Genomic DNA, 57671 nt, shown 5'->3' with positions numbered 1-57671 from the left:
AACATAAATTATATATAAAAAAACTTCTGTTATTAATGATGGAATTATGTTAGCTATAGATACAATTATACCTATTAAATTAAGTTCCTCATCAAAGCTAATATTGTAGAGTAAAGTAAATACAATAGCTGACGCGTTTCCAAAAATTACAATATAAAATAGCGGTGCAATAAATCCACAAACTAGTGCTCTAGATATAGTGGACATGGTGTCATAAAAATGCTTCCTTTCGGTGTTATTTATATTTTTTCTCTCTGTATTACTTATATCTAATACTATAAAAGCTGTGATGGCATTGTATATCTCATTATTTTTCACAATAAAAAGCCCCATATATATAGCAATTAAAGCACATAAATATAAAAATTGTATCACATAAGGGTTTTTAATTTTTTTCCTTATTTTCTTGTTAACAAAGCTTATTATACCTTGCCTATCGAGTTTCCAGAGTAATATACTAATTAAACACCCAACTAAATATCCTATCCCCAAGCTTCATCCCTCCTATTTCATATTGTTACAGACTTTACTAATAATATATGAGGGATTTTCATTAATTAAAACTATTTCTCAATTATTATTTTCTAAAAGTAAAAATAGACATACTCACAAGAGCATGTCTATTTTTATATTTATTTATTTTTGCAAATTATTAGCCATTTGCCACATTTCATCAGCCGTTTTTAAAGTTGTAGAACTAAGTTGAAAAGCTCTTTGAGTTATAAGCATTTGGGTCATCTCTGTTGTAATATCAACGTTTGACAGTTCTAAAAATCCTTGTCTAATTGAATAATCGGTGCTATCTATAGCCTCTGAACCAGGCCTTGGCATAAATAGGCCGTCTCCTATAGAAACCATCGAATTGTCACCTATAACATTTGAAATTTTCACTTTTCCCACGGCCAAATCGCCCGTGGGGTCTTTTATAGATACAACTCCTTTTGAATCTACAACAAAATTGTTTCTTTGGAATTTATAAGTTCCATCGAATGTATTAATATTATTACCAGAATCATCTATTATACTAAGTCTATTTCCCTTGGGGTCAACTATATTACCATTTGCATCTGTTGTAAAATCACCAGCTCTTGTATAAGCCTTACTATTGTCTGATTGTACTACTTCAAAATAGCCTATTCCATCTATAGCTAAATCTGTTGGAACATCAGTGGCTGTAAGATTTCCTTGGGAAGTATCTCGCGTCCATTCCCCCACCCTAACACCAGTACCATTTTGTAGTATTGCTTTGCCATCACTATCGGAAGATACAGGGTACCCTGCTCTATCAAGAGATTCGTAAACTAGATCCTTAAAATTAACATTAGTTTTTTTATACCCGTTGGTATTTACATTTGCAATATTATTTGATATACTATCTAATTTTTCCTGTTGGGCCATCATAGAACTTCGACTATTCTCTAAAAGTCTTAACATTTACGCCTCACCACCCTCATTTAGTAACTACCTTACTGTACCAACTTCATTTACTGCTTTTCCTAGTGTTTCATCTATAGCCTGTACAACCTTTTGGTTACTTTCGAAATTCCTCATTATTGTCATCATATTTACAATTTCAGTTGTCACATTGACATTTGATTTTTCTAATGCATTTTGTCTAACTGTAACATTAGCATTTTGGATTGGATTTGCTGCTTCAAACAAATTATCTCCAATTTTTTTCATGCTTTTGTAATCTTCAAAGTCTACAGTATTAAGCTTATATTTGTTTTCACCGTTAACTGAAATATTCCCATATTTATCAGATACCATCATGCCTTCACCCACAAATATTGGTTCGTTTGCATTTGTTAGTTTATTTTCACCTAATACCTTATCTCCACTATCCGTCACTAAATATCCCTTTCCATCGACATGAAAATCACCACTTCTAGTATAATAATTTTTATTATCTATGCCATCATCTCTTTGTACTGTAAAAAATCCATTTCCCTCAATGGCAAAATCTGTGGATTTATCCGTATTTTGAATTACTCCTTGAGTAAAATATGTATTTAAATCATCTACTTCACTTCCCATGCTTAAGGAGCCAATAGTACTTTTAGTATTCACACCGTTTACAAGTTTGTCGTAATTTTGTATTAGCACATCATCGAATTTTTTAATAGAAAGATTATCACTTTTAAACCCAGTTGTATTAGCATTCGCTAAGTTATTAGTTACTACACTTTGTTTAGCCTCTCCCGTTATGAGTCCTGTAACTGCTGTATAAAGCCCTCTAATCATTTTTCCACATCCTTATTAGTAATAATTGGCATTTCATCAGGATAACGCATTCCATATCCTCTAGCTTTTATTTCAATTTTTCCTTTACTCATTTCATAATTTATCTTTGCACCACTTAATAAAATAGTTGATAAAATCATACCTATGCCTATTCCTATTAAAAGTTTTCTATCACTTAGAAAGTCTATTATTTTTTTTATCTTATATATAAATCCTTTATTAATAGCACTTCCCCCTTACCTAGATGTAGCATTTCTGATATTGAATCCTCAGAGTATCCTTCCTCAAATAATTTTATTATTTGCTGGGTTTTCTCACTATTACTATTACTAATATTTGTTTCAGCTATTATACTTTCTTTTTTATTATACATTATCTCACTATCTTCTTTAGGTAATTCACTTGTTTTATGTAATTCATTACTATTATTATGTAATTCGATATTTGTTCCCATAATCCTTTTCATATCCATTATTTCACTTTGAAGTTCTAAAATACTTTCAGAAAATTCTCGTCTAAGTTCTCCTATTCTAATATCTTCATCATTAATATTTCCCATAGCGTTCCCTAGCACTCCATTAAAGGATCTATTGTGTTTTTTTATAGCTAAGACATTTAAAATCACAAGAATTAATCCAATAAAAATCAACAACCATGGCATATAATTCACTCCATTTTTTAAAAATTATATTATATTTCATATTTTAGTTTTGCTAGAGCTTTTCTTAGATTTATAAGGGCCCTACTATGAAGTTGACAAACTCTTGATTCAGATACACTTAATATGTTTCCTATTTCTTTTAAAGTAAGCCCTTCATAATAATAAAGGGTTATAACCAATTTATCTTTTTCCTTTAGGTGATCAAGACCTAGCGCTAAGTATTCAATTTGCTCTTTTTCTTCTAGAGTTTTTTCTGGACTTGGACTCTTATCATCTTTTATTGTACCACTAAGTGGCATGTCATCCTCATCAGAAAATATTAAATCTTCAAGTGATACTATCGATATATAATTTATGGTATTCTCAATGCCAGCAACCTCATCAATTGTAATATTTAGTTCGCATGCTATTTCATGATTTAGTGGTTCTCTATAAAGACGTTTTTGTAGCCTTTCAATAGCTCCATTATATTTGTTTAGCTTATCCATTGCACCTTTAGATATAGGGCTATTTCGCCTGAGTTCATCAATCATAGATCCCTTTATCCTAATTGATGCATAGCTTGAAAACTTCATACCTTTAGTATCATCAAATTTCCCTAGTGCATCCATAAGTCCTAGCATACCATAACTAATTAAATCTTCATATTCAACATATTTAGTTTTACCAATTATTACTCTAGACGCAATATATTTAACTAGAGGTATATGTTGTTTCACAATTTGTTCGCGTGCAGAAGCTACACTTGCTATGGACATATCTACGCCTCCCTAACTTTTTTTCATCTGTTCTCTCATAAGTTGAAATGTGAGCTTAATAATTTTTTCACGAGTAGCATTATCTAAGAATTTAAAACTTAGTCCACAATTAAATCTACCTTCATCATCTTTAACGATTCGCATTGCTTGTCCTACTATAAGTATGTCTTCATTATTAATAGTTAAACATACCAAAAGAAATTCTGTCAATTTAATTTCTTCTGTGATTTTAACCTTCATGCCACCACCACTTAAATCTAGTAATATAGCCTTCGAATATTCGCTATCTTGTATAGTACTAGGACTCGTCCTTTGCTCATTTTTAAGATTTATATATTTAATTTTACCTATTGTAGATACTCTAACATATTTCCTTCTCTGAATTTTTTTTATTTCCACAGGATTTGCTATAAGTAAAATAGGTATATTTTCAAATTTACGTCCTATAACTACTGACTTAAATTTATATAGATTTTCTTCTTCATAATAAATTACATCTATCAAAGTCCCCTTAGACAGTGGAAGATATTCTCCTGAATTAATAGGAATGCTAATTGCTATATATTGTTCTGTTATATCTTGTATATTACTCTTAAAATATTCCTCTCCAACTAATATTTCTAACTTCTTATTTATGATAAAATCCACTTTAGTCATTGCCCCCACCCCTTATGAAAAAATGCTGAAGATTTTCTTAAACAAACCTTCTACCCCCATACCACTTGGTTTGTGGCTATTACCCTCGATTTCTCTTGCAATTCTGTTTATATCCTGAGCTACTTCAGAATTCGGGTAGCTTATAATTACTGGTTGTTGTGTTCTTACTGCATAAGCTAATTTCTTATCTTCACTTATTTTACCTAAATACTCTAGCTCCATGCCAAGAAATTTAGTAACAGCATTATTAAATTTATTATAGGTAAGGTATGCTTCCTTGTTATCTAGAGATCTATTTACTATAACCTTAGCAGAATCTTTAATGTTAAAATGTTTAACAGCCTTAAGCAGACTATATGCATCAGTTAGTGATGTAGGTTCTGGCGTGGTTACTATTACTAAATCTTCTGAGCAAGCAATAAATCCCAAAACACTTTTATTTACACCAGCACCCGTGTCCATTATTATGTAATCAAATCCTGTTAAAGCTGAGAGCTTATTTAAAAACAAATTTCTTTCAATTTCTGTTATATCCTCAACTTTTGTAAGTGCTGAACCACCTGCTAGAAGTTTCACCCCAAAAGGTCCAGTTAGAACAACATCCTGAATTTCTTTGCCTTTACTTATAACATCAAAAACATTATATCTAGAAGAACATCCCATTATAATATCATCATTTCCCATCCCTATATCCGCATCAAAAATCATAACCTTCTTACCCATCTTTTGGAGTGCAATAGATAAATTTACTACTATATTACTTTTTCCAACTCCTCCTTTACCAGAGGTAACAGTTATAATTCTAGGCTTACTCGTGGCATTATTTGAAACGTTTTGCACTGCCATTTGTCTAAGTCTTTGTGCTTGATCTAGCATATAGTATCCTCTCCTAAAATAAGACTAACAAGCTTGTCCTTGGATAGTTCCTTAATATCATCAGGTACGTTTTGACCCGTTGTCACAAAGCTTAACGGTATTTTCGCAAGCCTAAGTATATTAAGTATGGAACCATAAGTGGAAGTTTCGTCTAATTTAGTTACTATTATACTATTATAATGTAAAATTTGATATCCTTCAATAATATATTTAATATCTTTGTTCTTTGTTGTAGAACTTAGCACTAAATGGATATTTTCGGTATCAGCCTTTTCTACAAATGTTCGAAGTTCAGAGATTTGCATTTTATTTTTACTACTACGTCCTGTAGTATCAATTAAAATTACCTCTCGATCACTCATCCCTTCAATTTCCTTGTCCATATCATTCATATTATATACAACGCTAAAAGGTATGTCCATAATATCTGCGTAAGTTTTTAGCTGCTCTACTGCACCGATTCTATAAGTATCTACAGTAATTAATCCTACCTTTTTTTTCTCAACTAGTGCAAGTCTTCCTGCAAGTTTTGCAATAGTAGTAGTTTTACCTACACCTGTTGGCCCTACCAGTACTATTCTACCTTGTAATTCTGGTTTAGTAACATGAATCATATCTTTTAACACAATCTTTGTCTTTTCGATTTGGGTGATTTCAGTTTCGTTTGACTCAGATCCACTCGGTTCTACATAAGCTTCATCTATTTTCTTCAATATATAATCAATATTTTGTCCATCTACATCATTGTCTTCAAGTATTTGCCCTATTGAGCTTTTAGATTCATTACTACAATTAGTTTCCTGTTTGTTAGCATTTGCGAGCGAATTAGAATTCGCTAGTTCGTTAATCATATTTTTCATTTCTTTCATTTCATCCATTATGTGTTTTGAGGAATTATTACTGGTATCCTCATCATTTATAGGAATATTATGTACTACATTATTCTGTTCTGTGCCTTCTTTATGGTAACCACTAATTGCACTTTCTTTCTGAACAACTTTTTTAATTGCTTCAATGCTATCTTTTACATTTTTCTGCTCTGTATTTATTTCATTTTCAACAGCAACCGTTACTTCAACAATCTTCGGAGAAAATAAACCTTTTATTCCCGGCTTTCGGATTTTTCTTTGGCTTATAATTACCGCATCCATGCCTAGTTCATACCTTATCCTTGTCATAGCCTCATTCATATTGTTAACTACATATCGTTTTATAATCATTGTAGAGTCACAACTCCTTCAGTTTTAATCTCCACTTCATTTGGTATCTCATTAAGAGAAAGCACTGTAATACTCGGAAACACCATTTCAATAAGTCGCCTAAATGCTGGTCTTATCTTTGGAGATACCAGTATTACCGGTTGATTATTATGAAAATAAATCGTGCTAATATTATTTTTAATAGAATTTAATATCTTGCCTGTAGTATCAGGATCTACTGCTGGAAAAGAACCTTGTATGGACTTCTGAATATTGTTAGATATAGCATTCTCAACTTCAGGTGAAAGTGTTATGATTGTTATACTCCCATTTTCATCAACTAGTCCATTACAAATACTTCTTCCAAGTGAAAAACGTACGTATTCTGTTAATACTTCTATATCCTTAGTTATCCTAGAATTATCTGCTAAGGACTCTAAAATTGTAACCATATCCTTTATAGCTACTCTTTCTTTAAGTAAACTTTGAAGTACCTTTTGTATCTCACCAATAGTCATAAGATCTGGTATTAGCTCGTCAACTACGGTATCATATTTCTCTTTCACTGAATCAATTAGAAGCTTAGTTTCTTGCCTACCTAACAGTTCAAAGGCATGACTCTTAATAGTTTCTGTTAAATGAGTTACCATTACAGTAGTTGGATCCACAACTGTGAGTCCCTTGATTTCCGCATCTTCCCTTTGATCATTGTTTATCCACACAGCAGGCAGTCCAAAGGTTGGTTCAATGGTTTTAATACCGTGTATATTAATATCTTCAGAACTTGGATCAATGCATAGAAGCATACTTGGCATTAAGTCTCCTTTAATTATCACAGTTCCGCGAATTTTAACTACGTATTCATTTGTTTTAAGCTGCAAATTATCTTTAATTCTAATGGGCTGAACAACAATTCCCATCTCTAATGCACACTGCCTTCTTACTGAGGCAATTCTTTGAAGTAAATCTCCTCCAGTAGCCTCATCTGCTAAGGGAATGAGTCCATATCCTATTTCTATTTCCATAGTCTCCACAGAAATCAAATTCATTACATCTTCAGGTTCTCTATTTTCAGTTTCATAATTTTCTTGTTCATCGTTTTCTATTCTAATTATCTTTTGATCCTTTTCATCTTTAAAGAGAAAATATGAACTTGTTGCAGTAATTATAGATAGTACTATAAAAACAAGGTGGGGCATTCCTGGAATTGCAGCCAAAACTAATAATACAACTGATGCCAGTGCAATAACCTTTGGAAAAGCCGTAAGCTGCGAAGTTATTTGAGTTCCTAAATTTGTAGTGCTACCAGATCTTGTAACCAGAATACCAGAAGCAACTGATATTAAAAGCGCCGGAATCTGCCCTACAAGACCATCCCCTACTGTAAGCCTAACATAAGTCGAGGTAGCCTCGGAAATTGGCATTCCAAGCATTACAACACCTATAATTATCCCACCAAAAATGTTGATTATAGTAACAATTATACCAGCTATAGCATCTCCCTTTACGAACTTGGAAGCTCCATCCATAGCTCCATAAAAACTAGCTTCATCCTGAAGTTTTGTTCTTCTCCCTCTTGCCTCTTCTTCAGTTATAGCCCCTGCATTGAGGTCTGCATCTATGCTCATCTGTTTACCTGGCATAGCATCTAATGTAAATCTAGCAGAGACTTCTGAAACTCTACCAGCACCAGCTGTAATAACTATAAATTGTATAATGATTATTATTAAGAAAATAATTATTCCGACTACATAATTTCCTCCCACAACAAACTCACCAAAAGCCTCAATTATATCACCTGCATAAGCTTCTGTGAGTATTAACCTTGTAGATGAAATATTTAATCCAAGGCGTAAAAGTGTTGTTATAAGAAGTAAGGTTGGAAATACTGAAAATTGCAAAACTTCTGTTGTAAACATTGTTAAAAGTAAAATTACAACTGCCAGTGTTATATTCATTGCTATTATTACATCAAGAATCTTTGGTGGTAATGGAATGATTATCATTAAAACAATACCGATTACACCAAAGGCAACTAGAATATCTAAATTATTTTTTAATTTGAATCTTGTATTTTCAGCCACAGTTATCATCCACTACTTTCTTTTCTTTAATTTGTATACTATTGCTAGTATTTCTGCCACAGCTTCATACATATCAGCTGGAATTTCAGATCCTATCTCGAGTTCCTTAAATATTAACCTTGCTAGCGGTTTATTTTCAATAATTGGGACATCATTCTCTTTTGCGATCTCTTTTATTTTTATAGCAATATTATCTGCACCTATGGCTACAACTATAGGTGCACCTTCTCCTCCCCCCTCATATTTAATGGCAACTGCAATATGTGTTGGATTTGTAATAACCACGGTGGCATCTGGAACTTCCTGCATCATTCTACTAGAGGCCATTTCTCTTTGCTTTTGTCTTATCTTAGATTTGATTTGTGGATCTCCTTCTTGTTGTTTATATTCTTCTTTAATTTCCTGTACACTCATTTTTAATTCTTTGTTATGTTTATATTTCTGATAAGCAAAATCTGCTATGGATATTATAAGCATGATTATAGCGATTTTGAAAAACATCTCTAGGACCAATTTTCCAAAAACCACTAAAATGGCTTCTATTTTAAGGCTTCCGTAATTCATTATATCTAAATAATTACTATTAATAAAATCATAAGCTACATAAACTATAGTGGACACTATAATTAAATTTCTTACTAACTCCACCAATGATCTTGTAGAAAATATTTTTTTAAATCCACTTATAGGATTAAGTTTTTTTATATCAGGTTTAAGTGGATCACCCGTAAATATAAAACCCGATTGTATTAAACTTGCAATAATCCCCATAATCATAATAGGAACCACAAGTGGTAAAATAAGAAGGCAAAATCTTATTATAGCAGTTAGATGTACAGATCTTACAGTATACTCAGTAAGAGGCAATGTTAAATAATTTCCTAAAAAAAGACTTAATATGCCTTTTAAATTGTTTAGTGCATAAGAACCTAATAAAATCATCACAAGTGTAACTGTTAAAAGCGTAAAGGTAGAAGATAATTCCTTACTCTTTGCTACTTGTCCCTTTTTCTTTGAGTCTGCTTTCTTTTTAGGAGTAGCATCTTCAGTTTTTTCACCACTATCCGCCGAGATAAAAATAAGTAGTGGTATTACCCTGTAAAACTCATTTATTATATCTGGAATAAGATAAAAAGAATTTACTATTAACTTTAGTGCAGACGGTAAAACTAAAATAAAACAACTTAAGCCTACTAGTATTTTTATTGGCATACCTAAAATAATAATATTTAGCGAAGGTACAGTTCTTGATACTAACCCCATACTTAAATCCGTTATAATAATTATGAGTATAATTGGTATTGCAATTTTTAGTCCAAGTGTAAAAAACTGAATAAAAACTTTTACCATCATCATAGCTGTTTCTTGCAGCAGTATAAACTTACCAATCTTTACAACATTAAAAGATTCAATAATAGCCCTTATTAGCATATGATGACCATCTACAACAAAAAACATTACTATACTTGTCCAGTAAAGTAACCGCCCAAACAGTGTAACATTTTCATTCGATACAGGATCAAATATACTCATCATAGAAAATCCTACTTGAAAATCCATAAGTTGTCCAGCCATCTGTGCTGAGAAAAAGCAAAACTTTGTTATATATCCAAGTGTTAAACCAGTGATAACCTCCGATATAAAAAATATTATTAGAGTTTCGTTATTATTAATTAAATTTACATTTTCATAGTTAACGCCAGGTAAAATCAAAAACGTGAACATAACACAAAATCCAACCTTTACCATTGGAGGAGAATACTTAGGAAAGAAAACTGGTGTACTCATAAAAAATCCTGATATTCTAAGGAGTACCATTATAAAGCCTAAATAATAAGCAGTATTCATCAATACATTTCCACCTATCCTCCCATATTAGCCATAAGCTCAAAAATCCTAGTTGTAAAAGCAACTATGGTGCGGAGCATCCAGCTACCCATTAATAATCCCATTAAAGCTACTGCAAGGAGCTTTGGCACAAAAGTAAGTGTCTGCTCTTGAATTTGAGTAGTGGCTTGAAATATACTTATTAATAGTCCTACTAAAGTCGCTGTAAGTAGAATTGGACCAGCTACCAATATTGCGGTTTGAATAGCATCTGTTATTACAGTTAAAACAATACTTTCGGTCATTTAATTCACCTCAACTAAAACTCATAATAAGTGATTTTACAAGTAGATTCCATCCATCTACCATAATGAATAACAATAATTTAAAAGGAAGCGAAATCATAACTGGCGGTAGCATCATCATTCCCATAGCCATAAGTATACTACCCGTAACAATATCTATTATAATAAACGGTATGAATAAAAGGAATCCCATCTCAAAAGCTCTTCTTAGTTCGCTTATTATAAAAGAAGGAATCACCACATACATCGGTACTTTATCATAAGTAAGTTTAGGTTTCCCGTTTGTAAGTATTTCATTACCCTGCGCATCAACTTCGTTCTGGACTGTATCCTCTTTCTGTCCCACTTCTAAAAATAGTTTTAAATCCTTTGTTCTAGTCTGTCTTAACATAAAATCCCTCATAGGCGCAGACCCTTTTTCTATGGCAACCTCCTGAGTTATTTGATTATTTAAATAAGGAGTTAAAGCCTCAGTATTTACTTTTTCAAATGTTGGTGCCATAGTGAAAAATGTTAAAAATAGTGCAAGTCCAATTATAACCTCTTTGGGAATTGCTTGCTGAACACCTATAGCACTTTTAAATAAGGATAGAACTACAATAATTCTTACGAAACTAGTAGACATTATAATAATTGAAGGTAAAAGTGTAAGTACTGTAAGAAGCATTAACAGCTTAATATTATCAACATATTCAGTTGGCGTATTTGCATTATCAACTGAAATATTAATTTTAGGTATTGGTAATGTCTGCGTCGTCGCACTTACAACTTTTATTGTAACAATCCCTATTATAAGTAACCCTAAAGCAAAAATAAATAAGTTTTTATTTTTTATTTTCATTTTTTACATCCTTTTTAATAATATGTTTTTTAAATAAATTCTTCACGTCTTCAAGCTGCGGTATGTCTTTACTACTCTCAATGGAAGTAACCTCTTCAGGCGGCAACTCAAATAAAATACGTATTTCTCGGGAACTAGAAGATATAGCGTATGCTTTTCCACCAATTTTTACAACTACAATGCTATTTTCCTTAGATAGTGCAACCCTATCTAATATTTTCATATATTTACCATCTTGTAATTTTTGAAGTTTAGTACTGCCATATTTTAAAGATAGGTACATCAAAACTAATATAAAAGGTAAAAATATTATAATTTTAAAAATGAGTGTCCAAAATTCTATCATTTCATCACCTACTGTATTAATATATCATTAAAATATATATTAATAATTATGCCCTTAGTTAAATTTAAATTTATACTTTTAATCAACTCTTTTTTTATAACATCAAGACCCGTAACACTAAAGTCTGTAGCATGCTTTGCTCTAATATATGTATTAACTGCGTCTCTAATAATTGGCTCGTTTTTTTCTTCTAATTCTGTAGTTAATTTCTCATTAGTTTCATATCCTATGTAAATATTCACTTTAATAAACCTTTTCCCACTGTCATCTAAAAGGTTTATGGTAAATTCACCTAAAGGATAAGTTTGCTCAACAATTACCTTTGGCTCAGCGGCAGCGCCAGAATCTTTTTTCAAGAAATACATAGTTCCAAAAGTTGCACCGCCAAGTACGACTAATACTAACAAAACTATAATGACTATTTTAAACGCATTTCCGTTTTTAGGTTTATCACTCATTATTTAGTGACCTCCTTTTCATTTGCAACAATTAAAATATTTACTCTTCTATTTAAAGTTCTGTTTACATCGTTATTATTCGGTGCAATTGGCTGATATTCACCGTAAGCAACAGACGTAAATCGCTCTGGATGCATTTGGTCATTAATACCCACAAAATACTCAAGTACATTTAATGCCCTTGCAGAAGATAATTGCCAGTTGTTTTTATATTCATAATTGCTAATTGGTATATTATCCGTATGCCCTTCTATTACAATATCATTAGGGAAAGAAGATACAAGGCCGCTTATTGTTTTTAAAACAGGTTTTATTTTTTCTATAATTTCTGCTTTTCCACTTTCAAATAAAATGTTTTCCCTAAGTTGAATTATAACCCCTCTATCGTCAGATTTTAACATAACTATATTTTCTAGTTTTTTCTCTTTTATAAAACTTTGGACTTTTTCATATATGTCTTCCGTCTCAGTATTAGCTGTTGTATCGTCTGTAGTTGGCATAGGTTCACCAACTAATGGAACTTCCCCACTTTTTATATTTAAATCCATAATACTTGTTTTAGTTTCACCTGTTAATACTGATTGAAGAGAAGATGCAATTTGTTCAAACTTAGCTGCATCAACTGTTGAAAAGGAATATAATAAAACAAAAAAAGTTAGAAGTAGTGTCATGGTATCTGAAAAAGTAGTAATCCACGCATCAGTTCGTATCTCTTCCTTACCACTTTTTTTTCTAGACATCTTCGCTCACCCCAGCTACTTTGGCTTGTTCTTCGTAAAATATAACTCTTTCAGAAGGTGATAAATAGGATGTTAATTTTTCTTCAACAATTCTTGGATTTACTCCAGATTGAATTGCAAGTACTCCTTCAAGCATCATTTCGCGATTATTCACTTCAATACTAGATTTATAATTCAAATTTTGAGCCATTGGAATTAACACTAAATTTGCTAGGAGCGCTCCGTAAAATGTAGTTATTAATGCTTTCCCCATACCAGAAGCTAGCGCTGTGGAGTCACTTAAATTTGCTAACATTTGAATAAGTCCTATAAGAGTACCCAGCATACCAAAAGCAGGTGCATAAGCTCCCCAAGCTTTTAGCATATTAGCGCCATCAGTATGACGTCTCTCCATTTCATCTATTTCTAGTTCCATAATGTCCTTTATTGTTTCAGGTTCCAGTCCATCAACTACCATTTGAAGTCCTTTTCTTAAAAACTCATTTGTTAATTGTTCCATCTCATCTTCCAGAGATAAAAGTCCTTCTCTTCTTGCTTTTTTAGATAAATTAGTAAAACTATTAATAATCTCTGTACTAGACATTGTACCTTCTTTAAAAGACTGTACAAGAATTTTAATTACCTTCTTCATTGCTGATAGGGGGTAAGCTATGAGCAGTGCAGCAAAGGATCCCCCTACGGTAATTGCTATTGAAGAAGGCGAATAAAATATTTTCAAACTCGCTCCACCAGATGCCATACCCCAGAGCATTAAAATTACCCCTATAAAAAGACCAACACCGGTCAACATATCATGTTTTTTCATGCCATTTCCCCCTATAACTCCCCAGTAAATATCTTCTTTTTATACTTTAATACCTTTTCGATTATGACCTCAGTACTCTCAAGTACAAGATACTTCTTACCGTTTATTAAAGTTATTAAAGTGTCTGGAACTGTTTCGATTTTTTCAATAACTTCTGCATTTAATATGAATTCTACTTTATTTAATCCTGTAAGTTTTATCATAGGACCTCCTAATATGTACTATTACAATTTATAATTTATTATGTATTTCGAAAAAACAACTGAATCTTAAGGAATTTGATAAATCTCAAACACTGAAAGCATTTGAGACTTATTACAAATTCAGTTTAAAATTTACTACCTCTTTAAACCTATTATATCCTGTAATATTTCATCTCCTGTGGTAATTGCTTTACCATTTGCCTGAAAGGCCCTACTTGCAACTATCATATCTGTAAACTGCTCAGCTAAATCAACATTTGACATTTCAAGCATTCCTGAAAGCATATCGGCATAGCTTCCGCTGTTATCAGCAGTAGAATCAGCTCCAATTCCAGATCTAACCACTGGTTCTCCAGAGTTAGAAGTACTTACATATGAATTTTTACCAGTCTTACTTAATCCTGCCGGATTGTTAAAGGATGCCATAGCAATCTGTCCAATTACAGTTACCGTATTATCATCTAAAGTGGCTTTAATAGTTCCATCCTTTTCTATAGCAAAAGTTGTTACCTTGGCTGTAGTTGAAACCTGCGCAGCAGCTTCACCATCAACCGTAGCAGTAGCAGCAGCAGCAGTAGCAGCAGTATCAGCAGCCTGAGCAGCAGTATCATCAGCCTGAGCAGAAGCAAGAGTAGCCACAGTTGTCGGTGTAGTACCAGCAGTATCAGCAGCCTGAGCAGCAACAAGAGCAGCAGCAGTAATACCCTGAGCAGCCTTAGCAGTAGCAGCAGCAGTATCAGCAACAGCCTTAGCATCAACACCAGCATCCGTAACAGCAGTAGTCTTAGCAGCAGTAATAGCCGCCGCAATACTAACAGCAGTAGCACCAGTAAGAGCAGCAGCCTTGATACCCGCAGCATTACCAGCAGCCTCAGCAGCAGAAGGAATAGTTATTTCATTTGGTATTGATAATGGCATAAGGTTAGTATCTGCTTCTATAGCACCTTTACCATTTCCATCTACAAAACTTGCAGTAAGTTTATCTCCATTATATTCTAAACTCAAATCTGAACCTGCACCTGAACCTACAGAGTAACCCATAACCCTAAATCCATCTGAAGTTAACAAATTCCCTTCATAATCTAGTGTTAAAGCTCCATCTCTTGTATATGATGTATTTAATGTTCCACTACCCATAGTGTGTTTATCTGAATCAACTGGTATTTTTCCATTAATAGGTCCACTAGCAACTATTAAATACCCTTCTCCATCCATAGCAACATCTAGATTTCTCGAAGTGGGCTGCATCATTCCTTGACCTACCATAGTGTCTATTCCCGCAACTTGTACTCCTAGTCCTACTTGCTTTGGGTTAATTCCACCTGTATTAGTTGAGGGTGAAGATGCATCAGACATGCTTTGGCTTATCATATCTTGAAATCTAATTCTTGAACTTTTAAACGCGGTAGTTCCAACGTTAGCTATGTTATTTGCTATAACGTCCAATTTTGTCTGATTTACTTTCATTCCACTTATTCCAGCATATAATGATCTTAACATAATATTACCCCCATTTTTTTAGTTAAATCCCAATAGAGTTATACTGTAGTTTTGATTTTTTATTATTCACTTTGCTTCTGTATTTCCACAAAGTTAAGCCTCCTAAAAGGTCCAGCTTATATCATAACTACACTATCTATATTGGTTACTACACTTGCCTGGCTTTGATTTTTATCTAAAGCGGTAATTACAGTCCTATTTTTAATACTAGTTATAAGAGCCATATCCTTATATAATATTAATGATTGTTTTGCGCCTTTACTATCCGCCATATTTATTCCTTCGTTAATTTTCTTCAAATCAGCATCATTAAAATTAATATTTCTACTATTAAGTCGTTGTGCCGCATGCGAAGATATGATGAAGCATTCTTCTTTTTTTATTTGTTTGTCTAAAATTTTATTAAATGTACTTTTATCTTTATTAAATATATCTTCTTCTTTGTTAACTTTAGTATTTTTATTTTGGAGTCCTATGCCTGAATACTCCGTAAAGTCCACCGTTGAATACGGTTTTCCATTCACCACCCTAAAAGACATATATTACCATCACCTTACCATCACAATTAATTGTTTATTTATTTCACTTTTGAGATGTCATCATAGCTTATAATGCATTCCTCACCATTTTCCACATTAGTTATAGTTAGATTAATTCCCTTTGAATCTCTGGAAACACTTTTAACTGTTCCTGAATATGCTTTTTCATCATCTGTTGCTGCAGTCTCAACTTGTTTACCCATTAAACTTATAGCAGCGGAAAATCCTGCATTGCCATTTAAATTACCTAATGTAGTATCTGGTACATCTATAACATCTGATAAGGTATCAGCGGGGAAATCCTTTATAATGCCATCAGACAATTGCACCGCCATATAGGTTGTACCTGATTCTTTATAAACTGCCTTAACAGTGCCTCCATATTGCATTCCACTTGCATCATAACTACTAAAAGCTACCATCTTGCCAACTAGTGCAGATGAGGTTTGAAAAGCCATAGTATTATTCATATTAGACATTTGTTCTAGTGATGCAAATTGAGCCATTTGAGCTACAAATTCCGTACCGTCCGTGGCCTCGGTTGGATCCTGATTAGAAAGTTCCGCAGAAAGTATTTTCAGAAAAGAATTTTGGTCCATTGCCTGACCTTCTTTTACAATTTCAGTCCCTCTATCAGTTGCCCTAGCTGAACTTGCAAGTGCTGTTGATATATCAGTTGCCATTTTTATCACTCCTTGTTTTAATAATCATTTTATTATTAAACAAATTTGTAAACCTGATTTTCTTGTATAGCATAGTTACTTATTATAGACATATCATCATCATCTTCTTCTAAAGCCATTTTTGTATCACTGTTATTATTTTTCCCTCCGTTGTTGTTTTTCTCATTAGAATCTTTGCTAAAAAATGTTGAATCCTCATAAATATTTATATCTAAGCTTTGAATTTTGATATCCATATTTTTCAGACTATCACGTATATCTTGAAAATTTTGATTTAATAAATTATAAGTGTCTTTATTTAAAGCAGATATACTAGCCTTCATAATCCCACTTTCCATAGTAAGCTTTATAGTTATTTCTCCAAGCTCCTTAGGATCCATTTTTACAGTTAAATCCTTCATGTTATTAACTTCCATAAATTTTATAGATTTGATTACATCTACAGTAAAATCATTTTTATCAATTACTAAATTTGTAGTTTGTACCTTCGATGTATCTAAACCCTTCACATTTTCAAATTGATTCATAAAGCTAACTGCTTTTGATATTTTCACATCATCCTTATCTCCACCTAACAGGTTTTTAAGGAATTTTTCTTCATAAAAACTATTTCCTGAGGATTTATCTCCCTTTGAAGAATCACTTGAACTTTGCATTTGGCTCTTAGGAAGAGTTTCAGACGTGGTCTTAGTACACACTTCCATTACCTTTTTAATCAAATTATCTTTTGTTGAACTATCCTCACTATTTCCGCTGGGAACATGCACACTAGGGACTTTTAACAAGCTCAAATCTCCCTTTAACTCATCCACCACTGTAGTTAATTTTTGTAGCACATCAATTATTTCAGAAGGCTTAACGTTATTTTCTTTTGATTGCTCCATCATTGCAACTATTTCACTAAGACTACTTTTTATTAAATCATTCTTTGGATTAGACATTAATTGTTCACTAACCTTTAAACTTTCTATATTAATAGAATTAAGTTCGCTTTCCGGCTGCATCGTAGTTGAAGATTTAGAATCATTTTGAAGCATAGAATTCAACAACTGAAGTAACTGCTGGATTTGCTCCATTTGTGACACAGATTCATCCGTGCCTTCCAATTCTTTCGATGATTCTTCTGCGGTTTTTTTAAGTTTATCTATAGCTTCTTCTATAAGATTAATTATCTTTGTTTTTAACTCTTTATTATCTTCAGAGTCTTCTAAATTCTTTGCGGGAGTACCCTCAACTGCTGTTTTGTCAACATCACTGTTTTCAGTGTCCTTATTCTGAACATTTTCATTTGAAGAATTCTTAGAGCTCAATTCATGATTATCTAAAACCTTTTTAAATTCTTCACTTTTATTTGCTCCGTTTGAAATCTCCTGCTTTTTAGAAGCAGCATAGGTATTCACATTAACATTCATATTTACGTTCACTGTTTTCACCTCCTCTCCCTATGGTTATTTCTAATATAAGCATATAACGCAAACTCATCATTGGTTTTCTGTTCAATTAAATTTTGCTGCTTTATAAAAGCACACTTCTGATTTTCCTTTAAAATTTCAACTGTCTTTTTTTCAACTTGGCATTGTTTTAATTCACATCTTTTTTGCTTTAATATCTCTTCTTTATCCTCTAAGAGCACCGAGGTTTTATCAATAGCCAAATTTAATGCATTTAAATAATTCTGTTTCATTTTTTGCTGAATAATAGGTTGATGCACATCTATACTTCTATGAGTTTTATACTTTATTTTTAGATCACTTAGCTCTTCTTGCATTATATTTCTATCTCTTTGGGCTTCTTTAAATATTAATTTGCTTTTATCCTCATTATCTTTTCTAATATCAAGAAGCTTTTGCAGTCTAAATTTATAAATATCTGCCAACTTAAAAACTCCTCTCTGAACATCTTAAAGGCCATATATACGATCATTTCTTTGATACTTTAATTAAATATATTTTTCAGCATATTTAAACTTTCATCAATGTCTGCAATTTCATTAATACCCTGCTTTAAAAAAGCCTCTATACTATCATTATATTTAATTGCATTGTCAATTTTTGTGCTACTACCTTTTACATAGGCCCCAATATTTATTAAATCTTCGGAGTCTTTATAAGTTGCCATAAACTCTCTTGCTATAGATGCCACCTGTTTATGTTCTGTTGTAGCAATTTCAGACATTAACCTACTTACACTAGCTAAAACATCAATAGCAGGATAATGATTTTTTGCAGCGAGTGCTCTTGATAAAACTATGTGCCCATCTAGTATCCCCCTTACAGCATCTGCTATTGGCTCATTGAAATCATCACCATCTACAAGTACTGTATAAAAAGCTGTAATAGATCCTTTATCTGACATCCCGCTACGTTCCATTAATTTAGGTAACATTGCAAACACTGATGGAGTATATCCTTTAGTAGCTGGAGGTTCTCCTATTGCTAGTCCAACCTCTCGCTGTGCCATTGCAAATCTTGTTACTGAATCCATCATTAAGATTACTTTTTTACCTTGATCTCTAAAATATTCTGCAATAGCTGTAGCTGTAAATGCACCTTTTATTCTTACTAGGGCAGGCTTATCGGATGTTGCACATATAATAATTGATTTTTTCATTCCCTCTACTCCTAAATCTTTTTCAAGGAAATCTCGTACTTCTCTTCCTCTTTCTCCAATAAGTGCAATAACATTTACGTCAGCTTTTGCTTCTCTTGCTATCATCCCAAGTGTGGTACTCTTACCTACTCCACTACCTGCAAAGATACCAATCCTTTGCCCTTCACCACAAGTTAAAAATCCATCAATGGCTCTCACTCCGGTAGGTATAATTTCTGTTATCCTACGTCTTTTTAGTGGATCTGGCGGAGATGCATTAAGTGAATAAGCAGTATATTTAGTAATTTCTGAACCGTTTAATGGGTTTCCTAAACCATCTAAGACTTTTCCAAATAGTTCCTCAGAACATTTAACATTTAAGGGACTTCCCGTTGGCACTACTCTGCAACCTGGTGCAATACCCACAAGCTCTCCCAGAGGCATTAGAATTACATCCATCTCCCTAAAACCTACAACCTCACAAGAGATTTCATCATTTGACTTATTATAAATTTTACACACTTCACCCACAAAAGCTGTTATTCCTTGAACTTCAATAGTAAGTCCTATAACATTAACTACCACACCTTCAGAATAAGTGTAATTAATATCAGGAATTTTATTCATTAAATACTCAAAATTTAGAGCTATCATAATTGTTCTCGACCTTTCTATATTTGTTCTTCCTGAAAAACTTCTATTATTTTTTCTATACCATAAGCTATACTTACAATACTTTTGCCTGTTTCTTTTTCAATAACAGCAGTTCCGTCATCTAAAAAATTATCTTCTATTACAAATATATCACCTTGAAAAGCAAGCCTGTCTTTATAATTTTGAATTTCATCTTTTATGGTAATAAAATGAGTACTATTAATTTTTATTACATATGATTTTACGTTTCTTTCATTTTTTATAGTGTTGAATATCATTTCGTTTAAAGCATCCATTTCTTTTACTTCTTTTTTTAATATATTTTCAGCTATATTTACGATTAGTGCTTTTATATGTTTTTCCTTCTTTATTAAATATTTAGTATACTCATGTTTTGCGGAAGTCAATATGAAATCAGCATTAGCTCTCACTGCCTCTGCTTCTTCCGTTGCACCACTAAGAGCATCTTTATATGCTGCTTCATAGCCTTCCTTGTTTCCATTATCTAAGCCTTCCTTAAAAGCCTCAGTTTTTGCCTTTGCTGCATCTATGTAGGCTTTGGATATAATGTTTTCACTTTGCCTTCTTGCACTCTCTAACATACTATTTGCAATGTTTTCATAGCTTTCCATATTAACGTCAAAACTATCCTTATCACCGGGTAAGTGTGAATCCCCAGCATCTACACTTAACTGGGTATTTATTTCCCTATTGCCCTGCTTAATAATTCTTGAATTCTTTATGACATTAATTGATGATTGCATCTTCTCCACCTCTTGAAAGTACGATTTCTCCAGCTTCATCTAAGCGCCTTAACACCCCAACAATTTTCTGTTGAGCTTTTTCAACATCCATAAGTCTAACTGGTCCTAGGAATTCCATATCTTCTTTTAATGATGCAGCCGCCCTTTTAGATTGGTTTTTATATATACTATTTGCAACTTCTTCTGAACATCCTTTTAATGCAAGAGACAAGTCCTTATTATCTATCTCTCTTAAAATCCTTTGTATTGAAACATCATCCAAGGTGATAATATCTTCGAATACAAACATAGATTCTTTAACCTTTTCTGCAAGTTCAGCGTCTTCTCTCTCAAGCCCCTCGGTAATATTTCTTTCTGTAGTTCTATCTACTTGGTTCAAAATCTCAACTAGGGATTCAATGCCACCAACCACAGCGGTATCTGTTCTAATAACAGAGGATAATTTACCATTTAATACTTTTTCAATTTCTTTGATAACCATAGGAGATATACTACTCATGGTTGCAATTCTAAAAGATACGTCGCTTTGCAAATCAAGTGGTAGTGCCGCCAATATCTGAGCAGCCTTATCCGATTGCATATAACACATAATAAGCGCTATTGTTTGTGGATGTTCATTTGATATAACATTCAAAAGTTGATGTGCATCAGCTTTTCTTGCTATCGAAAATGGTCTATATTGTTGTGTTTCTTCCATAACCTTATCTAATATTTCCTTTGCTCTTTGAGTTCCAAGTGCTTTAGAAAGCAAATTCTTTGCATAGTCAACTCCACCTTCTAAAAGAAAATCTTTTGCTTTATTCATTTCCATAAACTCGTCTAGAATTGTCTGTCTTTGTTCAGATTTAACTGAAGTAATATTGGCAATTTCATAGGTGATTTTTTGAATATCTTTTTCTGGTAATTTTTTTATTATACCCGAAGAAGCGTCCGGACCTAAAGTTATAAATAATATAGCCGCCTTCTGGATTCCTGTAAGTTTCCCACTCTTAGCCACTATTTATCACCTCTCATCTTCTGTCAGCCAAGACTTAATTATATCTGCAACTTGTTCAGGTTTGTCTTCTGCATATTTTTTAACTTGTTTTTCCATGTTTGATTTTTCATTGTTCGTATCAAATTGAATAGGTTCAAAATATTCTTGCTGCTTTGGAGCAATATTATCTCCAATTAAGCTATCAATGCTTGCAGAAGTTTTATCTTTCTTCTTACTAGCCTTTCGAATTACAACTAACATTATAATAAATAATATAATACCTATAACTCCAAATGCAATACGGGTATATAACGTTTTTCTAGCAGCTAACTTGTCAGCACTATCAATATCAAGCAGTGCTTGTTCCGCCGCTTTTTTACTCTCAGTGTCAAAAAACAATCCTTCTATACTTATAGAATCTCCTCTTTCCTGAGAATATCCTATAGTGCTAGCAACTAAATTATTTACAGAAGCTCTAGTTGCTTCATCTAAATTACCATCTAATACAACTGAAGTAGTTATTTTACTAACTGAACCTGGTGCTTGTATTATGGTCTCTTCTATTTTCGAGATTTCATTATTTCTTGTAATCTCCCTGTTCACAACATTTCCATCAGGCGTGATTGTTTCAATAGTATTTTTCGAAGCTTCATCTACAGGACTAGTGGATAAACCAGTGCCAGAATTATCATTCCATGTTTCAATTTCATGTAAACTTACAATTGTCCCTTCTGGATCATACTTAACTGTATTTCTTTCAACTGCATCAAAATCCAGTTCCGTATTAACAGAAACTCTCACTCCATCTTTATATATAGGCTCAAGTACATTCATTATTTTTGCTTCTAAATTCTTTTCAATCTGTGCTTTTAAAACTTGTTGCTTATCTGTAGATGCAGTTAAGTTATCTTGTTCTGCATCAAATAATCCTTCTGTTAAAAGCACAAATTTATCAGATACTATACTAACATTTTCCTTTGGAAGATTCTGAACAGCTCCAGTTAGGAGTGATACTATAGCTTTCACCTGTGAATTATCAAGTTTAGTACCTGCTTTAAGTGCTAAGGTAACCGAAGCCCTAGCCGGTTCAGTTTCACGAACAAAGGCTGTGTTTTCTGGTAACACCAAATTAACCTTAGCTCCTTCAATTTCTGAAAAAGACTTAATAGCTCTTTCAATTTCACCAGCTAGGGCTCTTTGGTACATGATTTTAGTTTCTGTATCTGTTGGTGCCATTTTTCCACTATCAAAAAGTTCGAATCCATCGCTTCCTTCTGTGATTTCGACCTCTGACATAAGCTCCATTCTAAGGCTATCAACATCTGCCTTAGGAACTAGTATTGAGCCACCTGTGATCTTGTAATCAACTTTATTATCTTTTAACTTTGCTACAATTGCACCCGAGTCCTCTGCTGTCATATTAGAAAATAAGACAGCATATTTAGTTTTCGTTGCTGCTACTAAAAAATAGATAAGAGCTACTGTAACTACCACCATAAGCAAACTATAAGCTATTTTTTTACTTCCACTTAATTTGCTCCAACTTTGAGAAAATTTATTTCTCATTTCAAGTAGCTTATTCATCCCTAGCACCCCTTACTATATCTGCATTCCATTGAATTCCTGATATGCCTCTACAAGTTTGTTTCTAATCTGCACTGCTAGCTCTAAAGACAGCTTAGCCTCTTCTGTAGATAGCATAACCTTATGTATATCTTCTTCTTCACCTTTTATAAATTTCTGAGTAATATCATCCGCTTCTAATTGTTTATCATTAACTTCACTCAATTTTTCTTTTAGAGTGTCTAGAAAGCCACTATTTTCACTTTTATTTTCTACATCATTCTTTTGAGATTCATTAATTATTTTCGCATTGTTTATATAAGTACTAATATTCATAAACCATTCTCCTATCTACCTATTTCTAAAGCTTTAGAAAACATACTCTTTTGAGCGTTTATAGAGCTTACATTTGCCTCATACGCTCTTGTAGATGCAATCATATCTGCCATTTCATTTAAAATATTCACATTAGGCATAGTCACATACCCTTCGCCATCTGCATCTGGATGCGATGGATCATAGACCTTCCTTAAAGGCGAGTCATCGTCCACAATTCCTACAGCCTGTACCCCTTTAAAACTTGTTTTATATGTACCGCTAGTTTTATCTAATTCATTTTGTAAATTCTCCTTAAATACAGCTATTTTTCTTACGTAGGGCTTACCATCTTCTCCCCTTGTAGTAGTTGCATTTGCAATATTTGAAGCAATTGTATCCATCCTTAATCTTTCTGCTGTTAGTCCACTAGAACTTATTTTCATTCCGTTAAAAACATTATTCATAATGTATTATCTCCCCCCCGATATAATATAACTTTTAAGCGAAATATTACTATTAACTTGCTTAACTAAAGCATTGTACATTAATGTGTTTGCTGCTTGATTGGTCATTTCAAGGTCTATATCTACGTTATTACCATCTTGCCTCATGCTAGTGCTTTCGTCTCTTTTTACTGTGATTTCTCCGCTGTTACTAGTTGTTTGCATATGCTTGCTATTATCAGTTTTCATTCTATCTCCACCCATGCTATCCTCTAAGGTCTCCTCAAACGTAACATAGAACTTTTTATATCCTTTTGTATTAATATTTGCAATGTTATTTGCAATAACTTTACCTCTCAGTGCTGAAGCGTCCATACTCTTTGTAAGCAAGTTATACGTGTTTTCACTTGTGGAACTTCCATTTATATTCAAAATCACCATCTCCCCTAATCTATTAGTTTGACAAATAATCCGAAATTCCTTCTTGAAATTTCATTTTTTACTGTGAATTCATTAAGTTTATTGAAAATTTCTAATATATTCCACTTTATAGCTCTAATTATATACCTTTTATTAGACTTAGAGAAATTTTATTATTATTTTTTATTAATTTAATTAAATTCTTAATTCAAACCGTCATTTTTTTACTATTCAAATGTATTTTCAAAAGGTTATGTTACTTTGTAAATAATTTTCACATAATTCATCATATATTTACATTCTACTATTATATTATACATTATTGTTGTAATTTGTCTATTAGAATAACTGATATTAAATAGAGATATGTAAATTGCAATATAAAAAGGAGACTTGAATTTTATCAAGTCTCCTTTTGCTATTATTGTATGTAATTTTATTTATAATTAATTTATCTATCTAACATTTTCAAGAATTTTTAATGCATCCTGTGGAAATCTATTGGATTGAGCCATCATAGCGGTAGAAGCTTCTATTAGAATATTATACTTTGCATATTCCATTATTTCTTCTGCCATGTCTGTATCTCTTATACCACTTTCGGCAGATTGTATTTTCTCTGCCATCCCCATTGTAGAATTATAACTACTTTCAAATCTATTCTCTAAAGCACCATATTTACTTCTAGCACCGATAACTACATCAAGTGCAGTATCTATACTTTGTAAAGACCCATCTATATCATTCACATCTATATTTTTCACATCTATACCATCCGCATCTGTAAAGTTAAGGTCTAAGCCCTCTGCATTTAGATTATATTTTGGTATGTCAATTTTTTCTCCTACATTAGCACCTGTAACAGTTTCTATAGATACTGAACCATTATTTGCGCCTCCGACTAAAAGCTTAACTCCGTTAAATTCAGTATTATTTGCCAGATCATCAGCACCCTGAATCATTTGGTTTATTTCATTTTGAATAATACCTTTATCTGCATCACTTGTGGTTCCTCCAGCTTTTACTACTAATTCTCTAACTCTTTGTAAACTTTCAGTAATCCCATTCATACCACCTTGCGACGTTTGAAGCATACTAACACCATCTTGAGTATTTCTTGCTGCCATTTGAAGTCCTCTTATCTGCATTCTAAGTCTCTCACTTTGAGCAATCGCATTAGGATCCTCTTTGGAACTATTTATTTTAACACCAGAAGATATCCGCCCTAAGGATGCACTTTGCTTTTTAATATTCTGGCTATATGCTTTATATATATTTAAAGAGGCAATATTCTTATTTATTCTCATATGATCAACTCCGTTAAAATTTTTTATTTGCTATCTACATTTGCTATCTACTTTAGTATATCGTGTATATATAGTTTTACTTTAGAAGTATTTTGTAGCTTACTATAACTAATATAGTATTATATCTGGCGGATACATACTTAAGGCATTTTCAAAGGAATCCATTGCATCTATTTCTGAGATCTTACTATTCATAAGATTTCTATATAACATATATAACTTTAAATGAAGATCTGGATTACTGAGCTTCACTTCTACCATTTTTTCGTATATAACTTCTTGAACAGAAAGTTCACCTGCGGGATTCAGGATACTAGAAACAAAACTTTGTAGTACTTCGATTTTCGTTTTCAGATTAGACTCACAACAAAGACTGCTTATTTGTTTTAGTTTTTCAATAATTTCTTCTGCTTGTTGTACTGAAATTGTAATTTGCTCATTGCCACTCAAACAACATCACCTCTTTATGTTTATAATGTTATAACACATATTAAAATTTATTATATCTGTTTATATTTCGTTTGATTTACTAATAACTTTATATATATTATTAAAAATAGCCAATAAATAGTTTAAAGTAACTATCTATTGGCTATTATTTTATATACCCTTACTTATTCCTTAATACAGCTCTTAAAGAAAGGAACGACGCAGTTATTATTGCTCCCCACATTACTAGCATAAAGGCCAACGCTTGACCACTCATAGTTACACCTCCTTCGTATAATGATTTAGAATAGATAGTAATTTCTACTTGTTAAGATACATCTAGTGTTAAACAACCCAATTTTCTCGTTTTTCAACCATTATTAGCCGCTTTTTATTAGAATTTTAAAAAATCAATTATATATAATATATTAATTTTTTTTGAATATATTACAAATAAAGTATGCTTTTAATTTTAGTATTAATGATGTAACAAATATGCTATAATTTAATAAATAAAATAAGTAACTAAGGGGGTAATTTTTATGAGATTTGGCTTTATACTTTCTTTGATTTTTGCTATTATAGTAACATTATTTGGTATTCAGAATGCTTCAATTACTACAATTAATTTCTTTTCTGCAAAGTTTGATGTTTCATTGTCTCTTGTAATCTTTATATCTGCAATTATAGGTGCTATTATTGTGACTTTATTGGGTTTACAAAAGGAATTCGTATTAAGTCGTGGTAATAAGAGGCTCACAAAAGAGGCTCATAATTTTGAAGAAGAAATTGAAACCATTAAAAGTAAAAATACTGATTTAACGGTTGAAAATGAAACTTATAAAAACAAAATAGAACTATTAGAAAGTAACAATAAAATTTCAACTGATGAAATAAGTACACTAAATATTGAAATCAAACGACTTAATGCTAGCTCTACAGATGAAATAATTCTTTAAATGATGGCAAATGAGGTTTGAACTTAAGAATATAAAAATGAGCATCAGCAGCTAATTCAATATAGCCACTGATGCTCATTTCAGTATTTTATCATATATTCTTCTGGTCTAAACTTACTAATTAAAAAATATCATTTAACAATATATAAGTTACTTTATAGCCTTTAATTTAGCAATATCTGACCAATTACTTGCTGTAATAATTTCCACACTACTCATGTCTTTTCTCATACTCTTAACTTCACCTTTAATTTCTGCAACATCATGCTTCATATTTTCCTGTTCAGCTGATATTACATCAGTCTTATGCCCTAAAGCTCTCAATATTTGAGTATGTTCATTTTGTGTGGTTTTAATTGAATTAATATCTCCATGCATTAAATTCATATCACCCTGCATTGATTTCACATCACTTTGCATTGCTTTTAGAATATCTAAAACTTCTTTCTCCATAAATTCACCACCTAAATCTTTTCTTTTATTATATCACAACTGTATTTGAAATAATAAATTATATTTCTTGCACAACTTCCAAAATTCCTACCTTAATGTCTATTGCATCATTTGAAAAATCAGTCTATATATATTCATATTTATATTGTTCAAATTTACAATTTTCGACGAGTGACAGTCACCATTGTGAAAAAGGAACGACTAAGCTTGCTCTTAGTGGGATGCTTTAACACTGCTTTTTCTTATCCTTTTATAGTAATTTCATACTCAACATATTTTTTATATAATTCTCTATCGTTGTTTTTAAAATAAGATAATATTGTATTACTAGAAACAAACTTTTCTTTTTCAGTACCTATATACATTGAGTAGCTACTCCATGGGTAAATATCTGGCTTTTCCACCATTTTAGCTCTAACAGGGTTCAAATGTATATACCTGCTTGTTTCAAGCATTTGAGTATCTGATTCTATAATTTCCGAAAAATATCTATCTTGAAATAGATGTCCAATATAATTATATTTTTTATTATAGTACTTTGCATATTTACTACTTAATTTACCTATAAATTGCCCTAAAGGCTTTTCTGCTGTTTTAATCAATATGTGCACATGGTTATCCATTAAACAATAACTTATTATTTCATATTTATCATAGGTATAATAATCTAAGGTTTCTTTCATTAAAGTTAGATAATATACAAAATCTTCTTCATCTTTAAATATATCATTTCTGTGATTACCTCTTGCTGTAACATGATAGCTTGCACCAGGATACCATTCTCTTTTTATTGTTGGCATATTCAAAACCTCCACCCTATTATGGTATTAATGATTATTGCCAGATTTTTAAATTTTACACCGCAGAGCATTTGTGAATGTATGTATATATTTAATAACCTTTTCAATTTTAAGAGCTAGTATGATAGGACCGACTTAACTCTACTTATCAAATAGAGTCATAACCACGACAAAAAATAGGCACCAGCGCTATTTATATAGCTACTGATGCTCAATATAATCTATAATTTCCAAATTTTACACCCCTGGGGTGCTTACCAACACAACAAAAATAAGCACCAGCAGCTAATCTAATAGCCACTAATGCTCACTCTAACTTTTGTCCGTCTTTTGTTCTTCTGCTATCGCTATCTATTGCACTAATCTGTGATGCTAAATTGTCTAACCTATGATTCAAATTTCTTAGTTGTAGTGGCGTAACAGTGACTTGCTTACCTTGTTCCGCTATCGATCTCATTTGTAGCAGCTTTACTTCTTTGAGTTTAAGCAGCTTCTGTTTTTCCTGTGCCCATTCTATTTCCTGTTGTAGTTGCTTATGTAGTTCTTCCTTATTATCCATTTGTTTATCTGCAATTACGTCTAAATTCTGTCCGATATTAGAGTCTATTGCATCAATATGAGTCTTTTCTATTATTGGGTTATTATTTTCTTCGCCTGTATCCATAGCTGTTTTCATTTCTACTTTGTCAGCCCGTTGTTGAACCTTTGCTAGTGCTGCTATATCCATATGATTACCTCCTAACACTATTTTTTTCAGGTCACCGTTATTCTAGTTGCATGAGCTTTCCTAGCTTGGACTGATATTTCTGTAGCCCTAGTACTCATTCAACTGCTCCTTCGTTTACTACATTTTTACTTTCTTGATCTATTTCATTTACCTGTGCTGCTAAATCGTTTAGCCTAGCATTTAGAGCTTCACTCTCTAATACACTCAAATTCTCTTCTTTAGCCTGTTCAGCTATTTCCTTCATTTGCAGTAGCTTTACCTCCATGATGCCTAGCATATTATGTCTATATTTTACCCTATTCAATTCCATCTTTAGTTCTTCTTTTTCACCCATACCTATGCCCTCACATCCAAATTTTGTCCTACATTAGAATCTATTGCAACATTCTCTATCATATCTATCATATCTGTCATCTGTGTAGCATTTTCCTTACCAGTATTCATTGCCATCTTCATCACTTCTATGCCAACTGATTGTTGAACTCTTGATTGACTCATTATCATTGATAGTGCCCCTATATCCATAGTTATTCCTCCTACTTATCTTTATTTGAAAAAAGAGCCAGAGTTTTCACCCTGACTCCTTGATATTACTTTTATAAGTTTATCAATTATCTTAATAATTGAAGAACTTGTTGTGGTTGTTGGTTAGCTTGAGCAAGCATAGCTTGAGCAGCTTGATTAAGAATATTGTTCTTTGAGAATGTTGACATTTCTTTAGCCATGTCTACGTCTCTGATTCTTGACTCAGCTGATGTTAAGTTTTCACTTGAAGTTCCTAAATTAGCTATTGTGTGCTCTAATCTGTTTTGGTAAGCACCAAGTTTAGATCTTTCAGCTGAAACACTTTCTATTGCAGTTTGAATTGTTGTAACAGCTGCACTTGCTTTAGATTGTGTGGAAATATCTAGTCCAGCAACAACTGTTGCCTCAGACATTGATCCATTTGCTTGTTTTGTAGCTGATGTTGCTACATCTGTTGTTAGATTTACAGTTGATGTTCCCTCAACTGCTGTACCAGCTGTAATTCCAATCTTCATTTGTCCAGCGCCATTAGCATCGCCTATTACATAACTACCACCATTTTTCTGATCAATCGTTGTAGCTTTACCTATATCTGCTCCAACTGATGCCTTGATGTTTACTGTATCTCCATCAGCCATTGATGTTAGCTTAGCAATATCAATAATTACATCATTAACTGTTTGAGTACCTGTAGTAAGGTTTGTGCCTGTTAAATCTCCTGTCCCATTCCAACCTGCAGCAACTGTTGTATTTACACCATCTGCAAATGCAGCTGAAACGAATGAAGAAGAGTTAGCAAAAGTAGTAGTGGTATCAAAAGCTCCACCTACACCAGCTGTTGCTACAACAGTGCTTAAATCAATAGCTGAACCATCAGCTTTAATTTGATCTCCTAAATCAGTAATAGCTGTTGAAATTAATGCTGCTGTATTATTTGTTACTGCAGTATCTAATGAAATTATTACCTTATCATTTACATCATCCCATATAGCTGTTGGAGCTCCAGCCTGTCCTGCACCTGAAAATTCTATTGTAACTCCATTGAATGAATCACTATTAGCGCCAGAAGCAAATGATAATGTATCTGCTAGTAGTGCGCCAGCTTGAGCATCTGCAATAGTAGCAGGTGCTGCAGTAGTTGCTTCATGATAAACTAAAGTCCCATTTACATCAGCAGATGCAGTACCTTTAACTGCATCTGTAGCAACAGCAACAGCACCAGTTTTTGATGTATTTACGGTACCTGCTGTACCTACAGACTGTAATTGAGCTGAAAGAGATGCATCCTTAAAGCCTTTAACCGTTACTTTCTCTCCTAAAGCTGCAGTAGTAGATAGTTTAGTTTGATCAATTGTTATACCATTAACTGTATTATTTCCTCCTGAAACAACTCCACCTAATGAACCTGTAGCTACCCAATCTTTAGTTCCGCCTGTTGCAGCACCTTTTTCTGATGTTAAACTACTAAATCCTAATTTTGTAGCTGCAGTAATATCTGAACCTGTTAAATCAACTTTTGTTGCAGAACCTGTTGCTACACTAGCAATTGACAATTTATGATCAGCACCGACACTAACTTTATATTTACCTGCCCCTAATGCACTGCTGTCAATATCCTTTTGCAATGCAGTAACTACCTCAGCCTCAGTACCAGTTACAGCTTTAGTGTTAGTCAAGCCAACAGTTACTCCATTAATTTTTAATGATCCTGTTCCTACAGCAGACATATCATTAGTCGTAGCATCTATAACTCCTGCTGCTGTATTTGTAGCTGCAGTTCCATGGTCTGTATAGGTTAATGTAATATTTGTATCTGCAGTTGCAGTACCAGAAACTAAATTAGCAACAGCAGTTCCAGTAGCGTCTGTAGCAGTTGTTGCTCCTGCATCTGATGCAGTTAATGCAACTTGATATTTTCCATCTGCGAGTGTCTTTGCAACATCAACTGAATCAGAACTTACAGTTGCAAGTTTTGCTGGATTATTATCAGTATCAATACTTGCTTGACTTACGTCTCTTGATATTCCTAAAGATTTTGCATCCATTGCATTAATTGATAATGTTATACCTTGACCTGAATTTGCTCCAACATGGAATGTAGCTGATTTAATTCCATCATCAGATATTCCACCATTTATAAGTTTTTGAGTATTGAATTCAGTATTGTTTGATATTCTACTTACTTCTTTAGTTAATTGATCCATTTCCTTTTGAATTTCTCCACGGTCTACTGATACGTTAGTATCATTTGATGATTGAACTGCAAGTTCTCTCATTCTTTGAAGTATGCTGTGAGTTTCGCTTAATGCACCCTCAGCTGTTCCAATCATAGAAATGCCATCTTGAGCATTAGCTGAAGCTTGGTCGAGTCCTCTAATTTGTCCTCTCATTTTCTCTGATATAGCAAGACCTGCTGCATCGTCTCCTGCTTTGTTAATTCTAAGACCTGATGAAAGTTTTTCCATTGATTTTGAAGCCTTATTTGAATTAATGTTCATGTTTCTGTTAGCGTTCATCGCACCTAAGTTGTGATTGATTATCATAATAATATTCCTCCTTGAAATTTTAGTAGGACATCCTTGTCCTCTATTGGTTATTTATAGTTAAGCTCGCTATGAGCCGTACTAACTTGTTGAAATGTTGCTTTTCAGATTGTCCTTGTTACTTCTTTGTTGAATTTCATCATCTTGTGATATCAAGGCTTTCAGAGCATTGTAAACATCCAGTTGATTTTCAACAGTTAGGCAACCTTCTGCCGTCATTTTTTAATATATACTTAAGTCATTTTTGTTTTTGTTGCTATTATATATATCGCTACAATAAATAATAACTTTATACCTTTTTAAAAATATATTTTAAAAGAATGTAATCGGAATTAAATTATCTCCTGCTGAGATGTAATGTTGTTAAATTTCTTTACTCAAAAATACAGCTTTAGCAGATATATTATTATATCCTGCCATTCCTACTTGTTTTTGCTCGTTTTGTTTTATTTTTTTCAATAAATCACTTTTTCTAACTTTCATTTCAGAAGTTAATACTTTTTCTAAATTTTCAATTTCATATTGCAAATAGAATTTCTTCAGTTCCTCCTTTGAATAACTCATTTTACTAATATCGTTCAAAATTAACTGCCTTTGCGCAAAACTCTCTTCTAATTTCTCATATTCTTCTGCTTTAACTATTTTAATAATAATCAAAGTTATATTTTTATACTTAATAAAGTTTTCCTCTAAATTCAATTTACCACCAGCTTTATTTTAATTAGAATTATCAATGAATATTATCCAGCTGTCCCTTATATATATTAACTTGTTCCAAGCATAGACGTAAGTGCACTCTGCTGTGTATTTAAAGCATTCATAGCTGTTTCTAGCGCTGTGAATTTAGCATAATACCTAGTTTGTGCAGCTTCAAGTTGAGCTTGAAATTTACTAACATTTAAAACTTTATTATATACTTGGTCAGGGAGTGTATTTTTACCAGAAGAACCTGAACTACTGAAATCATATTGCTTATTTACAAATATATTCATATATCCAGCGGTAGTATAAGTACCATCTTTACCAAGTCCAGGTGATGCAACATAGTCTCTTATTATTGTGTCCATCCTTTTAAATATACCATCTTCATTGTATTTTGCTGAGCCTATATATGCTGTACTCGAATCTATAGTGCTATTAGAAGACCCAATAAATAGTTTTTTAAAGTCCTCCATATTATTTTCAATAGCATTTTTTAATATCTCTTCATCCTTAATTACAAGTTTACCGCCGTCTGTAAGATCCTCTGATGTTTCTATACCTACAGCCCCAGTGCCATAACTACCAAAACTTAAGGATACTTTCCCAGAGCTTTTATCTTTATTATCATAACTACTGTATACAGGTGAATAAAGTGTTCCTCGTAGTTGCGACATTAAACTACTTAAATAGTCATCTTTCCTAAGTATTCCAACCTTAGCTTTAGCTTCCCATGTTTTGATTTGATCATCACTCATGCTTTCTCTTTGATCATCAGTTAATGGAGCATAATCCCTATCTTTCGTTTCTGTTAATTTGGTGTTAATTGTTGATATTATAGTATTATAATCTTCAATGAATTTTTTCACATTGGTAACAACAGTGTCTGAATTTGATGTTACATTTACATTTGAGGTTTTTTCTAATTCACTAACTCCAGCAAGATTATAAGAAACACCATTTACAGTGAATTTATTCGAACTTTGAGTTGTAGTTGTAGGTATAGTTTGTCCTGGAGCAGTAATTGCCACTATGGCATCTTTTCCTGTTTTGGTTATTCCAGCAATACTATCTTCAATTGTTATTCCAAGATTACCTATGTTACTACTATTATTTTTAATTGTAATACCTGAAGAAGATCCATAATTGTTAGATTGGAATGAAATTTTACCAGTTGTATCATCTAAACTCATTGTAACTGCTCCACCAGTTGCACTTTTGACTTGATCCATTAACTCCGTAATTGTGGTCGCACTACTTGCATTTATACTTATAGGTGTTGTATTTGTGGCTGTATCGTAGGATAAAGAAAAACTAAGAGTAGTTGTAATCCCCAAATCAGACAATTTTGAAGATGATGAAATACCGCTATTAATAGATGTTATTGAAGCTAATTCCACATCCTCAGATGTTTTTGCAGTTAAACTAATGGAACTTGCACTATTAAATTTTATATAACCACCAGATACATCATTAACATATGATGCCGAAACTGTACCATTTAAATCTGGGTTTTCAAATATTTTGCTGTTAATATTTGCAACCACTTCATCTATATTTGTATCATTTGAATTACCATTTAGTATTTTAGCATCTAACGTTATCTCAGTAGACCCTAAAGTCAATTTAGCGCCATTCCATAGTTCGCCATCTGTGACTTCTATCATAGAATTTAACGATGACCCGGATATTTTAGCCTGTTCTGCTAATTGTTGAACATTAACCTTATAATTTCCAACCTTTGCACTTGAACTAACAGTTGCTGAAACAATAGCACTATCCGAATTAGTTACTGAATTTGTATTAAAAGAATTCCCAGACATCATATACTTACTTGAAAGAGGATCAAAATAATCCTGCAATCCTTTTATTCCTGTAATAATTTCTCTATACCCTTCTTGCTGCCACTGTACTGTCTGCTTAGCTTGGTTTGCTTTATCAATCTTAGATTGGTAGTTTGAAACCATAGATTTAACTAGTGCATCTGTATCAATACCAGATGCCATCCCCGATATTCTCATTAAATTAGCACTTGAAGTACTACTGCTGCTTGGATAAATACTCGACATATATTATCAACCCCCTTATTCAATTGCCTATTTCCCACCTTTAGTCCTTTTATAAGCCTCACTCCAAGTATCCCTAACATCATCAATCAGTGGAATTACCTCATTCATAATCTCTTCACTTTTTTTAATATTAGCATCCGCAAGCCTTCTAACTATAAATTCATAAACCTTCATTAGACTCTCTGTCCATTCGCCACCTTTTGCTACGTCCATAGTTGCCATTAATTCATAAAATATATTCTGAGTTTTTATAATATTTTCATGAGCCTTTTTAACATCTTTATCCAAGATTGCTTGTCTACCTATTTTTGAAAACTTTGCAGCCCCTTCTACCAGCATTAAAAGAAGTTGATCCTTTGATGCAAAATTCACACTATTACTTTTATAAGTATTAAATGCATTTCCATAAGCGTTCATTGCCATACTCCTCCACCCCTACTTTTTAGTATCTATAAAATTACCAATGATTCTTTGCTCATTTTCCAATGCCTCTTTAAAAACCTCAATCTCATATTGAGTATTTCTCGACGCACCTACAGATATTTTATGTTTCTTCTTATATTTTGAAAGCTTGTACTTAAACTCTTCATAGGAACTTGAGTTATCTCTAGGATTTCTATCTTTATTTACAGTTATTGCATTTTTTCTATGAACTACACCAGACTTTGTTGTCTCCTTAACTCTTTGTCTTAATTCAACATCAATTTTATTTAATTTAAATTCCATAATAGCCCTCCTATCTTTATTCTAAGGGGTCATGCTTTTTTATCTACTAAAATACCAGCCATTTCACACATTTTAGCTACCATATCCAATATCTTTTTCGAAGGAATTTCTTTTATCACTTCATTGGTGTTATTATCAATTACACTTACAATCATTTGGTTAAGCACATCATGCTTTTGATATCTAACATGGGTGCCTTCACCCAGTAAAAATTTATTGATTTTAACAACTGCATTTTTAATTTCTTTTTCACTATCATTTTTTGCATTAAATGAATTATTCACTTCAACAGATTTTGAAACCGCAATATTTTCTGGTGCTTTATAAAATCTATCTATATCTGCAGAACTATTTTGACTAATACCCCCAATATCCATAATTGCCCCCTAATTTATTTCTTTAATTTTTCTAATGCTGACGCATCAAAGGCCATAGCCTTTTTGTTCTCATCTGTTATCTCTATATAAAGTTCTTTCCTAAGTATTCCAATTTCTTTTGGTGCGCTTATAGCAATTTTTACTGAACCGTTTTCAATCTTTACTATAGTTATTTCTACATCTTCACCTATAAGTAATGATTCACCTTTTTTCCTACTGATTACTAACATTACCTGTCCCCCTTGCTTCTCTTTGGCATAATAAAAATTATTATTTATTGACCACTTTAAATAGAGGTTCTTTTACTTTGTATTTATCATTATCTAATATTAATTGTTCCCCTAACTTTGCTTTTATATTAATAATGATTGGGGCTTTTAAATTGGTAGTCATATTCTCTATATTTGAATTTAAAGTCACTGTTGTTAATACTTCTACATCTTCAGGCCTCTCTATTCCAAGTTCTTTTAAATTACTTTCCGGTATTTTAAATTCATAATCCATAATTATGGTAAATGGGGATACCAAAACTAAGCCGATTGCAATATTTTCAATTGAATGTAATATGCTAAAAGCCTCATTACCTTTCAATGGAAAAATTATAAACTTTTTAAGTTCCTTAAAGCCTGGCAAACCTTTTTTAAACTCTATAACATCTTCATCACTATATGTTCGTGCTCCATGGTACTTAGTAACTATCTCCATATTACAAAACAACTCCTTTACTAAAAATCTTTTTTCTATCAACTCTCAACTTTCCACTACTATAATTATAAGTAATCAAGTAATGTAGGCTGAATAACCTTAGCACTTGTTTGAAGAGATGCCATATATATATTTTGCATAGTAGCATATTCCATTACTGTTTCCGTAATATCTATATCTTCTGTTGCGGATAGAATTTCAGTTAAATTAAAGTTTGCATCTACATTTCTAGATTCAGCGCTTTCCATTCTGTTTTGCTTAGCTCCAACTTGTGATCGTAACTTTAGTATATTTGTCATAGCTTTTTGAATGCCCTCTAAGTCTCCACCAGTCAATTCACTAACAGTACTATCATCAAGGTGGTCTGTAATATTACCCAATAATTCCATAAGATTATTATCCCCATAGTTCATAACTTCTGATGCTGTTACATTATATTCCATAGTTACACCTTGAGATACTTCAACTTGGACCTTTGAATTTATTTGATTGTACTCAGTAGCACCTACTCCGGTAATATCTAATTTTCCTCCGCCAACCATTGAATATACTAATTGGCTATTTTTTCCATATGTACCACCGGGAGCTATTTCAGTAGGTTTAGTAGTTCCTCTTGTCCCACCAAATATATATTTACCATCAAAAGATGTATTTAGTAAATTTGACAGCTCCTCTACCCTTTGATTTACTTCATCCTTAACAGCCTGTCTTTGCTCATTACCATAGCCAGCATTACCGCTTGAAACTAAAAGTTCGTCTATTCTTCCAACTACACCACCTATTCTATCAAGTGTTTCATCTGTCATATCAAGCCAATTTGTTGTATTTTTTATATTACTATTATATTGTTTATTTGCATCTATTTCTGAATACATTTGCATTATTTTAGAAGCTTTAGCAGGATCATCTGAAGGTTTTGTTATTTGTTTTCCAGAACTCATTTGGTTTTGTATCCTGCTCAGATTAGTTAAATTAGTTCTCATATCCCTTAGAAAATTATTTGATAGCATTTTATTAGTTACTCTCATATCTTCACCCCTTCATACAATTAAATTTATTATTTATCTTTTTAAGCCATTAATAACAAGATCTAGCAGTTCATCAACGGTTGAAATAATCTTTGCATTAGCTTGATAAGCATGTTGATATTGAATCATATTAGCCATTTCCTCATCCAAAGATACACCTGATATGGAGGCCCTCGACTCATTTAATCCTGCTAGTAGCGCTTCATGGTTGGTAACAGTTTTTTTAGCTGTTTGTGTTTGAGTTCCCAATCTACTTACGACATCTGTAAAATAACCGCTAATAGTCGTTCCATTTGATGATGAATTAATGGAACTAACTTTTCCATCCTCAATATTTACTTTATCACCGGTCAAAAACCCTTCTCTTGTAGTACCCTCTTCTATACCTTGAATCTCTAATTTTATATATCGAAGCTGGGCAATAGCAAGTGCTCTAGTATTATCAGTTGGTCCAGATGTAGCATTTTCCCCAGTGTTTATAAGCATTGGATCCTCAAGTATTTTTTTATTAACTGTAATATTTCCCGCTGTAATTTCAGCTTCCCCTGCTGCTGTCGTTACTCCTGCTGCCGTTACATCTTTACTATTTACAAAAAAATCAAGTATACCCGTAGGTTTAGCTGCATCACTTTCACCACTATGTACAGCATTTATAGAAAAAGCAATACCTTTAGCTAATGCATCTAATTCTCCTACATATTTATCTATATCCGCTTGTACAGACATATAACCTTGTAATTCTCCTGTTTTCGGAGTAAATAGAAATCCTGGCTTTTCTATATCTGTACCTATGGCATTGCCATCCTTATCTGCCCAAATAACTCTACCTTGATCTAACCTTTTATATTGATCACTATCTAATGTCATTTCTAAAACTTCTTCCTTATCATCCGAGGACATATCACCCTTTTTATAATAAGTAATTTTGTAATTTTGATCTTCGCCTTCATCTGGAGTCCCTATTGGCTCAATTGAATTTATATAAGAAAATCTTTTAACATCCTCGCTAGGGCCAGACTTTACAAGGTATGCATTTTCCATTCCTTCTTCATTTGTTCTAATATCTTGTCCACCGAACGTTTTCTTATCTATAGTAATACCAAATTTGAAACTTAGCTGATCTACTAGCAAATCTCTTTTATCCATTAAATCATTTGGCTCATTTCCACCAACTTTTACAGCTATAACCTGTGTATTTAACTCATTTATTTGATCAAGCATATTATTTACATCCACTACTCCCTGCTTAATAACATCCTGACTATTGCCTTTTATTTTTATAAGTTGATTATAAGTATTATTTAATTCATATGTAAGAGCTCTTGATTGTTCTGCCACTACCGTTCTTGTATTAGAGCTTTCTGGGCTTCCGGCAAGCGATTGCCAAGAATTAAACATTCCATCCATTAAACTTGACACACCACTGTCACTAGGTTCATTCATAATACTCTCAATCTCTGAAAGAAATTTTTCACGCCCTGTGTAGTAACCCATTGTTCCATTTTCAGTTCTTACCTGATAATCTAAAAAGGTATCTCTGATTCTTACTATGGCGGATATCTGTACACCAGTACCGAGTTGTCCAACGCCCATAGCATTATTCATACTAGGCATACCAAAAGGTCTTGTAGTCTCCATAGTAGCTCTTTGCCTTGAATAGCCTTCTGTGTTAGCATTAGATATGTTATGAGCAGTTACATCAAGAGCCTTTTGTTGAGCGCTCATACCTCTTGTAGCTACATTAAAAGTTGAAAATAATCCTGACATTTAAATCACCTCACACTATTTGTTTATTTTGCCACTGGAATTATAAGTTGCTTTCTCTCTTACTGGGTTTAATATATTAAGTATCCTACTTGTAAAACTAAGACCTTGTTTTATAAGTAACTCGTTAGTATCCTTTTGAACTTTAACTTCTTGTAATATGGCTTTAATCTTATAATAATTTTTCTCAAGTTCTACATCTCTAAATTCTTCCACTATCTCACTCATAGCTCTTTTTGCAGTAATCTTTCTTCGAGCAACTTCCATAGTTGCAATATTTGCATTAGCTTTTTTTATGGTATCCACGCAATTTTCCATTCCAAAGATATCATTTTTTATTATACATCTATGTTGCTCTTCAAGTGCGCTCAGCAGTGTAGTCACAGCTTCTATTTCCTGAATCATAACAGTATTTAGTTTATCTTTCATAACTAAATGTCTCTCCCCTTCATAATGTCCATCATTTTTTTAGCAGTTAAGGCTGAATCCATCTTGTAAGTACCCTTATTTACTTCATTTTTAATTGCTTCTATTTTCTCTTTCGAGTTGTGAATTTTACCATCTAATGATAGTGCACTTAGACTTTTCCCGGCTGTTGATAACTCTATTGTGTCTTTTTTTACAGCAGTTGTCTTTGGCTGTGTTTTAGCTTCACTTTTTTTATAGAAATTAACTACATTATTTTTCACTCCATCTATTTTCATTCATATCCACTCCTTGCTTTTTATATGTTTTAGTCTTCACGGTATTCTATCTATTTATATTATCGTATATAACTTTCGAAAGTTTATACAGTATTTTATTATTAATGATTTATTTACATATACATTTAATCCAATGGTTTGATTTACAATGTATCTTATATATAATAAAGCTTAAAAAAACAAAAAGGAATAAATTTTCATTATCCCTTTTATAAAATATATAATTATATAATTCATATAATCTTATTCAACTATTGCCTTAACTCTTTCTTCTCCACTAATTATGCTAGTAATTCTAACTCCAAAATTCTCATCTACAACTACAACTTCTCCATATGCTATCTTCTTGCCATTTACCAATATATCTACTGGCTCCTCAGCTAGCTTATCAAGTTCAATTAGAGAACCTGTTCCCAAATTCAAAATATCCCTAATATTTTTTTTAGTTTTTCCAAGAACTACGGAAATTCCTAAAGGTACATCTAATATTAAGTCAATGTTTCTAGTAGCATTATAAACTGGAGCCTTTGTTAGAGGTTTAAATTCTGCCTGTCTAACCTCTACTTGCGGCTGCTGCCTCTCAATTGGTTTTGGCTCATATTCTGGTTCTGGCTGCACATTGTTATACGTTGGTGCATATTGTGGCACTTCATTTGCATGAGGTGCTACCTTAGGAGCACTTTCAACCTTTGGAGTACTCTCTACCTTTGGAGCACTTTCTACCTTAGGAGCTACATTAGTTTCTTCTGTCCCCATCATAATAGCCACTATTTTTTTAGCAGTTTCAGTAGGTAGTACTTGCATTATAACACTGTCAATTAAATCCCCAATAGTTATTTTAAAAGCTACCTGAACAATTTCCTCATCTTCATTTATACTATCACATAAAGGTGAAGTGCTTTCATCCCAAATCCTAGAAACTGGTGGTGAAATATTCACTTCTCTAGCAAACATTGTCGCCATAGATGTTGCCGCAGACCCAATCATCTGATTCATAGCTTCTGAAACAGCACTAATTTCAATTTCTGATAGCACTGGTACTCCTTCTAATATTCCATCCCCGCCCATCATTAAACTAGCTATAACAGCAGCATCAGTAGTTTTCATTACTAAAAGGTTTCCACCTGTTATACCACTTGTAAATTTCACGTCTAGTGAAATATTAGGAACTTCATAATTTTCTTTCAATTTTTTAAGTGTACTTACTGAAACCACTGGTGTTGCTATATTCACCGGTTGCCCTACTATAGTAGAAAGAGCTGTTGATGCTGATCCCATAGAAATATTTCCAACTTCACCTAGCAAATCTTTCTCAATATCAGAAAGCTCAAACGCCTGTATAGGTTCAGGAGTTATGTCAGGTTCCGAACTCATGTCGCCTCCATTTAAGAGAGCGTCAATTTCTTCTTGTGAAAGAAAGCCGTTACTCATAATTTTCCACATCCTTATCTATTATATCTAATATCTGAATCCCCTTATTTTTACCTATAGTACCAGGAATACCTGTATAACACAATCGTCCTTCCACAAATACTTTGACTGGACTATCGCTGGTATTATCCAGTGTTATAACATCACCCTCATTTAACTGTAAAAACTCATCTACAGTAATATTAGTTGAACCTAGAAGTCCCGTTAGTGGAACACTTACTATATTTAGCCGTTCTTTTAATTTATCTCTAGATTCACTGACAATTTCCTCATCATTTTTCCTAAACCAATATTGCACAACAAGTTTATCTAGTACTTTTTCAATACTTAAATAAGGAATACAAATATTTATGAAATTATTAGTATTCATCATTTCTACCGAAAAAGTAATTAGTGCAACAGGTTCATTGGGAGCTAGTGTTTGATTAAGTGCAGGGTTGGTCTCAAGTGCCTCGATCTCTGGTTGTACATCCAAAACATCTTCCCAAGCAAGTTTTAAGTTAGATATAAGCCCAGCATTAACCTTTTTCAATATGTTTTTATCTATATCAGAAAAATCTTTTAATTTGATCTTTCTATTCCCCATCCCTCCAAGGAGTATATCAATTACTTGAAACGCAAATTGAGGATTAGTTTCAAATAATATAGAACCGCTTAGTGGTGGCATTTTAAATATAGTTAAAACTGTAGGATTAGGAATTGAATGAATAAATTCATCATAGGTTATTTGCTGAATACTTTCAATTTTAACCTTCACATTGTTTCTAAGTTGCGCAGATAAATAACTTGATATTATTCTTCCATAATTATCGTGAATGAGCTCAAGCGTTCTCAGATGGTCTTTCGAGAATTTTTGAGGGCTTCTAAAATCATATAGCTTAATTTTATGTTTTTCATCTTCGCCCGGGATTTGATCTGCTTCTATTTCCCCAGAGGATAGGGCAGATAAAAGTGAATCTATTTCACTTTGTGATAATACTTCTGCCATGTTTCTACCTCATTTCTATATATATTAGAATTATTTTTCTTATCTTTCGAAAAGCTCTTATCCTTCGAAAAGCTCTTATCCTTCGATAAGCTTACTAATATCAATTAATGTAACAATTCTATCTTTAAAGTTTATAACACCTTTAATGTAACCTTTATCTCTTTCATTTTCAATTTTTTCTATTTGATTTTCTTCAATTTCTAATACTTCATCAACTTGATCTACAGTAACTCCAACAAATTCTTCTTCTAGTTTCAATATAATGATGTTTTCTTGGATCTCTTTTCCATTTTCAATATCTAAAAGGATATTTATATCTAGTAGAGAAATTATAGTCCCTCTTAGATTAATTAGACCTTTTATATACTCTGGAGACTTTGGTACTTTTGTTATTTCCATCATATCATTAATACTTTGAACTTTAGATGATTCTACTGCAAATTGTTCCTCGTTAACCTTAAATACAAGTACTTGCATAATGTTCCCCTCCTAGCCTACAACTTTTTTTATTGCTTCAAGTACTCTATCTGCTTGAAACGGTTTAACAATAAAATCTTTTGCACCAGCTCTTATTGCATCCATAACCATAGTTTGTTGACCCATAGCACTACACATAATTATTTTTGCAGTAGGATCAAAAGCTTTAATTGCTTTAACAGCTTCAATTCCATCCATCTCTGGCATTGTAATATCCATAGTAACAACATCTGGTCTTTCTACTTTATACATTTCCACAGCTTTTATTCCATTATTTGCTTCACCTATAACATCAAACCCGTTCTTCTCTAATATATCTTTTATCATCATTCTCATAAATGCTGCGTCATCAACAATTAATACTTTAGCCATTTTATACTACCTCCAATTAATTTACACCTAATGAATTCAATATTTTTTCTAGTGATCCGGGCATTGGTATATAGTAGAAATGCCCACTGATTTTTTTATTTTCCTGTAAAAATTGTGTTTCTAAATCAAGTATATACTCATCAAATTGACCTGCCTCAATAAACGTAGTCGAGAGTATTGCTCCCATCATATCTAAAGCAACCGCAGGCACCGAAGGAGTAAGTACAAGATTTGTAAGTTTTGCTATTGCATTCATGAAAGAGCTGGAAATAATATTTCCTATTTCACATAAGGCTGAACTTCCAATTTCTGTTATTTCTTTCTGTTTCTCACCCATAAGTACTGAAATGAATTTTAAAGCAGTTTCCTTATCTAAAGTATACAGTATATTACCTGGTATATCACCAAGAACTCGCACAATTACACCAATTACTACCTCTTCCACACCGATTTTCGAAAAAATATCATCAAATGGAATAATATTTACTGATGGAACCGTCATATCTACCTTTTGGTTCAATAATCTTGATAATGAAGTAGCTGCATTTCCTACACCAATATTCCCTACTTCTTGTAGAACATCTAATTGCATAGGACTAAGCTTTGAATAATCCATTTAATAATATCCTCCTTAGACTAAAGCCGCAACATCTAATATTAATGTAACTAGGCCATCTCCTAAAATCGTTGCCCCTATATATTCTTTTAATCCATGGAGCGTTTTCCCTAAGGGCTTAATTACAATTTCTTGTTGACCTAGAAGTGAATCTACTAAAAGACCTACTGTTTTCTCTCCCACCTTTACGATAACGATGTATTTCTTTGCTTTACTCTCAGTTTCTGTTTGTAATCTTTTACTTACCCTTACTAATGGAATTACGCTGTCATTATAAAGAATAACTTCTTTATTATTAGTTTTCTTAATAAGTGTTTCCTTGTAGTCTATTACCCTATCAATATATCCAAGAGAAATAGCCATAGTTTCATCACCAATTTTTACAAGGAGAGCTTGTATAATTTGTAGTGTCAAAGGTAATCTTATAATAAAAGAGGTACCTTTGTCAATTTCACTAGTAGCATCTACACTTCCACCTAAAGCAGCAATTTTAGTTTTAACAACATCCATGCCAACTCCACGCCCTGAAATATCTGTCACTTCTTCATTAGTACTAAATCCCTGTGCAAAAATCAAATTCTTTATATCTGTATCTGACATTCCTTCAGTGTTTATACCTATTTTATTAGCTTTGGCCACTATTTTATTAACATCTAGCCCCTTGCCGTCATCTTGCACTTTTATTATGGCTTTAGTGCCTTCAGCGTAAGCTATAAGCTTAATAGTTCCCACAGGATTTTTCCCTTTGGAAATTCTCTCAGCGCTGGATTCAATACCATGATCCGCTGCATTTCGAAGCAAATGTAATAATGGTTCCCCTATTTCATCAATAACTGTCCTATCAAGTTCTGTTTCCTGTCCTTGTATTTCAAGTTCCATTTCTTTTTCAAGATTTTTGGATAAGTCTCTTATCATCCTTGGAAACCTATTGAATACTACTTCCAGTGGAAGCATCCTTATTTTCATTACTAAATCTTGCAGCTCTGAAGTTGCCCTACCTACTTGTTCTAAAGTTTCGTTTAAATCCTCCAATTTATGAACACTACTTATTTGTTCTAGTCTTGTTCTATGAATTACAAGTTCTGACACCATATTCATAAAACTATCTAACCTATCTAGTTCAACTCTTACAGATTGATGAGCTTTTTTATGAACTACCGCTTCTTTTTTATCATCATTTTGGACAACTTCGGAGCCTTTTACCTCAATTTTTTTAAATTCCCCTAAGTTTTCTGTCAAATCATCAGCATTATTTTCCAGCACAACCTCTTTCACTATTACCTCATCCACTTCGGAAATATTCATCAAAATGTTTACAACTTCATCTTTATTTTTATTCGTAATATAAATTAATTTTATTTCAAATTCAAAATTCTCATTTTCTAAATCCTCAGCTCCAGGTATAGATTTTATTATTTCACCATACTCCTCTAAACTCTTAAAAATAAGAAATGCTCTCGCTGATTTAAGTAGCGTATTTGCACTTATTAAAATTTTTATATCAAAAGCATTATACATTTTTTCCACAGCTTGCTTAACAATATCAATGTCATATTCATTAAGGACAATTTTATCACTTGTAGCAGAATTAGCATTACTGGTAACAGGAGTTTCTGTTTGGGTTTTCACAGAAATATTATCTCCTTCTGCTATGGAATGTAAGTCATCTATTATATCCTGGATTGAAAGTTCTTCAGATATTCCCTCCGAAACATTATTTACCATTTTTTCTAGTGTATCCAGACATCTAAATAAAACAGTTACCACCTTTTCAGTTACTTTAAGTTTACCTTCTCTAAATTTAGATAGAACATCTTCCATTTTATGTGTTAATTCAGCCATTTGATTAAATCCCATAGTTGCAGCCATACCTTTTATAGTATGAGCTACTCTAAATATTTCATTTAGTTTATCTATGTTTTCAGGTGTTTGTTCTAGCTCAAGAAGAGATTCATTCAATGTCTGCAAATTTTCTATTGACTCTTCTAAAAACATTGACATATATTGTGATGTATCCATTTTTTTCCCTCCCATTAATTGTTATGCTTTTTATATTTTTTTATAAATAAATGTAGATGCTTTTTCAAATCCATACTCTTTATAATTATATATACTTTCTGTAGCCCCTACAAACAGTAATCCTCCTTTTTTCAGAGATTCACTAAATTTTTTATATATTTTATCCTTAATGTCTCCATTAAAATAAATAACTACGTTTCGGCACACTATTACATCAAAATTGCACTCATACTTGTCTAAAATAAGATCATGCTTCTTAAAATCCACCATTTTTTTAATTGTAGAATTAAGACAGTATTTATCTCCCTGAATTATAAAATATTTATCCAAAAATCCACTTGGTACATTTTTAATTTCTGCATAAACATATTCACCATTATTAGCTTTTCCTAGTATTGTGCTATCTATGTCTGTAGCTAGAATTTTATGGTTAGCTCTAGGATATAAATCATCCATAATCATAGCTACCGAATAAGGTTCAGCTCCAACAGAACATGCTGCACTCCAAATCTTAAGTCCTGAACTATATGATAGTTCAGATGCTATTTTTTTCGAAAATTCAGAAAATATTTCTGGATTTCTAAAAAATTCTGTTACGTTTATTGTGATGAAATCTAAGAATTTCTGCTTTTGTAGAGGATCCCTCTTTAATAAATTAATATATTCCTCTACAGAATTAACTCCAACTCTAGACATTAAGCTTAGGATTCGTCTATGTAATTGATTAGATTTATATGCTGATAAATCTATCTTATATTCTTTTAAAACCCATTGCTGAAAATATATTAAGTCCATTGCTATCTCATCTCCCTGCTAGAATTTCACTAATTCTTTCAGCAATATCCGAAAGTGGGATGATTTCATCCACTTTACCCGTTTCAAAAGCTGCCTTTGGCATGCCATAAATGATGCAAGTAGACTTATGCTCTGCTATAGTAATTCCTCCATTATCTTTAATCGCTACGGTTCCATTTGCTCCATCACGTCCCATTCCAGTAAGTATAACACTTAATAACCTAGGTCCGTAAACTTTAGTAGCAGATAAGAATAGTTTATCTGCGCAGGGCCTAACTCCCCAAAGGGTAGGTTCTGTATTTAGATGTATCCTTTTGTCAATCCCTATCTCCATGTGAAAACCACCGGGAGCTATATATACTACATTTTTTTCTACAGTGTCACCATCTTGTGCTTCTACAACCATTATTTCACTGTTCACATTAAGTCGCTGCGCAAACGCCTTTGTAAAGCCTGTTGGCATATGTTGCACTACTAGTACTGGCACCCCTAGATTTTTAGGTAATTCTGTTATTACTTTATATAATGCTTTGGGACCACCAGTGGAAGCTGCAATAACTATAGCCTCTATGCTGTGTGCTCCTGTATTTGTAGTGTGTGCTATTGCTAAATTATTTTTTTTCTCAATTCCTTTGTTTATAACCTGCCTACGAGTAAAAGCCAATTTTATCTTTTGCACCAGTTCATTTTTAACTTTATTAAATTCTAGTGATATTGACCCAGATGGTTTGGCTATAAAATCAAAAGCTCCTAGCTGTAGACATTCCATAGTGAGTTCCGTTCCAGTTTTAGATACACTACTAAGCATAATAACTGGTATGTTAATATTTTTTTTTTGCAATTGCCCTAAGGTTTCAATCCCATCCATTTTAGACATTTCAATATCCAAAGTTATTATATCCGGTTTTTCAAGGGTGATTTTTGATAACAGTTCTTCTCCATTTCTTGCTGTATCTATAACTTCCATTTCTGTCTCGCTATTGATCATATCAGAAATTATTTTTCTCATTAATGCTGAATCATCTACTACAATAACTTTAATTTTTCTTAACAATATATTTCACCCCATTGCTGTTTGCATAAAATCTAAATTTCAATGATACCTATACCGACAGTTCTAATAGACAGGACTCCACTAGCGGTATCAAATATTAAAGTTCTTCCCTTATTTCCGCCAATGTCTTCTGCTATTATAGGTATAGATAGTTCTTTAAGCGCATTTTTAACAGCTATACCATTTCTATTACCAATGTCCATTATTATACTTTTATCCGCAAAATTAAACATGGAAGCTCCACCTGCTATTTTAGCTCTCATATTTTTAAGCTTTGCTCCTTTTTTTATCATATCCTGGACGAGTAATGGTATAGCTAAATCTGCAAATTTCATTTCATTGGTTACTTTGTTAAATTGATTACTATCCGGAAGCATTATGTGTGCCAATCCTCCAAGTGCTAGTACTTTATCATAAATTGCAATGCCAACACAAGATCCCAGTCCCACAGTTATTAGTTTATCCGGAGAGTATGCTACATTTAGATCTGCAATCCCTACTTTCATCTCAATATATTCCATCTCCACACCTTATTTACATTATTTGTATTTTTTTCTTGTTCTGTTAATATACCTGAAAGATTTAAATATATAATTATTTTACCATCAATTTTAATAAATCCTTTGATATATCTTTTTGAAATTCCAGTAATTATCTCTGGTAAATCTTCTACATTATTGCACTTTACATCCTTAACTTCAGAAACAAAATCAACTATTATACCTATTTTGCTATAGTTTTGCTTCACAACTATTATCTTAGTTTGTTCTGAAGTTTCTGTTATAGGCAAATTGAATCTTTTTGATATTGATATAACCGATAAAATTTTGCCCTCATAATTTATCACACCTTCAACAAATGCTGGCGAATCTGGAATTTTAGTCGATTTTTCGTATCCTAGTATTCTTTCTACTTCCATAATATTAGTAGCATAATACTCATCATTTACGCTAAAAATTAAGATTTTAATATCTTGGTCCTCCATATTAGCTCCCCCTATAATCGTAATTTATCAACAATTAGCTCTCCGGAATCATCTATATAAGCATGGACATTTTTACTAGTAATATCTAAAACGTATTCTCTAGCTCCTATAACAAACCTAGTATTTGAATAAGCAATTTCTGCCCATATTTGGCCATGGTTTTCTACAATAAGCTGAGTTGATACCCCCCCATTTCCACCAACTGTTTTGCATTTAATTTCTTTCCCAGCTTTTATAAGTCCACCCCTGGCTACACTTTTATCTTTTTTAAATATCACACTATCACTTGCATGTATTTGTGATACGTATTGTCCTTTTCCACTAAAAATTACATTACCTGAACTCTTAATTATTGAATCTTGACAATAATCCAGAACTACATCCACAGGAAGAGTTAAATCTATTGAGAGTGTGACGATTTTATTATCAATAATTGACACAGCATCATTTAATTCCTCATAGTGTTCTATACTAAGAGGTCCTAAATTAAGTATTTTATGTTTTATAATAAATACTAATGGATCCTCTTCACCTTCCGACTGTGATATTTTCTCAAGGACCTTAATTGATGTTTTAGGAAGTTTCTTAAATTTAGTTTCAAGCAAAATTTTAATTAATTCACCATCACTAGTATTCTTTTCTAAAAGGTTCATTTCTTTCAATTGACTTATTGAAGCTATTATTTTTTCTAAATCATTTTTCATGCTCATTAAATCGCTTAAATATTCTTGAGTTATTACATCTTCTTTACCAGCAGAAATAGCTGAATGAAATATATTGCCACGTATTACAATATCTCCATTAGCAATAATTATTGCTTCTGCTACATTATCTTTAATTAAAATAGAATTACCCGCTTCTACGCTCATGCCTTCGTGTACACTGCCATGGATAATTATATCTCCTAAAAATTTAACATTACCAGTTTTAAGTTCCACATCTCCATTTACTTCATAGGTTTTATAAACAAAAAAAGTTTTTCCTTTTACTGAAGGTCTACCTTCAATTTTAGCTACAACTGTGCATTCATCTTTCATTTCAGCTCCAGATCCAGCAGCTAATACTATTTTTTTTGCATTATTAGTTTTTACAATTTTACCCATAATATCCATTCCATCTTCTCCAACCGCTCCTGGATAAAGAATAGCTAAAACTTGTCCTTTTTCTACTGCATTAACGGTTCCTATGGCCTTGTAGTCTACAATTTGTTTGGTATCATGATTTTCAGAAAGTTCTTTGTGTGCCAAATCATACTTAATTTCAAACCTATCATCTATTTTCATTATAGGCTTCTTTCCTTTTGCAATAAGTAGTTCAGAAATTATCTCAACTTCGCAGCATTTTATAATTTCAGCTTTTAAAATACCATATTTAATATTATGATTTATAAGTTCGTTTTCAATTTCAACTGCGGTGAATTTGGGTGGCATAGTCTCTTCTTTTACTTCTGTTTCTAATACAACTGAACTTGCGGCCTTCAAATCTTTTAGTTTATAAGTAATATTAGGTTCGTACATAATACTAATATAAGCTTCCATCTTATCTAAACTTGTCCTTAAATCCATCTGCCTTTTAGCTTCATCTTCTTTAAGTAAAACTTCTAGATTACTTTCCGCGTATACAGGTGCATATAGGTTTACTTTTTCACCATCTAGAATTATCGTAAGACTATTTGTAGCAGAAATTAGTGCTGGTTTTCCACCTTGTTTAGGATTTTTTATAATAATTTCACCAAGAACAACTTCTATAGTTCCATTTGTTTCTTCACTAGGGATTTCTATTTTTTCTAAGTAATCTACATCCTCAATAGAAATCACAGCATGTTTCTTAAAAAAACCATTTTTCTCCTCTAGAATTGAATATTTAAGTTTTTCTACTGGTACACCTAAACTAATACTTGCACTTTGCAAACACTCTGAAACATTAACTCCTTGAAAATTTTTAGTGCCTACTTTACCTGCCAATTATACCACCTCTTTCTATAGTGAAATTATACCATCATTTATCCTTATATTTCTTTATAATACCAAATGTTTTATTTATTTATCGTCCTATTATAAAGAAACTTTACAAATTTTTGTTTATCTTGATTTAATTCAACATCAAATCCCACCATTATTGAATTTATAATAGAATTTTTTGATGAATTAAAAGAAAACTCATCCACACTTTTTATTGGTAATACCTTTGGTGAAGTCCCTGAAATAAACAAACCTGTTAAACCCTTTAAATGACTTTCGTGAATATCGTCTTCTCTAAAGTCTATATTTAAATTTTTGCAAACTTTTATAATAAATTGTCTTGTGATGCCCGGAAGCACTTTTAAACCCTTTGAAGTTACTACAGTAGAACCTTTTATCATGAAAATATTTGATTTACTACCTTCAGTAATAAAGCCATGATTATCCACAAGAATTGCCTCGTATACTTTTCCACTTTTAATTTTTTGATCTACCTTTTCTCTAAATTTATTATTTATCACTTTAGCATTTGGATTTTCACGTTCAACCTGATATGTAATGGTTTTCACACCTTCTTCATATTGTTCCAGTGACGGATAGTCATGTGGAATAAAATAAGCTAAGAATCTTTCACTGAAAGTATTATTTCCACTTTTCTCATCTCTTGGATCATAATTTATAATTAATTTTAAATTTTCGTTTTGAGCACTATTTTTATCTATTAATTTAATAATTCCATCTATAATTTCATCCCTTGTAATATGGAGACTATATCTCATAATGTTCGCAGAATTTTCTAACCTGTCTAGATGTTCCATAAGAAAAACAGGAATTCCATCACTTACTCGTATAACTTCATATAAGGTTTTACCTTCACTCTTATAGTAACTGTCAAATTCTCCACTGTTTTTAATTTCCTCTCCGAATAAAAAATATGAATTTGTACACTTCTCCATAAATATATCCCCCTTGTATCTTTATTAATTCTTTATTTCCACTTTAAAATTTCTATTTTATCGTGTGTTTTCTTAAAGTTTATTAAATAAGGATGACCAACTAGGTTGAAAAGTGGAAGATCTGATAGAGAATCAGAATACATATATGAACTTTCAAAATCAACCTGGATATTTTCTTCCTTTAATACTTGTTTTAATCTTATTACTTTTTCCTCGCCTTTACAATTTTTCCCAATGATTTCATTTCTATGAAATCCACTATCAGTCAAAAACCTAGTCCCTATTACCTTGTCAACTTCCTTTATATTATAGAGCTCACTTAAATAGAATTCCGCAGAAGCTGAGATCAAATAGATCTTGTACCCCTGTGCTTTCATTTTTTTAATGGTATCAATAGCATCCTTATACAATATTTTACTTAACCGTGTTTCATAAAATTCACTGACAATTTTCTTCATTTCCTCTTCCTCTATACCGTCAATAAATCTTATAAAAATTTTCTTTAATTTTGAAGCATCATATATCTTAAAAGCGTAAAATATAGATGAAAATATACTTTTAGGTAAATATTTTATTAGTCTACGATTTTTTTTCATCATAAAAAGATAAAACTCTACTAATGTTTCCCTCTTTGTTAAAGTGTAATCCACATCAAAAATAGCTAATTTTTCTTTCATAAGTTCTCCTTTCTTAAAAAAACATATTAATATTGTTATTGTTACCATAAGCTTACTATTAATGCTTTTTAAAAAAACTTTAAAAAGAGCCGATGCATATGCAACGACTCTTTTATAAGATTATTTTTCTTCTTTAATCATTTTTTCGTAATATGCAGTTACTTCTGCAAATTCTTCATCTTCAGGAATAACGAGTTCTCCTGTTTCTGCATCTCCAACTACCTTGAAAAGATAAATTGAATCATCCTCAGGATTTTGAACTAATGCAAATTCATTATCTTTATAAGTAAATCCATCTACTACCTCACATGGAATTACATTACCATTTTCATCTTCTAAATCTACTGTTAATGCTTCACCTTCTCCACAACCACAACCACAATCTTCATCGTCATGTTCATGACCTCCGCATCCACAACCATCATTTTCATTGCTTCCACATCCGCAACCTTGGTTTTCTACTTCAGTTTCCTCTTCATTACAACCACAACCGCATCCGCAAGATGCATTTTTCTCTTCATTCATAATGTAATACCTCCTATATTGAGTATGTTATAATTCTACCCTTAATCATGCAATATTAATAGTGTTTTTCGAATTCTTTTTATTAAATTATTGTTAAATTTTATTATGAGCTAAAATTTCAAAGGAAGGTGGAATTTAATCCATCTTCCTTTGAAATTTTAATTTTAAATATTATTTTTGTTCAGCAAGTTTTTTGTAACCTTCTAATCTATCCATAGCATCTTTTTCTGTTTTAACAAATAATTCTTCTGCTATTTCAGGATAAACTTTTGCAAGTGAAGAATATCTTACTTCACCCATTAAGTATTCTCTAAATGAAGTAGTTGGCTCCTTAGAATCTAATATAAACGGATTCTTACCTGCTTCTTTTAATTCTGGATTAAATCTAAACATACCCCAGTATCCAGATTCAACGGCTCTCTTAGTTTCAAGTTGTGTACAACCCATTCCAACTTTGAGACCATGATTGATACATGGTGCATAAGCAATTATAAGTGATGGTCCTTTATAAGCTTCTGCTTCTTTTATAGCTTTTAGTGTTTGATTTTTATCAGCACCCATTGCTATTTGAGCAACATAAACATAACCATAACTCATTGCCATCATACCTAAATCTTTTTTCTTAGTTCTCTTTCCTGTTGCTGCAAATTTAGCTACAGCAGCTGTTGGAGTAGATTTCGAAGCTTGACCTCCAGTATTTGAATACACTTCTGTATCCATTACAAATATATTTACATCTTCGCCAGATGCAAGTACATGGTCAACTCCACCGTATCCAATATCATAAGCCCAACCGTCTCCACCAAATATCCATTGAGACTTCTTAATTAAATGATCTTTTTTACTGAAAATTTCTTTTAGCGCTTCACTACTATCTTTTTCAGCAGTTAATAGTGGTAATAATTTAGATGCTGCAGTTTTTGAACCCTCTGAATCATCTTTGTTTTCTATCCATTCATTAAGTGCTGCTTTTAATTCTTTGCTTGTGTTTGATGTTAAAGCTTCAACAGCTAACATTTCAACTTTATTTCTTAATTGCGTAGTTGCAATGTACATTCCAAGTCCAAATTCAGCATTATCTTCAAATAATGAATTAGCCCAAGCAGGTCCTTTACCACATTCATTAACTGTATATGGTGAAGCTGGTGAACTTCCTCCCCAAATTGATGAACATCCTGTAGCATTCGCTATAAGCATTCTATCACCAAATAATTGAGTAATAAGTCTAGCATATGGTGTTTCTCCACATCCAGCACAAGCTCCGCTGAATTCCATCAATGGTTTCTCAAATTGGCTTCCTTTAACAGTTGCTGTTCCCATTGGGTTTTCTTTTTTAGATAATGATAGCTCAAATTCCCAATTTTCTATTTTTTCTGATTGCGTTGCATATGGTTTCATAATTAGTGCTTTTTCTTTTGCTGGACATACTTCTGCACAATTACCACAACCAGTACAATCTTCTAAACTTATACCTATAGTGAAATTAAGACCTTCAAATTTCTTTCCACCTGAAGCTTTTTTACTTTCAAAATTAGCAGGAGCATTCTTAAGTTCTTCATCAGATGCTAAGAATGGTCTTATTACAGCATGTGGACATACATATGCACATTGATTACATTGTATGCAATTATCCATTTGCCATTCTGGTACATTAACAGCAATACCTCTTTTCTCGAATGCAGCTGTTCCTGGTATTATACTTCCATCTTCTATTCCAGCAAATGCTGAAACAGGAAGTGAATCTCCTTCTTGTCTATTCATTACATCAGCTATGTTTTTAACGAAATCTGGTCTAGCTGCAGTTTTAGTTTCAGTTGCATCTTTAGCATTTTTCCAGCTTTCTGGTACGTTAATCTTAACAACTGATTCAATTCCTTTATCTATTGCAGAATTGTTCATATTAACGATTTTTTCACCCTTTTTACCGTAAGATGTAACAACTGCTTGTTTAAGATACTTAACTGCATCTTCTGCAGGTATAATGTCAGCTAGTTTAAAGAAAGCTGATTGCATTATCATGTTTGTTCTTCCACCAAGACCTATGGATTGTGCTATACCAACTGCATCAATTATGTTGAAGTTAATATTGTGTTTTGCAATATACCTTTTCATTGATGCTGGTAAGTTTTGCTCTAGTTCTTCTTCGTTCCATATGCAGTTTAATAAGAATGTTCCATTATCTTTAATTCCTTTTAGAACATCATATTTATATACATAAGATTGGTTACCACAAGCAACATAGTTTGCAGCTGTAATTAAGTATGGTGATTTTATAGCCTTCTTACCGAATCTTAAGTGAGAAACTGTTATTCCACCAGATTTTTTGGAATCATATGCAAAGTATGCTTGAGCAAACATCTCTGTATGATCTCCTATGATTTTTATAGCACTCTTGTTAGCTCCAACAGTACCGTCTGATCCAAGTCCCCAGAATTTACATTCTTTAGTGCCCTCTGGAGTTGTTGTTACAGTTTCTCCAACAGGAAGTGATGTGTTAGTAACGTCATCTACTATACCTACAGTAAATCCATTTTTAGGTGAATCTGCTTTTAATGCATCATATACAGCAACAATGTGAGCTGGAGTAGTATCTTTTGAACCTAAACCATATCTTCCACCAACTATAATTGGTCTAACTGCTTTATCAAAATAAGCATTTCTTACATCTTGGAATAATGGTTCTCCAATAGATCCTGGTTCTTTAGTTCTATCAAGTACAGATATTTTTTTAACAGTACTTGGTATGTATTTAAAGAAATGGTCTAATGAGAATGGTCTGTAAAGATGTACCTTAAGTACTCCAACCTTTTCTCCTTTTGAAATTAAGTAATCTATAGTTTCTTCAATTGTATCACAAGCTGATCCCATTGCTATTATCATTCTATCTGCATCAGGTGCACCATAGTAATTAAATAAATGGTAGTCAGTTCCGATTAATGAATTAATTTTCCCCATGTAATCTTCAACTTTTTCTGGAAGAGCATCATAGTATCTGTTTGCTGCTTCTCTTCCTTGAAAATAAATATCTGGGTTTTGTGCTGTTCCACGAGTTACTGGGTGCTCTGGGTTCATTGCACTATTTCTAAATGATTCTACTGCGTCTTTATTTACAAGACTACCTAGTGTTTCATAATCCCATATTTGAATTTTTTGTATTTCATGAGAAGTTCTAAATCCATCAAAAAAACTTACAAATGGGATTTTTCCTTCAATAGCTGCTAAATGAGCTACTGGGGATAAGTCCATAACTTCCTGTACTGAACCTGATGCAAGTATTGCACATCCTGTTGCCCTAGTAGCCATTACATCTTGATGATCTCCAAAAATATTAAGAGCATGAGTAGCAAGTGATCTTGCAGCTACATGGAATACTCCAGGTAAAAGTTCTCCTGCAATTTTATACATATTAGGAATCATTAGTAGTAATCCTTGGGAAGATGTAAATGTAGTAGTTAGTGCTCCTGCTTGAAGCGAACCGTGAACTGTTCCTGCTGCTCCAGCTTCTGATTGCATCTCCACAATTTTAAGTACTTGACCAAATACATTCTTTGTTTCTTTAGCTGCTAGTTCATCACAGTATTCAGGCATTGTTGAAGATGGTGTTATAGGATAAATTGCTGCCACATCTGTAAATGCATAAGCAACGTGTGCGGCTGCTGTATTACCGTCCATAGTTTTCATTTTTCTCATTTAATATACCTTCTTTCATTAAATAATATTATAATAGATAAAAGCTTAATAGAGTCATTTTTTACGCTTAGTTTTTAGTTTGACCATGTAAAGAGCTTTTATCCAAATTAAAAATAACCTTATGTAAATGATAATTTACTCACAAATTATCTTTTCTTTGCATAGTCACAAGCATTTTTATAATTAAATGTTATTTAACCAAACTTCTTCCCATTTCCTCAGCTAGCACTAATTGCTCACTCGTAGGCGCTTCATTTACAGTTAAACTTTGAATAACATTAAATTGGTAATCTTTCATTAAACTTATCCATTTGGTCATAAACTCTCCATCATCCCAGCCATAAGATCCAAATAATCCTGTAACTTTATTACCAACTGGAATTAATTTAAATTTCTCAATGTAAGGTTGCATTTCATGTTGCTCAATCCTATTGTTATCCATTGATGGGCTTCCAAAAGCAACTGCATCTGCAGTAGTTACATCTTCCACTGTAGCTTCACTAACTAGTTTAATTAGTACCTTTGCACCTGCTTCTTTTGCTCCTTTGGCTATATGATTTGCCAAAACTTCAACATTTCCACCATTACTCCAATAAATTATTGTTAATTTTTTAATTACAATCACCTCACGAATATATATTAGTAGATAGTTTTTAATACCCTTTAATTATACATCAAAAACAAAAACATTCAAGTTTTTTTGTTGTAAATATTACAATATTATGATCCGTTTATGATAATGTCTTAGTATACCGTTTTTGATTATGTCCCAAACATACAAAAATATAGTGTAGAATATACCTCATAAGATTGTACAAATGGGGTGTTGATAATCAGAAAGGTAGATTTAAATATGA

General features: G+C 32.4%; 66 protein-coding genes and 2 pseudogenes (1 of these 68 running past the window's edge). 1 reads left to right on the top strand and 67 read right to left on the bottom strand.

The annotated features are described in order from the left end of the window. From JJD95_RS04435 to JJD95_RS04280, 32 genes are all read right to left on the bottom strand, one after another. Positions 1-492 carry the 5' portion of a hypothetical protein gene (locus JJD95_RS04435; RefSeq protein ID WP_291640758.1) on the bottom strand. Its footprint begins 270 nt before the window's first position, so only the first 492 of its 762 coding nucleotides appear in the window; the start codon lies at positions 490-492; its stop codon lies off the left edge, out of view. 144 nt (positions 493-636) lie between these two features. Then, positions 637-1434, bottom strand: coding sequence for a flagellar hook-basal body complex protein (locus JJD95_RS04430; protein ID WP_291640756.1), 798 nt, complete (start codon positions 1432-1434; stop codon positions 637-639). Between the two features lie 27 nt (positions 1435-1461). Then, complete coding sequence (locus tag JJD95_RS04425; RefSeq protein ID WP_291640754.1) at positions 1462-2244, bottom strand: flagellar hook-basal body complex protein; 783 nt, start codon at positions 2242-2244, stop codon at positions 1462-1464. Then, entirely contained in the window at positions 2241-2384 is a 144-nt protein-coding gene (locus JJD95_RS04420; protein ID WP_291640752.1) for a hypothetical protein, read from the bottom strand. Before JJD95_RS04420 ends, JJD95_RS04425 begins: the two co-directional genes overlap by 4 nt. A gap of 56 nt (positions 2385-2440) precedes the next feature. Then, positions 2441-2905 (bottom strand): hypothetical protein, encoded by a 465-nt coding sequence (locus JJD95_RS04415; protein WP_291640750.1) that lies wholly within the window; start codon positions 2903-2905, stop codon positions 2441-2443. Between the two features lie 29 nt (positions 2906-2934). Next, positions 2935-3663, bottom strand: coding sequence for a FliA/WhiG family RNA polymerase sigma factor (locus tag JJD95_RS04410; protein ID WP_291640748.1), 729 nt, complete (start codon positions 3661-3663; stop codon positions 2935-2937). 12 nt (positions 3664-3675) lie between these two features. Further along, positions 3676-4320, bottom strand: coding sequence for a flagellar brake protein (locus JJD95_RS04405; protein ID WP_291640746.1), 645 nt, complete (start codon positions 4318-4320; stop codon positions 3676-3678). A 12-nt stretch (positions 4321-4332) separates the two neighbouring features. Continuing rightward, positions 4333-5196, bottom strand: a complete 864-nt coding sequence (locus JJD95_RS04400) for a MinD/ParA family protein (protein ID WP_291640744.1) — start codon at positions 5194-5196, stop codon at positions 4333-4335. After that, on the bottom strand, positions 5190-6416 hold the full coding sequence (gene flhF, locus JJD95_RS04395; RefSeq protein ID WP_291640742.1) for a flagellar biosynthesis protein FlhF: 1227 nt from the start codon (positions 6414-6416) through the stop codon (positions 5190-5192). The genes JJD95_RS04400 and flhF overlap by 7 nt, the downstream gene beginning before the upstream one ends. Then, positions 6413-8488 carry a flagellar biosynthesis protein FlhA gene (flhA, locus tag JJD95_RS04390; RefSeq protein ID WP_291640740.1) on the bottom strand — a complete coding sequence of 692 codons (2076 nt, stop codon included), beginning with the start codon at positions 8486-8488 and terminating at the stop codon, positions 6413-6415. Before flhA ends, flhF begins: the two co-directional genes overlap by 4 nt. A gap of 3 nt (positions 8489-8491) precedes the next feature. Beyond that, positions 8492-10330, bottom strand: a complete 1839-nt coding sequence (locus JJD95_RS04385; protein WP_291640738.1) for a fused FliR family export protein/FlhB family type III secretion system protein — start codon at positions 10328-10330, stop codon at positions 8492-8494. An 11-nt stretch (positions 10331-10341) separates the two neighbouring features. Then, positions 10342-10611, bottom strand: a complete 270-nt coding sequence (fliQ, locus tag JJD95_RS04380) for a flagellar biosynthesis protein FliQ (RefSeq protein ID WP_291640736.1) — start codon at positions 10609-10611, stop codon at positions 10342-10344. A 10-nt stretch (positions 10612-10621) separates the two neighbouring features. Then, positions 10622-11452, bottom strand: a complete 831-nt coding sequence (gene fliP / locus JJD95_RS04375) for a flagellar type III secretion system pore protein FliP (protein ID WP_291640734.1) — start codon at positions 11450-11452, stop codon at positions 10622-10624. Next, positions 11436-11798 (bottom strand): flagellar biosynthetic protein FliO, encoded by a 363-nt coding sequence (fliO, locus tag JJD95_RS04370; protein WP_291640732.1) that lies wholly within the window; start codon positions 11796-11798, stop codon positions 11436-11438. The genes fliP and fliO overlap by 17 nt, the downstream gene beginning before the upstream one ends. A gap of 8 nt (positions 11799-11806) precedes the next feature. Beyond that, positions 11807-12256 carry a flagellar basal body-associated protein FliL gene (fliL, locus tag JJD95_RS04365; RefSeq protein WP_291640730.1) on the bottom strand — a complete coding sequence of 150 codons (450 nt, stop codon included), beginning with the start codon at positions 12254-12256 and terminating at the stop codon, positions 11807-11809. Beyond that, positions 12256-12996, bottom strand: a complete 741-nt coding sequence (locus tag JJD95_RS04360) for a flagellar motor protein MotB (RefSeq protein WP_291640728.1) — start codon at positions 12994-12996, stop codon at positions 12256-12258. Before JJD95_RS04360 ends, fliL begins: the two co-directional genes overlap by 1 nt. Continuing rightward, a complete protein-coding gene (locus tag JJD95_RS04355; protein WP_291640727.1) occupies positions 12989-13801 on the bottom strand; it encodes a motility protein A in 813 nt (270 codons plus the stop codon). The genes JJD95_RS04360 and JJD95_RS04355 overlap by 8 nt, the downstream gene beginning before the upstream one ends. A gap of 11 nt (positions 13802-13812) precedes the next feature. After that, positions 13813-14004, bottom strand: coding sequence for a flagellar FlbD family protein (locus JJD95_RS04350; protein ID WP_291640725.1), 192 nt, complete (start codon positions 14002-14004; stop codon positions 13813-13815). A gap of 135 nt (positions 14005-14139) precedes the next feature. Then, positions 14140-15504, bottom strand: coding sequence for a flagellar hook-basal body complex protein (locus JJD95_RS04345; protein ID WP_291640723.1), 1365 nt, complete (start codon positions 15502-15504; stop codon positions 14140-14142). 116 nt (positions 15505-15620) lie between these two features. Further along, positions 15621-16043: a TIGR02530 family flagellar biosynthesis protein gene (locus JJD95_RS04340; protein WP_291640721.1), complete on the bottom strand. Its 423-nt coding sequence runs from the start codon at positions 16041-16043 to the stop codon at positions 15621-15623. A 38-nt stretch (positions 16044-16081) separates the two neighbouring features. Then, a complete protein-coding gene (locus JJD95_RS04335; RefSeq protein WP_291640720.1) occupies positions 16082-16726 on the bottom strand; it encodes a flagellar hook capping FlgD N-terminal domain-containing protein in 645 nt (214 codons plus the stop codon). 35 nt (positions 16727-16761) lie between these two features. After that, on the bottom strand, positions 16762-18150 hold the full coding sequence (locus tag JJD95_RS04330) for a flagellar hook-length control protein FliK (protein WP_291640718.1): 1389 nt from the start codon (positions 18148-18150) through the stop codon (positions 16762-16764). A gap of 5 nt (positions 18151-18155) precedes the next feature. Beyond that, the gene (gene fliJ, locus JJD95_RS04325; RefSeq protein WP_291640716.1) at positions 18156-18602 is read right to left on the bottom strand and encodes a flagellar export protein FliJ; all 447 of its coding nucleotides are present in this window, start codon (positions 18600-18602) and stop codon (positions 18156-18158) included. Positions 18603-18661: 59 nt separating this feature from the next. Beyond that, positions 18662-19969 carry a flagellar protein export ATPase FliI gene (gene fliI, locus JJD95_RS04320; RefSeq protein WP_291640714.1) on the bottom strand — a complete coding sequence of 436 codons (1308 nt, stop codon included), beginning with the start codon at positions 19967-19969 and terminating at the stop codon, positions 18662-18664. A gap of 17 nt (positions 19970-19986) precedes the next feature. Beyond that, positions 19987-20733 carry a hypothetical protein gene (locus JJD95_RS04315; RefSeq protein ID WP_291640712.1) on the bottom strand — a complete coding sequence of 249 codons (747 nt, stop codon included), beginning with the start codon at positions 20731-20733 and terminating at the stop codon, positions 19987-19989. Further along, entirely contained in the window at positions 20717-21730 is a 1014-nt protein-coding gene (gene fliG / locus JJD95_RS04310) for a flagellar motor switch protein FliG (RefSeq protein WP_291640711.1), read from the bottom strand. Before fliG ends, JJD95_RS04315 begins: the two co-directional genes overlap by 17 nt. A 6-nt stretch (positions 21731-21736) precedes the next feature. Beyond that, positions 21737-23293 (bottom strand): flagellar basal-body MS-ring/collar protein FliF, encoded by a 1557-nt coding sequence (fliF, locus tag JJD95_RS04305; protein WP_291640709.1) that lies wholly within the window; start codon positions 23291-23293, stop codon positions 21737-21739. 15 nt (positions 23294-23308) lie between these two features. Continuing rightward, the gene (gene fliE, locus JJD95_RS04300; protein WP_291640708.1) at positions 23309-23608 is read right to left on the bottom strand and encodes a flagellar hook-basal body complex protein FliE; all 300 of its coding nucleotides are present in this window, start codon (positions 23606-23608) and stop codon (positions 23309-23311) included. Between the two features lie 11 nt (positions 23609-23619). Continuing rightward, positions 23620-24054, bottom strand: a complete 435-nt coding sequence (gene flgC, locus JJD95_RS04295) for a flagellar basal body rod protein FlgC (RefSeq protein ID WP_291640706.1) — start codon at positions 24052-24054, stop codon at positions 23620-23622. Positions 24055-24060: 6 nt separating this feature from the next. Next, positions 24061-24474: a flagellar basal body rod protein FlgB gene (gene flgB, locus JJD95_RS04290; RefSeq protein ID WP_291640704.1), complete on the bottom strand. Its 414-nt coding sequence runs from the start codon at positions 24472-24474 to the stop codon at positions 24061-24063. A 434-nt stretch (positions 24475-24908) separates the two neighbouring features. Next, entirely contained in the window at positions 24909-25760 is an 852-nt protein-coding gene (locus JJD95_RS04285; protein ID WP_291640702.1) for a flagellin, read from the bottom strand. A gap of 108 nt (positions 25761-25868) precedes the next feature. After that, on the bottom strand, positions 25869-26210 hold the full coding sequence (locus JJD95_RS04280) for a hypothetical protein (protein WP_291640699.1): 342 nt from the start codon (positions 26208-26210) through the stop codon (positions 25869-25871). A 521-nt stretch (positions 26211-26731) separates the two neighbouring features. Between JJD95_RS04280 and JJD95_RS04275 the strand changes: the two genes are divergently transcribed. Beyond that, a complete protein-coding gene (locus JJD95_RS04275; protein WP_291640697.1) occupies positions 26732-27148 on the top strand; it encodes a lipopolysaccharide assembly LapA domain-containing protein in 417 nt (138 codons plus the stop codon). A gap of 150 nt (positions 27149-27298) precedes the next feature. On the opposite strand, the gene JJD95_RS04270 is transcribed toward JJD95_RS04275, so the two are convergent. The 35 genes and pseudogenes from JJD95_RS04270 to JJD95_RS04100 form a co-directional block, all read right to left on the bottom strand. Then, positions 27299-27601 carry a hypothetical protein gene (locus tag JJD95_RS04270; RefSeq protein ID WP_291640696.1) on the bottom strand — a complete coding sequence of 101 codons (303 nt, stop codon included), beginning with the start codon at positions 27599-27601 and terminating at the stop codon, positions 27299-27301. Between the two features lie 242 nt (positions 27602-27843). Then, complete coding sequence (locus JJD95_RS04265) at positions 27844-28401, bottom strand: transposase (RefSeq protein WP_291640694.1); 558 nt, start codon at positions 28399-28401, stop codon at positions 27844-27846. A gap of 307 nt (positions 28402-28708) precedes the next feature. After that, entirely contained in the window at positions 28709-29128 is a 420-nt protein-coding gene (locus tag JJD95_RS04260) for a hypothetical protein (RefSeq protein ID WP_291640692.1), read from the bottom strand. A 94-nt stretch (positions 29129-29222) separates the two neighbouring features. After that, the gene (locus tag JJD95_RS04255; protein ID WP_291640690.1) at positions 29223-29462 is read right to left on the bottom strand and encodes a hypothetical protein; all 240 of its coding nucleotides are present in this window, start codon (positions 29460-29462) and stop codon (positions 29223-29225) included. Between the two features lie 2 nt (positions 29463-29464). Then, complete coding sequence (locus tag JJD95_RS04250; RefSeq protein ID WP_291640689.1) at positions 29465-29653, bottom strand: YjfB family protein; 189 nt, start codon at positions 29651-29653, stop codon at positions 29465-29467. Between the two features lie 86 nt (positions 29654-29739). After that, positions 29740-30072, bottom strand: a pseudogene (locus tag JJD95_RS04245) (flagellin); the annotation flags it as partial. Between the two features lie 1722 nt (positions 30073-31794). Next, positions 31795-32196, bottom strand: a pseudogene (locus JJD95_RS04240) (flagellin); the annotation flags it as partial. A gap of 81 nt (positions 32197-32277) precedes the next feature. After that, on the bottom strand, positions 32278-32415 hold the full coding sequence (locus tag JJD95_RS04235) for a hypothetical protein (protein ID WP_291640687.1): 138 nt from the start codon (positions 32413-32415) through the stop codon (positions 32278-32280). Between the two features lie 144 nt (positions 32416-32559). Beyond that, positions 32560-32853, bottom strand: a complete 294-nt coding sequence (locus JJD95_RS04230; protein ID WP_291640685.1) for a hypothetical protein — start codon at positions 32851-32853, stop codon at positions 32560-32562. A 107-nt stretch (positions 32854-32960) separates the two neighbouring features. Continuing rightward, positions 32961-34964, bottom strand: a complete 2004-nt coding sequence (fliD, locus tag JJD95_RS04225) for a flagellar filament capping protein FliD (RefSeq protein ID WP_291640683.1) — start codon at positions 34962-34964, stop codon at positions 32961-32963. 27 nt (positions 34965-34991) lie between these two features. Beyond that, on the bottom strand, positions 34992-35381 hold the full coding sequence (fliS, locus tag JJD95_RS04220) for a flagellar export chaperone FliS (RefSeq protein WP_291640768.1): 390 nt from the start codon (positions 35379-35381) through the stop codon (positions 34992-34994). 18 nt (positions 35382-35399) lie between these two features. Next, entirely contained in the window at positions 35400-35690 is a 291-nt protein-coding gene (locus JJD95_RS04215) for a hypothetical protein (protein WP_291640681.1), read from the bottom strand. Positions 35691-35719: 29 nt separating this feature from the next. After that, positions 35720-36067, bottom strand: coding sequence for a flagellar protein FlaG (locus tag JJD95_RS04210; RefSeq protein WP_291640679.1), 348 nt, complete (start codon positions 36065-36067; stop codon positions 35720-35722). A 14-nt stretch (positions 36068-36081) separates the two neighbouring features. Beyond that, positions 36082-36297, bottom strand: coding sequence for a carbon storage regulator CsrA (csrA, locus tag JJD95_RS04205; RefSeq protein ID WP_291640677.1), 216 nt, complete (start codon positions 36295-36297; stop codon positions 36082-36084). Positions 36298-36337: 40 nt separating this feature from the next. Beyond that, positions 36338-36772 carry a flagellar assembly protein FliW gene (fliW, locus tag JJD95_RS04200; protein WP_291640675.1) on the bottom strand — a complete coding sequence of 145 codons (435 nt, stop codon included), beginning with the start codon at positions 36770-36772 and terminating at the stop codon, positions 36338-36340. Between the two features lie 65 nt (positions 36773-36837). Next, positions 36838-37800, bottom strand: coding sequence for a flagellar hook-associated protein FlgL (gene flgL / locus JJD95_RS04195; RefSeq protein ID WP_291640673.1), 963 nt, complete (start codon positions 37798-37800; stop codon positions 36838-36840). Between the two features lie 33 nt (positions 37801-37833). Continuing rightward, positions 37834-39567, bottom strand: coding sequence for a flagellar hook-associated protein FlgK (flgK, locus tag JJD95_RS04190; RefSeq protein WP_291640671.1), 1734 nt, complete (start codon positions 39565-39567; stop codon positions 37834-37836). 15 nt (positions 39568-39582) lie between these two features. Beyond that, positions 39583-39993 (bottom strand): flagellar protein FlgN, encoded by a 411-nt coding sequence (locus JJD95_RS04185; protein ID WP_291640669.1) that lies wholly within the window; start codon positions 39991-39993, stop codon positions 39583-39585. A 2-nt stretch (positions 39994-39995) separates the two neighbouring features. Beyond that, entirely contained in the window at positions 39996-40268 is a 273-nt protein-coding gene (locus tag JJD95_RS04180) for a flagellar biosynthesis anti-sigma factor FlgM (RefSeq protein WP_291640668.1), read from the bottom strand. Positions 40269-40511: 243 nt separating this feature from the next. Further along, a complete protein-coding gene (gene fliY, locus JJD95_RS04175) occupies positions 40512-41699 on the bottom strand; it encodes a flagellar motor switch phosphatase FliY (protein WP_291640666.1) in 1188 nt (395 codons plus the stop codon). Further along, entirely contained in the window at positions 41692-42687 is a 996-nt protein-coding gene (gene fliM, locus JJD95_RS04170) for a flagellar motor switch protein FliM (RefSeq protein ID WP_291640664.1), read from the bottom strand. Before fliM ends, fliY begins: the two co-directional genes overlap by 8 nt. A 75-nt stretch (positions 42688-42762) precedes the next feature. Continuing rightward, positions 42763-43164, bottom strand: a complete 402-nt coding sequence (locus tag JJD95_RS04165; protein WP_291640662.1) for a chemotaxis protein CheW — start codon at positions 43162-43164, stop codon at positions 42763-42765. A gap of 12 nt (positions 43165-43176) precedes the next feature. Next, a complete protein-coding gene (locus tag JJD95_RS04160; RefSeq protein WP_291640660.1) occupies positions 43177-43536 on the bottom strand; it encodes a response regulator in 360 nt (119 codons plus the stop codon). Positions 43537-43552: 16 nt separating this feature from the next. Next, the gene (locus JJD95_RS04155; RefSeq protein WP_291640658.1) at positions 43553-44152 is read right to left on the bottom strand and encodes a chemotaxis protein CheC; all 600 of its coding nucleotides are present in this window, start codon (positions 44150-44152) and stop codon (positions 43553-43555) included. Positions 44153-44167: 15 nt separating this feature from the next. Further along, the gene (locus tag JJD95_RS04150; protein WP_291640657.1) at positions 44168-46171 is read right to left on the bottom strand and encodes a chemotaxis protein CheA; all 2004 of its coding nucleotides are present in this window, start codon (positions 46169-46171) and stop codon (positions 44168-44170) included. A 30-nt stretch (positions 46172-46201) separates the two neighbouring features. Further along, entirely contained in the window at positions 46202-46966 is a 765-nt protein-coding gene (locus JJD95_RS04145; protein WP_291640655.1) for a protein-glutamate O-methyltransferase CheR, read from the bottom strand. A gap of 7 nt (positions 46967-46973) precedes the next feature. Next, positions 46974-48020: a chemotaxis response regulator protein-glutamate methylesterase gene (locus tag JJD95_RS04140; protein ID WP_291640653.1), complete on the bottom strand. Its 1047-nt coding sequence runs from the start codon at positions 48018-48020 to the stop codon at positions 46974-46976. A gap of 32 nt (positions 48021-48052) precedes the next feature. Further along, complete coding sequence (locus JJD95_RS04135; protein ID WP_291640651.1) at positions 48053-48541, bottom strand: chemotaxis protein CheD; 489 nt, start codon at positions 48539-48541, stop codon at positions 48053-48055. Beyond that, on the bottom strand, positions 48523-49005 hold the full coding sequence (locus JJD95_RS04130; protein ID WP_291640649.1) for a chemotaxis protein CheW: 483 nt from the start codon (positions 49003-49005) through the stop codon (positions 48523-48525). The genes JJD95_RS04135 and JJD95_RS04130 overlap by 19 nt, the downstream gene beginning before the upstream one ends. Positions 49006-49016: 11 nt before the next feature. Next, positions 49017-50969: a flagellar assembly protein A gene (locus tag JJD95_RS04125; RefSeq protein WP_291640647.1), complete on the bottom strand. Its 1953-nt coding sequence runs from the start codon at positions 50967-50969 to the stop codon at positions 49017-49019. 71 nt (positions 50970-51040) lie between these two features. Then, positions 51041-51922 carry an aminotransferase class IV gene (locus JJD95_RS04120; protein ID WP_291640645.1) on the bottom strand — a complete coding sequence of 294 codons (882 nt, stop codon included), beginning with the start codon at positions 51920-51922 and terminating at the stop codon, positions 51041-51043. Positions 51923-51954: 32 nt separating this feature from the next. Then, entirely contained in the window at positions 51955-52599 is a 645-nt protein-coding gene (locus tag JJD95_RS04115; RefSeq protein WP_291640643.1) for an HAD-IB family hydrolase, read from the bottom strand. 120 nt (positions 52600-52719) lie between these two features. Next, positions 52720-53124, bottom strand: coding sequence for a DUF1292 domain-containing protein (locus JJD95_RS04110; RefSeq protein WP_291640641.1), 405 nt, complete (start codon positions 53122-53124; stop codon positions 52720-52722). A gap of 171 nt (positions 53125-53295) precedes the next feature. Next, positions 53296-56814 (bottom strand): pyruvate:ferredoxin (flavodoxin) oxidoreductase, encoded by a 3519-nt coding sequence (gene nifJ / locus JJD95_RS04105; RefSeq protein WP_291640639.1) that lies wholly within the window; start codon positions 56812-56814, stop codon positions 53296-53298. A 190-nt stretch (positions 56815-57004) separates the two neighbouring features. Then, entirely contained in the window at positions 57005-57430 is a 426-nt protein-coding gene (locus tag JJD95_RS04100) for a flavodoxin (RefSeq protein WP_291640766.1), read from the bottom strand. Positions 57431-57671: the final 241 nt, after the last annotated feature.

The sequence above is a fragment of the Clostridium sp. genome, from assembly GCF_016650035.1.
Classification (GTDB): Bacteria; Bacillota; Clostridia; order Clostridiales; family Clostridiaceae; genus Clostridium_AD.
Note: the sequence above shows the minus strand (reverse complement) of the source record. Positions and strands in the feature narration are given on the sequence as shown.

Excerpts from the sequence above, each read along its gene's own strand:
- JJD95_RS04430 (WP_291640756.1), bottom strand. The coding sequence starts at position 1,434 with ATGTTAAGACTTTTAGAGAATAGTCGAAGTTCTATGATGGCCCAACAG.
- JJD95_RS04425 (WP_291640754.1), bottom strand. The coding sequence starts at position 2,244 with ATGATTAGAGGGCTTTATACAGCAGTTACAGGACTCATAACGGGAGAG.
- JJD95_RS04420 (WP_291640752.1), bottom strand. The coding sequence starts at position 2,384 with ATGATTTTATCAACTATTTTATTAAGTGGTGCAAAGATAAATTATGAA.
- JJD95_RS04415 (WP_291640750.1), bottom strand. The coding sequence starts at position 2,905 with ATGCCATGGTTGTTGATTTTTATTGGATTAATTCTTGTGATTTTAAAT.
- JJD95_RS04410 (WP_291640748.1), bottom strand. The coding sequence starts at position 3,663 with ATGTCCATAGCAAGTGTAGCTTCTGCACGCGAACAAATTGTGAAACAA.
- JJD95_RS04405 (WP_291640746.1), bottom strand. The coding sequence starts at position 4,320 with ATGACTAAAGTGGATTTTATCATAAATAAGAAGTTAGAAATATTAGTT.
- JJD95_RS04400 (WP_291640744.1), bottom strand. The coding sequence starts at position 5,196 with ATGCTAGATCAAGCACAAAGACTTAGACAAATGGCAGTGCAAAACGTT.
- flhF (WP_291640742.1), bottom strand. The coding sequence starts at position 6,416 with ATGATTATAAAACGATATGTAGTTAACAATATGAATGAGGCTATGACA.
- flhA (WP_291640740.1), bottom strand. The coding sequence starts at position 8,488 with ATGATAACTGTGGCTGAAAATACAAGATTCAAATTAAAAAATAATTTA.
- fliQ (WP_291640736.1), bottom strand. The coding sequence starts at position 10,611 with ATGACCGAAAGTATTGTTTTAACTGTAATAACAGATGCTATTCAAACC.
- fliP (WP_291640734.1), bottom strand. The coding sequence starts at position 11,452 with ATGAAAATAAAAAATAAAAACTTATTTATTTTTGCTTTAGGGTTACTT.
- fliO (WP_291640732.1), bottom strand. The coding sequence starts at position 11,798 with ATGATAGAATTTTGGACACTCATTTTTAAAATTATAATATTTTTACCT.
- fliL (WP_291640730.1), bottom strand. The coding sequence starts at position 12,256 with ATGAGTGATAAACCTAAAAACGGAAATGCGTTTAAAATAGTCATTATA.
- JJD95_RS04360 (WP_291640728.1), bottom strand. The coding sequence starts at position 12,996 with ATGTCTAGAAAAAAAAGTGGTAAGGAAGAGATACGAACTGATGCGTGG.
- JJD95_RS04355 (WP_291640727.1), bottom strand. The coding sequence starts at position 13,801 with ATGAAAAAACATGATATGTTGACCGGTGTTGGTCTTTTTATAGGGGTA.
- JJD95_RS04350 (WP_291640725.1), bottom strand. The coding sequence starts at position 14,004 with ATGATAAAACTTACAGGATTAAATAAAGTAGAATTCATATTAAATGCA.
- JJD95_RS04345 (WP_291640723.1), bottom strand. The coding sequence starts at position 15,504 with ATGTTAAGATCATTATATGCTGGAATAAGTGGAATGAAAGTAAATCAG.
- JJD95_RS04340 (WP_291640721.1), bottom strand. The coding sequence starts at position 16,043 with ATGTCTTTTAGGGTGGTGAATGGAAAACCGTATTCAACGGTGGACTTT.
- JJD95_RS04335 (WP_291640720.1), bottom strand. The coding sequence starts at position 16,726 with ATGGCAACTGATATATCAACAGCACTTGCAAGTTCAGCTAGGGCAACT.
- fliI (WP_291640714.1), bottom strand. The coding sequence starts at position 19,969 with ATGATAGCTCTAAATTTTGAGTATTTAATGAATAAAATTCCTGATATT.
- JJD95_RS04315 (WP_291640712.1), bottom strand. The coding sequence starts at position 20,733 with ATGCAATCATCAATTAATGTCATAAAGAATTCAAGAATTATTAAGCAG.
- fliF (WP_291640709.1), bottom strand. The coding sequence starts at position 23,293 with ATGAATAAGCTACTTGAAATGAGAAATAAATTTTCTCAAAGTTGGAGC.
- fliE (WP_291640708.1), bottom strand. The coding sequence starts at position 23,608 with ATGAATATTAGTACTTATATAAACAATGCGAAAATAATTAATGAATCT.
- flgC (WP_291640706.1), bottom strand. The coding sequence starts at position 24,054 with ATGAATAATGTTTTTAACGGAATGAAAATAAGTTCTAGTGGACTAACA.
- flgB (WP_291640704.1), bottom strand. The coding sequence starts at position 24,474 with ATGGTGATTTTGAATATAAATGGAAGTTCCACAAGTGAAAACACGTAT.
- JJD95_RS04285 (WP_291640702.1), bottom strand. The coding sequence starts at position 25,760 with ATGAGAATAAATAAGAATATTGCCTCTTTAAATATATATAAAGCATAT.
- JJD95_RS04275 (WP_291640697.1), top strand. The coding sequence starts at position 26,732 with ATGAGATTTGGCTTTATACTTTCTTTGATTTTTGCTATTATAGTAACA.
- JJD95_RS04270 (WP_291640696.1), bottom strand. The coding sequence starts at position 27,601 with ATGGAGAAAGAAGTTTTAGATATTCTAAAAGCAATGCAAAGTGATGTG.
- JJD95_RS04265 (WP_291640694.1), bottom strand. The coding sequence starts at position 28,401 with ATGCCAACAATAAAAAGAGAATGGTATCCTGGTGCAAGCTATCATGTT.
- JJD95_RS04260 (WP_291640692.1), bottom strand. The coding sequence starts at position 29,128 with ATGGATATAGCAGCACTAGCAAAGGTTCAACAACGGGCTGACAAAGTA.
- JJD95_RS04255 (WP_291640690.1), bottom strand. The coding sequence starts at position 29,462 with ATGGGTGAAAAAGAAGAACTAAAGATGGAATTGAATAGGGTAAAATAT.
- JJD95_RS04250 (WP_291640689.1), bottom strand. The coding sequence starts at position 29,653 with ATGGATATAGGGGCACTATCAATGATAATGAGTCAATCAAGAGTTCAA.
- JJD95_RS04235 (WP_291640687.1), bottom strand. The coding sequence starts at position 32,415 with ATGACGGCAGAAGGTTGCCTAACTGTTGAAAATCAACTGGATGTTTAC.
- fliD (WP_291640683.1), bottom strand. The coding sequence starts at position 34,964 with ATGTCGAGTATTTATCCAAGCAGCAGTAGTACTTCAAGTGCTAATTTA.
- fliS (WP_291640768.1), bottom strand. The coding sequence starts at position 35,381 with ATGAACGCTTATGGAAATGCATTTAATACTTATAAAAGTAATAGTGTG.
- JJD95_RS04215 (WP_291640681.1), bottom strand. The coding sequence starts at position 35,690 with ATGGAATTTAAATTAAATAAAATTGATGTTGAATTAAGACAAAGAGTT.
- JJD95_RS04210 (WP_291640679.1), bottom strand. The coding sequence starts at position 36,067 with ATGGATATTGGGGGTATTAGTCAAAATAGTTCTGCAGATATAGATAGA.
- csrA (WP_291640677.1), bottom strand. The coding sequence starts at position 36,297 with ATGTTAGTAATCAGTAGGAAAAAAGGTGAATCATTACTTATAGGTGAA.
- fliW (WP_291640675.1), bottom strand. The coding sequence starts at position 36,772 with ATGGAGATAGTTACTAAGTACCATGGAGCACGAACATATAGTGATGAA.
- flgL (WP_291640673.1), bottom strand. The coding sequence starts at position 37,800 with ATGAGAGTAACTAATAAAATGCTATCAAATAATTTTCTAAGGGATATG.
- flgK (WP_291640671.1), bottom strand. The coding sequence starts at position 39,567 with ATGTCAGGATTATTTTCAACTTTTAATGTAGCTACAAGAGGTATGAGC.
- JJD95_RS04185 (WP_291640669.1), bottom strand. The coding sequence starts at position 39,993 with ATGAAAGATAAACTAAATACTGTTATGATTCAGGAAATAGAAGCTGTG.
- JJD95_RS04180 (WP_291640668.1), bottom strand. The coding sequence starts at position 40,268 with ATGAAAATAGATGGAGTGAAAAATAATGTAGTTAATTTCTATAAAAAA.
- fliY (WP_291640666.1), bottom strand. The coding sequence starts at position 41,699 with ATGAGTAACGGCTTTCTTTCACAAGAAGAAATTGACGCTCTCTTAAAT.
- fliM (WP_291640664.1), bottom strand. The coding sequence starts at position 42,687 with ATGGCAGAAGTATTATCACAAAGTGAAATAGATTCACTTTTATCTGCC.
- JJD95_RS04165 (WP_291640662.1), bottom strand. The coding sequence starts at position 43,164 with ATGCAAGTACTTGTATTTAAGGTTAACGAGGAACAATTTGCAGTAGAA.
- JJD95_RS04160 (WP_291640660.1), bottom strand. The coding sequence starts at position 43,536 with ATGGCTAAAGTATTAATTGTTGATGACGCAGCATTTATGAGAATGATG.
- JJD95_RS04155 (WP_291640658.1), bottom strand. The coding sequence starts at position 44,152 with ATGGATTATTCAAAGCTTAGTCCTATGCAATTAGATGTTCTACAAGAA.
- JJD95_RS04150 (WP_291640657.1), bottom strand. The coding sequence starts at position 46,171 with ATGGATACATCACAATATATGTCAATGTTTTTAGAAGAGTCAATAGAA.
- JJD95_RS04145 (WP_291640655.1), bottom strand. The coding sequence starts at position 46,966 with ATGGACTTAATATATTTTCAGCAATGGGTTTTAAAAGAATATAAGATA.
- JJD95_RS04135 (WP_291640651.1), bottom strand. The coding sequence starts at position 48,541 with ATGGAATATATTGAGATGAAAGTAGGGATTGCAGATCTAAATGTAGCA.
- JJD95_RS04130 (WP_291640649.1), bottom strand. The coding sequence starts at position 49,005 with ATGGAGGACCAAGATATTAAAATCTTAATTTTTAGCGTAAATGATGAG.
- JJD95_RS04120 (WP_291640645.1), bottom strand. The coding sequence starts at position 51,922 with ATGGAGAAGTGTACAAATTCATATTTTTTATTCGGAGAGGAAATTAAA.
- JJD95_RS04115 (WP_291640643.1), bottom strand. The coding sequence starts at position 52,599 with ATGAAAGAAAAATTAGCTATTTTTGATGTGGATTACACTTTAACAAAG.
- JJD95_RS04110 (WP_291640641.1), bottom strand. The coding sequence starts at position 53,124 with ATGAATGAAGAGAAAAATGCATCTTGCGGATGCGGTTGTGGTTGTAAT.
- nifJ (WP_291640639.1), bottom strand. The coding sequence starts at position 56,814 with ATGAGAAAAATGAAAACTATGGACGGTAATACAGCAGCCGCACACGTT.